Genomic DNA, 57,671 nt, shown 5'->3' with positions numbered 1-57,671 from the left:
GCGGGTCCAACAACGCAGCTGACTGAGGTTCAGGTTCGTCCGCGGATCGAACTCGCGGACCGCAATTAACTGCGGTCCGGGCTAGGAACAAGGACAGATACTCGTGATTATCACTGCGCTTGCGCTGTTTATTGTCGGAATCGCGTTGATGTTCAACGGGCTGCAGATGCGCAAAAAGCGCCTGCAATTAGGCTCAACCTGGGGTTTTCGTACCGAAGACACGATGGTTTCTGACGCGGTGTGGAAGCACAGCCATGCCAGCGTCGGTTTGACTGTTATGTTCGCAGGACTCGGCGCGGAGATTGCTGGAGCTATCCTATTGCTCATTCCTGCGCAGAGTGTGACCGTAAGTTTAACGGTCACACTCTGCGGTCTGGCGTGGGTGGCCCTGCTTTATCTTGCTGCTAAGAGCAGGGCCTCGGAGATGGCCACCCGCATCTATAAAAGCTCTACTGGGCGTCGATAGCGCGGTTGCGCAGCGCACGCGCTAAACGGTCACGCTCTTCGGTAACTGCACGACGCAGGCCGCTCGGAAGTTCGTTTTCTAAGAACTTATCGGTGGCATCGATGGTCTCCTGGGAAACATTCCAGGATGGGTACAGACCCTGGATGGTGCCCAGCGCAATCTCGCTAGAACCGGCGTCCCAGACCTTCTGTGCGTTGGCGAAGTACTCGTCCGGCGCAAAGATCAAGTGCTTTTCCGAGCCGGACATGGTCAGGCCCTCCAGCTTGTGGCGCAGTTCCAGATTGGACAACTGCAGGGACATGATTTCATCCCAGACAGCGCGCTTGTTCTCATCTGAATTAAACGCAGCCAGTGCACGCAAGGATGCCTGGTAGCCAGAAGCGGTGTTGTCTGCTTCGAGCTCCTGAGCAACGAGGGCCTCGACATCGTCGATGGCGCCGTTGGCAACCAAAGCCGCCAGCGCCTTCCAGCGCAGTGCCTTGTCATCGGAGCTAGCGCGCAGCTCAACCAGGTAGTCACGCGCCGCTTCATTCAAGTCGATCTTGGTCAAAGCCTGCTTGAACACAATGGAGCGGTTGCCCGCTCCATTGTCATCGGCAGCGGACGCTTCGGCCAAGAAGGCATCGGCAAGCAATGCGAAACCTTCGGCCTGTGCCCACTGCGGATCGGCGTAGGTATCAACCGCAGTAATCGCCTGGTTGCAGATACGCTCCAGCACAGCCAGCTCAGTTTCTGCAGACAAACCGCGGGCAACCAGCTGCGCGAAGTCGCGGGCGCGCATAGTGCCAGCGCGAGTCATCTCCCACGCGGTGGACCAGCACAGAGTGCGCGCCATCGGGTCCGCAATCTTGTCAATGTTGTTGACCACAAACTCCACGGTTTCTGGGTCAAATTCTAGAAGGGTGTAGGTCAAGTCATCATCGTTAAGCAAAACTAGCTCTGCAACCTCGGCGCCTGCGAGCTCTGGGATCTCTGTGCGCTCACCAGAGATATCTACCTCTACCTGCTTAAAACGGCTAACTTTGCCGTCTTCTAGGCGGTACAAACCTACGGCGATGCGGTGGGTGCGCAGCGTGTCACCGGACTGCTGCACGGCGAAGGAAGTGTACTTGCCGCCTTCCTGCTCGGTCTCAGCAGACAGCGTGTTCACACCAGTCGTCTTGAGCCATTCCGCAGCCCAGAAGGACAAATCGCGCCCCGATGCATCCTCCAAGTGACCCAATAGGTCATTGAACGTTGCGTTGCCCCACGCGTGCTTGCTGAAGTGGCGGCGAACGCCCGCGAAGAAATTCTCACGGCCGACATAAGCCTGCAGCTGCTTCAACACCGAAGCGCCCTTGGCATAAGTGATGCCGTCGAAGTTCTGCTCCACGGTCTCAATATCGGAAGCATCCGTGGAGATTGGGTGCGTGGTAGGAAGCTGATCCTGCTGGTAAGCCCAGGACTTCTCCACGTTGGCGAAAGTTACCCACGCGGTGTCGTACTCAGTGCTTTCCGCCTGCGAGATAGCCGCAGCCCAGGTGGCAAACGACTCATTGAGCCACAGGTCATCCCACCACTTCATGGTGACCAGGTCACCGAACCACATGTGGGCCAACTCGTGCAGGATGGTGTCCGCGCGGCGCTCATACATGTAATGGGTGGCCTGGGAAGAGAAGACATACTCATCACGGATGGTCACGCAACCAGCGTTTTCCATGGCGCCCGCGTTGAACTCCGGCACGAAAATCTGGTCATACTTGCCAAAGGGATAAGCGAAGCCAAAGTTTGCGTGGTAGAAATCAAAGCCCTGCTTGGTCTCCGTGAACAAACGCTCCGCGTCCATGTGCTCAGCCAAAGAAGCACGGCAGTACAGGCCCAGTGGGACCTCCAACTGCGCGGCCGGCTGGCCTTCAGGATGTGCGGCGAGCGCACCCTTCCACGTATCGGTGACCTCATAATAAGGACCCGCGCACAGTGCGATGAGGTAGGTGGACAGCGGAGTATCCACTGTCGCACGCCACGTGTCGCCCTCACGGGTAACAGGGGAGTTGGTGATGACCTTCCACTGACTTGGGGTGTGGAAAGTCAACGAGTAGGTGGCCTTCATGTCCGGCTGGTCAAAGCAGGCGAATACGCGCTTGGCATCCGCGGTCTCAAACTGAGTGTAGAGATACACGTTGTCATCTACCGGATCCACAAAGCGGTGCAGACCCTCACCCGTGCGCGAATAGGAAATCTTGGCGGTTACCTTCAGCTCATACTCTGCAACCTCCAAACCCGACAGCGCGACGCCATAAGTTGGGTTGTAGGCGTCCAGAGGAACCGGCACGCCGTTGAGGCGGGCTTCCACAATTTCATCCGCGCGCAAGTCAATGAAGGTGGATCCGGTGGCGGTAGCCTCAAACTTCACGGTGGTGTGCGAGGTGAACTGCTTCTCCTCCCGCAAGTCCAATTCAACGTCATAGTGGGAGACACTGATCAATGTTGAACGGTGCTGGGCCTCATCATGGGTGAGGTTTACAGAGGTCATAAAAAGTAACGCTCCTTCGGTGGAATTAAAAGTTATGCTCGGAAGTTGTACAAGGCGACAACATACATCTTATGCATAGGAGTTTAACCCGTGTCTCAGTCTGTGAAATTTTGGTTCGATGTAACTTGCCCATTCGCGTGGGCTACTTCCCGCTGGATTAAGGAAGTAGAGAAAGTTCGCGACATCACCGTCGAATTCGTTCCAATGTCTCTCGCTGTCCTCAATGATGGTCGTGACCTGCCGGAAAACTACACCAACGGGATGAAGGCGGCTTGGGGGCCTGCTCGTGTATTCGCCAAGGTTGCTACTGATGAACCAAACAAGGTTGATGAGCTTTACACCATCATGGGCAACAAGGTTCATGGTGAAGAGCAGGGCGGCAAGACCGGCTACGGCGCCTATGATGAGCTGATTAAGGAAGCTCTCGCAGAAGCTGGCCTGGATGCTTCCTACGCTGAGGTTGCCAACACCGAGGACGCTGATGAAGCACTGCGCGCATTCCACAACGAAGGCATCAACTCCGTTGGTGACGAGGTAGGCACCCCAGTGATCAAGCTGGGCGACACCGCATTCTTCGGCCCAGTTATCACCCGCATCCCAACCGGCGAAGAAGCTGGCGAAATCTTCGACGCGGCAGTTCGCTTGTCCGAGTACCCTTACTTCTTCGAAATCAAACGCTCCCGAACCGAAATGCCACAGGTCAGCAACAAGTAATTCTGACTTTGCTCAACGCGCATGCATTTCATTGTTAGTATTGGTCGCATGCGCGTTTACTTAGGAGCAGATCACGCAGGGTTCGAGACCAAGAATCTCATTAAAGAACACCTGACCAGCCAGGGCCACGACGTTTATGACTGTGGCGCACATGTTTATGACGCTGAGGATGACTACCCAGCGTTTTGTATTGAAGCCGCACAGCGAACCGTCAATGATCCAGGTTCTTTGGGCATCGTGCTGGGTGGTTCCGGCAATGGTGAGCAGATTGCTGCCAACAAGGTCAAGGGCGCACGTTGTGCGTTGGCGTGGTCTCCTGAGACCGCCCGCCTTGCCCGTGAGCACAACAACGCTCAACTCATCGGTATCGGTGGACGCATGCATTCCGCCGAGGAAGCCTTGGCCATCGTGGACGCTTTCATTGACCAGGAATGGTCCCAGGCTGAGCGCCACCAGCGCCGCATTGACATCCTTGCCGAATATGAGCGCACCAACATTGCCCCTGAGGTTCCTGAGGCACCTGAAGCCTAAGGTTTAACTCACAACTAAAAACTATTGCCCACAAGCACTCGTGAAAGAGTAGCTTGTGGGCATTTGCTTGCCGATGCCTAACGTTTGGGGCGTTTAGGGCTTAGCTAAATTCATCCGGGTCACTGCCGACACGCCCTTCTTCGCCCAAGTCCAAGTCATTGATGGCGAGCATTTCAGCATCCGTGAGTTCAAAGTCAAAGATGTCAAAGTTCTCACGCATACGCGATGGGGTAGCGGTCTTTGGGAAGACGATGACGTTGTTCTGCAGGTGCCAGCGTAGAACAATCTGCGCAGGGGTCTTTGAGTGTGCCTCTGCTGCTGCGAGGATGTCTTCGTTTTCCAACAAGTCAGTCTTGTTTTGCCCCAGTGGTCCCCAGGACTCAACCTTGGTGCCATGCACACGACCGGCGTCGATTTCTTTCCAACGTGCGAAGTAAGGGTGCAGCTCAATCTGGTTGACAGCGGGGCGAATCTTGGAGACCATCTCCAAATCTTCCAGGTTTTTAACGGTGAAGTTCGCAACGCCGATGGACTTGGCCAGGCCTTGTTCTTTCGCCTGCTCCAAGCCCTTCCAAGCGGCTTTGAAGTTGCCGGTGCTGGTCGATGGCCAGTGGATGAGGTACAAGTCAACGTAGTCCAAGCCCAGCTTGTCCAAGGATTCCTGCAGTGCTGCTTCCACGTCTTCATGGCGATCATTCCATAGCTTGGTGGTGATGAACAGCTCCTCGCGTGGAACGTCCGATTTAGCGATAGCTGCGCCAACGCCTTCTTCATTGCCGTAGATGGCAGCGGTATCTATATGGCGGTAGCCCACCTTCAAGGCTTCAGCAACCAGTGCTTCGGTGTCCTCGGGTGGAACCTTGAATACGCCGTAGCCCAGTTGCGGAATGGTGTTGCCATCGTTGAGTTCAACGACTGGGACAATTGAGGGATCAAATTCTGATGTTGATTGGTGTTCGGTCATGGCCACGAGGATACGCCGAAAATGACAACGGAAAAGGGGCCAGCCAAAGCAACCGCACTTAGTGCGAGAACTCCTTTGACTGGCCCCTAAACTTCAAAGACCGGTGTGAAAATTAAGTCTTAGAAATCAAAGCCGAAGTCGAAGATTCCTCCGCCGTCACCGCCGAAGAGACCGCCGCCGTCTCCCATATCGCCGCCGCCCATGTCACCACCGGCATCACCCATGTCACCACCGGAGTCTGCGCCAGCGTCACCCATGTCTCCGCCGGCATCTCCTACTTCACCGGCAGCTGCTGCTTCACCGGAGTAGCCGACACCAGCCATACCCATGAACATGGCGTTGAACATCATGGAGTAACCCATCATCCACACGCCAGTAGCCATGGCATCTGCCCACCATGGGCGGGAGTACCAACCAGCTGGGACCGGACGGCCCGCAACGGTGCCGCCAGGGTAGTAGTTAGGGGTTTCTTCAGAGGCATAAGGAGAAGCAGTCAGAGTCTGACCGTCTTCGCCTTCAATGGTGCGATTCTCCGTCACCTTGCCTGCGGAGCGCTGACCTTCTAGTGGTGGCAACTCCGGACCAGCATTCATGCCCATGATGTCGCGCGCTGCAGCAACATAATGCATGCCTTCCAGTGCGGACTCGCGTGCAAGCTTTGCCTGATTGGCGGTAGTTGCCTGCGCAAGTGCGGAATTAGCAGCGGTAAAGCGCTCTGATGCGTCAGCCATCGCCTGGGTCGAAGCTGCATCGGTGCCAGAGATTTGCATGACTTGGCCGCCAAGACGCTCAGTCCAGCGCTGCGCATCAGCGTGCGCGTCCGCGAACTCTTGGCGTTCGCGTTCTTCTTTGCTCTTCTTTGAATTCTTCGAAGACAGGTACCAAGCGCCGCCGCCGAGGACAGCAAGAACTAATAGAAATTCCATGTTTGGCGTTCACTTCCCACAATTGTTTTATTGTCTATTTAGAACAACGTCTACCACCAGCATAAAGTTCCACAGCGCACTTTGAAAGCAAATGACAAAACCATCTCTACACGCAGCACCAACAGCTGTAGGCTTAGTCCAACAGCTGTCTACTAGCGGATAATATGGTTGTGGTGGGGGTCATTTTGGAATGAAGTATCCCCGTGGGTTAAGATGGCTAACGCACATCAAAGAGATGCGATGTGGGAATGTCGTATAGTGGCTAATACCTCAGCCTTCCAAGCTGAAGACGCGGGTTCGATTCCCGTCATTCCCTCCAACTTCAAGCACCCATCTACCAGTAGTAGCGGTAGGTGGGTGTTTCTGTTTGCGTTGTCATGCAGTGCTGGTGAGCAGTCGGGTCGAAGGGCGTGTTGTTGGTGGGTTAAGTAAAGAAAAGTGTGTCTGTCGGTGTGTTGCCGGCGGACATTGTGTTATCTACCTAGCCATCCTTTCTGTATTCCCATAGAGTGCTGGTAGGTGGTATCGATTGCGGTGTCGTATCCGCTTGGGCCACCGATTTCTGGTGGTGTGGGTGATTCCGCTTCGAGTAAGGCGTTGACTTTGGCGAGTGCGTCTTTACCCCAGCGTTGCTGCCTGGCGGTCTTTACGGGCTCGGCAGGCAGCTGCGTTTTTGATGCGAGCCACCAATCGATGGCGGTGCGTTGGTGTTCTTTGCTCATTCCGCGGTGGTTTCTGGCGAGGAGTTTGAGCGGTGAGTTGATGCCACCTTCAAGGCTGTTGGTGGTGGATTTTGGTGTTCCAATGAATCCTTCGGGTGGTTCTATCCAGGTAAATAGCCATTTTTTGCTGTTGAGGTTGTTTAGCGAATTCATGGCTGTGCGGTCTCGTTTGTGTGTCCGCTAGCGTGGTGTATGAGCGTGTCAAGTATTTTGTGTGTGGGGCTTTCGGGGTTAGTGATTTATAGGTAGTTGGTGAATCGTTCGGGGTAGGCCACGGCCATTTGGTTGATGGCTTGTTTCCAGTTGGTGACCTTTCTGCCTTCGATGAGTCTTCCGCTGGTAGCAGCAGCTTTCTTGCCCTGTTTTGCGCGTTTAGCCGCGCGTTTATCCTCAATATTGCAGATCATCAACCACAGCGTCTTAATCGCGGAATCATCATTGGTAAATTGCACGCGGTTACGGGTAGCTTTACGCAGCTCGTTATTCATCGACTCAATCGAGTTTGTCGTATAGATGACCTTTCTGGCCATCGGCGGGAACTGCAGAAACGGCACGAAACGCTCCCACGCATCCGTCCAGACCTTGACTGATTGGGGATATTTCTGGCCCAGTTCTGAGTCGGCGAATTCATCCAACGCTGCACGTGCGGTTGCCTCTTCAGGCGCGGTATACACCTTCTTCAACGCCGCAGATACGGTCTTACGATCGCCATAGGCCACCCACCGGTTTGCTGCACGAATCAAATGCACCACACAGGTCTGCACCATCGAATCCGGCCACGTTGCTTCCACCGCTTCCGGCAGGCCTTTCAAACCATCGCAGCAGACAATAAACACGTCCTGGACTCCACGGCTTGCCAGGTTCGCGCACACATGAGCCCAGAAGGAGGCGCCTTCTTCTTTCGCCAACCAGATACCCAGGATGTGTTTGATCCCGTCCATATCCACGCCGATAGCCAAAAAGGCGGACTTGTTAACTACTCGTCCACCGTCGCGAACTTTGATACGCAGGGCATCTAAGAAAATTACGGGGTAGAACTCGTCTAGCTGACGGTTTTGCCAGATCATGACTTCATCTAGCACCGCATCAGTCACTGCGGAAATCGTTTCATGCGAGATATCAACCCTCATGACCGTGGCCATATGATGCTGGATATCGCGCACTGTCATGCCACCGGCATACAAACTGATGATCATGTCATCGACATCGGTTAACCTGCGTGAGCCTTTCGGCACCATCGTGGGCAAGAACGTGCCCTGCCGATCACGTGGGACGGTGACATCGACCGGGCCGTAGTTCGAATCAACCTTTTTGACATAGGAGCCGTTGCGATAATTATCGCCACCACCGGCCGCTTTGGCCTCACGATCGCCTTTGGAATAACCCAGGTGGGCATCCATTTCGGCTTCCAAGCCACGGGTGACCGAAGCTTGCAGTAATCCCCGGACTAGGTCGTTGGCGTCCGTTGCTGTGGTTCCCAGCTCGTCAATGAGCTTGGATATCTCCGGGTTCGCGAGCAGTTTCTGCTCGATCGCTTTAATCTTCGCGGAATCTTCCGGATCTCGTTTCGCCACAGAATCCATTATGGTTTATCTCCTTCATGTAAGGGAAACCCCTCACACACAAACCATTAGACACTCTCTGGTGTATCTGTAACTATCGGTGATAGCCCTTATGAATGAATGAGGCGACCACCGTAGTACCTTTCGATTCCATAACCACACTTCCTCGAAAGGGATAACCACGATGGCCGCTGCCCCTTATTCTATAGACCCGACTACCTACTTAGACGAATTGCTCGCTCAAGCATCCCCAGATCTCATGCGCGAGATGCTTCAAGGTTTCATTAACCAAATCCTCTCGACCCAAGCTGACCAAGTCTGCGGCGCCGATTACGCCACCACGTCTGAGTCTCGCACCAATGTCCGCAACGGCTACCGCCACCGCGACCTAGATACTCGCGTGGGTACCATCGATGTTGCAGTACCTAAGCTACGCACTGGATCGTTCTTCCCGGACTGGCTCCTGGAAAGACGAACCCGGGCCGAACGAGCACTCACCACCGTGATAGCCACCTGCTACTTGAAGGGCGTATCCACTCGCAGGATGAACGATCTTGTCGCTAGTCTAGGTATCAATAATCTCTCAAAATCCCAGGTCTCTGAGATGGCGAAAGATCTTGATTGCATGGTCGAAGATTTTCGCACCAGGCCACTAGATACCGGCCCATACTTGTATGTCTCATGTGACGCGTTAACCATGAAAGTCCGTGAAGGCGGACGAGTGGTTAAAACCTCCGTACTCCTTGCTACCGGGGTTAATGCTGAAGGCTACCGCGAGCTACTAGGCATGCAGGTTGCTACCTCGGAATCAGCATCGTCATGGACCGGGTTCTTCCGTGACTTAAAAGCCCGCGGGCTTAATGAGGTCTATTTGGTAACCAGTGATGCTCACTTAGGTATCCAGCACGCGATCAGTGACGTGTTACCGAATGCGTCCTGGCAACGATGCCGTACCCATTTCGCGAAGAACCTCTCAGCGATGGTGCCCAAGACTCAATGGCCGACGTTATCGGCGATGTTTCACACGATATTCCAACAACCAGACTCGGAATCGGTGTGGTCCCAAGCCAAAGAGGTCGTGGCATTTTGCGAGAAGAAGTTCCCACACGTGGCCGACTACCTAGAAGAAGCCCTCGACGAACTATTGGCGTTTACCAATACGCCGAAATCAGTGTGGAAGAAGGTCTGGTCGAATAACCCCACTGAACGGCTCAATCGAGAAATCCGGCGCCGCACAGATGTTGTTGGAATCTTCCCTAATCGTGACGCTGTTGTGCGCCTCGTTGGTGCTGTGTTGGCAGAACAACATGATGACTGGATTCAGCAAAACCGCTACATGTCACTGACAAGCCTTGAGCAAACCAAAGCAATGATCACCGCCAACGTCATCGACGCCGACACCACCACCAAGGAAGTCGCATGAACCAGTCACAGTACCAAGCCCGTGCTGGTCCCTGAGGCCATCACACTGCTTGTTTCAACGAAAGGCAGAAACACCACTCCGTCGGACTTGACCGTGTGTCCAGTCCCAGGTTTTCCCGCTGGGGTGTTGACCGCGTTTATAAAAGGTTTTCTTAGCGAGTGTGGGTTTGTAAAACTCGTGGGTGGCCAGCAGGTTTGTATTCCATTGGTAGGCGTCGTCGGGGGTTTCTACTTTGGTCAGCGACAGGGCTAGTGCGTAGATGGCTTTGCCTGCTTCTGTGCGTGGCCTGGAGGTGGTTTGGCGTCTGATATGGCGTTGAACGTGGACGGTGCAGCGTTGAATGTGGCTGGTGGGCCAGCATTTTTTGATTGCTGATAAGGCTCCGGTCCCGCCGTCGAGGGTGATGATCAGTGGGGGCTGTAGTTGGGAGATGAGTTTGATGTAGTTGGTGGTGGATTCTTTATCGCACCACAGCCATGCGACGACGTGGTCGAGGCTTGCGGCGATGAGCAGGCACTGTTTGTTGAGGTAGGTGCCGTCGATAAATAGCTGGTCATAGACCCTATTGTGGTCGATTTCTACGTTAGGTTGTATCAGCCAGCACCATTTCATGCGTGCGTGCAGGGTTTGGCGGGTGGTGTTGTGTTCTTGTGCGAGGCTGTTGAGGGAACGACCCGTGGTGATCCAGGTGTAGAACAGTCGGAAGGTTGCGGCGTCTTTGCTGGCTTGTTGGCTGTTTCTTACTGAGGATCCGCGGCAGCCTTGTGTGCATCGCCAGCGTTGGGTGCCGGCTTGTGTGTATCCGTTTTTCTTCATTAGCCCTGTACAGATGGGGCATCTTGGTCTGTTTGTACTCACCGGAAAATCAAACCAGAACCGGTTAGCACACTTTTCACGGGATCTCGGTATTGAACGCAAAAGGCCGGTTAATAGCTCTTGGAGACCTATTAACCGGCTAAAAACAGTTGTTGAGCTGGCAGAAGTAAGCTAATTCAGACACACTTTTCTTTACTTAGCCCTTGTTGGTGGACGCAGTTTCACTTCGAGAGTGTGCTGCGTTCCCACATTTATTTTTCGGCTGTTAGCAGCTTGCCGATGAAATACGACGATAAGTTTCGTTGAGCATGGCTGGTTTATCTGATTCTGGCGGGAGATTTTGAGCAATGTGTAGCGATCCGGGTTAAAGCGACCAAATTTCCATACCTGTTTTGACCTGCGGTTAGTGTGCGGTTTTAAGTTTAATTGGGGGCGGATTTGTAGCTTTAAAACTTCCTAGGCTAGAGTAATCAAACGTACGCAGCACGGAGGCAACTCCGGTGGCTACATACGGGGCGTGGCGCAGTTTGGTAGCGCACCTGCTTTGGGAGCAGGGGGTCGCAGGTTCAAATCCTGTCGCCCCGACGTATGGGGTCTGGGAAACCTGGTAAAGGATTTCCCAGGCCCCTTTACTGTTTGAAACAGCCGTTTGGTAAATTATGCAGTTGACAATTGCTAAACACTGCAGCAGTTAGTAAATGCAGACAACTAATCAGGAGAAATACTCGTGAAGACTACCGTGGACAAGCTGAGCGACACCCGCGTCAAGCTCACCGTCAACGTTCCGTTCGCTGAGCTCGACAAGGAAATCGACCAGGCTTACTCTGCGATTGCGCAGCAGGTATCAATTCCGGGTTTCCGTAAGGGTAAGGCCCCTCGCCAGTTGATTGATGCCCGCTTCGGCCGCGGTGCAATGCTGGAGCAGGTCGTCAACGACATGCTTCCTTCCCGCTACGAGCAGGCAGTCAATGAAAATGACCTGAAGGTTATCGGCCAGCCAAACATCGACATCCCTAAGGTTGAAGACAACGACTTCGTTGAGTTCACCGCTGAGGTTGATGTTCGCCCGGAAATCGAAGTACCTGACTTCTCCAAGATTTCCGTTTCCGTCCCAGCATTGGCTGTTGCCGATGAGGACGTAGACAATGCACTCAACGATCTTGCAGAGCGTTTCGGTGAGCTCAAGGACACCAAGCGCAAGCTGAAGACCGGTGACTTCGCAATCATCGACGTTGATGCTGAAGTTGACGGCGAGAAGGTTTCTGAAATCTCCACCGAGGGCTTGTCCTACCGTGTTGGTGATGACGACCTGATCAAGGGCCTCGACACCGCTCTTCGTGGTCTGAAGACCGACGAGGACAATGAGTTCACCGCGACCATCGAGTCCGGCGAGCACAAGGACAAGGAAGCAACCATCAAGGTTCACGTTCAGCAGACCAAGGAGCGCAAGCTTCCTGAGCTCGACGACGAATTCGCACAGATGGCTTCCGAGTTCGACACCATCGAGGAACTGCGTGAGAACACCAAGAATGGTCTCGAAGAGTCCAAGAAGAACGACCAGGCTGTCGCAATCCGCGACGAGGTTCTGAAGGCAGCTTTGGCTGAGGTTTCCTTCGAACTTCCTAAGTCTGTTGTCGATGAGCAGGTTCACTCACAGCTGCACCAGATCCTCGGCGAGATGGCGCACGATGATGCTGCACTCAACCGCATGCTTGAGGCTCAAGGCACCACCCGCGAGGAATTCGACAAGGAATCCCGCGAGTCTGCTGAAGAGTCCGTTCGCACCCAGCTGTTCCTGGACACCTTGGCTGATATTGAAGAGCCAGAGGTTTCCCAGCAGGAGCTGAGCGACCACATCATGTTCACCGCTCAGTCTTACGGCATGGACCCTAACCAGTTCATCCAGCAGATCTCTTCCAACGGTCAGATCGGCAACCTGTTCTCCGACGTTCGTCGTGGCAAGGCACTCGCAGCAGCTATCTGCCGCGTTGAGGCTAAGGACGATGAGGGCAACGCAGTTGACGTTGAGCAGTACTTCGGCGAAGAAGACACCAACGAAGCTAACGCAGAAGAGAACACCAACGACGAGGCATAAATTAGCTTCTGAGTGCTTCTCAACTCCTCGCTTGAGGGTGAATTAGCCTAATAAGAATTAGGTCCTAGCTTGAGAGCTAGGACCTTTTTCGATCTGCACTGACTCCTCGGCGACATGCGAGCATTGGCAGTGGTGTGACCTGTTAAACCCCGAAACTTATGTTTCCCAAGGACGGTTAACGCTATCAGCGAACAAGCCCTATTTTTCTCGCACGCGGTGGCGAAGTTTAAGTAGGGTAGGTGCCATTGACAATGAAGAGGTACTTCTTCAAAGCCAACAATAAAATTTAGAACTGACAAGGAGCATTAACCATGTCTGACAAGCTTCAGATGTCCTCCCAGGGCGCAGGTATGAACTTGGGTGACAGTGTTTACGAGCGCTTGCTGAGTGAGCGCATCATCTTCCTGGGCACCCAGGTCGACGATGAGATTGCAAACAAGCTGTGCGCGCAGATTCTGCTGCTGTCCGCAGAGGACCCAACTCGTGATATCTCGCTGTACATTAACTCCCCAGGTGGTTCCGTCACCGCAGGCATGGCAATCTACGACACCATGAAGTACTCGCCATGCGATATCCGCACCTACGGTATGGGCTTGGCTGCTTCCATGGGCCAGTTCCTGATGTCCGGCGGCACCAGGGGCAAGCGCTTCGCACTGCCTCACGCACGCATCATGATGCACCAGCCTTCTGCTGGCGTTGGCGGTACCGCATCCGATATCGCAATTCAGGCAGAGCAGTTCGCAGCTACCAAGCGCGAAATGGCTGAGCTTATTGGAGAGCACACCGGCCAGACCTTTGAGCAGATTACCAAGGACTCTGACCGTGACCGCTGGTTTACCGCACAGCAGGCCAAGGACTACGGTCTTGTTGACCACGTCATTGACGCCGCATCCGGACCAATTAGCAACTAAGGGATAAAGGAGAAACTCATTATGTCTAACTTCCAAATGCCTTCATCCCGTTACGTACTGCCATCTTTTATTGAGCAGTCGGCACAGGGCACCAAGGAAACCAACCCGTACTCCAAGCTTTTTGAAGAGCGCATCATCTTCCTGGGCACCCAGGTTGATGACACTTCTGCCAATGACATCATGGCGCAGCTGCTCGTGCTCGAGGGCATGGACCCAGACCGCGACATCACCATGTACATCAACTCCCCAGGTGGTTCTTTCACCGCGTTGATGGCTATCTACGACACCATGCGTTATGTTCGCCCTGACGTTCAGACTGTCTGCTTGGGCCAGGCTGCTTCCGCAGCTGCCGTCCTTTTGGCAGCGGGTGCTCCGGGCAAGCGTGCTGCGCTTCCTAACTCTCGCGTTCTGATTCACCAGCCAGCCACCCAGGGCACCCAGGGTCAGGTTTCTGACTTGGAGATCCAAGCTGCAGAGATTGAGCGCATGCGTCGCCTCATGGAAAACACTCTGGCCGAACACACCGGCCGCACCGCAGAGCAGGTCCGTATTGATACTGACCGTGACAAGATTCTGACCGCTGAAGAAGCAGTAGAGTACGGCATCATCGACCAGGTCTTTGATTACCGCAAGCTCAACAACTAATTTCAGCTAGTGCACTCTAGTTCGCACACGTCCTAGCGTGCAGTGAAGCTAAGTGGGATGGTTCCTTAAAAAGGGAGCCATCCCACTTCGCTGTTTTCTTCCCGTTGTTTCGCGTCGGGGTGGGGTGAAACGTCGGGAAAAGGCCGCAGATCGCTCGCAGAATCTCAACTAGTGAGAAATCAGACCGCAGATGCCAATTGTCTCTTAGTTCACTTAATTGACTATCTTGTTGGGTGTTTAATTGTTGGGGGTGGTGCTGTATCCGAGGGCGAAAAACTGCGTAATTGGAGACGTGCTTTGGTGTTGCTCTAGGTTGCATTTACTGCAGTAATACGTCTGAAACAGCTCATCTTTCTTGAATTCAATAGTGCTTAATCGCGGCACAACTTTGGCCAAAGCTAGGTTTCGGCGCTTGGGTGTTGCCTGTGTGTCAACGGCTATGAGCTGGGAAAAGTGCGGGTTTATGATTTTGAACAGCCGGACAGGTTGTGTTCAAATCGAATTCATGTCTTCTACTCAAACACAAGCTGGCGCGAGTGATCAGCATCGCGCGCAGGAGCAGGAGGAGAAGCAATTCTTCGGCCATCCTTGGGGATTGGCTAACCTCTTTGGCGTTGAAATGTGGGAGCGATTTAGCTTCTACGGCATGCAAGCCATCGTCCTGCTCTACATGTACTACTCCGTTACCGACGGCGGTCTCGGAATCCCTCAGGCAGCGGCAGCCTCCATTGTCGGCGCCTATGGCGGTCTGGTCTACATGGCCTGCCTGCTGGCATCCATCGTTGCTGACAAAGTCTTCGGCTCTGAACGCACCCTGTTCTACTCGGCCATTTTGGTCATGCTGGGACATATTGCCCTGGCGATCATCCCGGGTATCACCGGCTTAGCTATTGGCCTGGTCCTTATCGCTATCGGCTCCGGTGGCGTTAAGACCACCGCGCAGGTAGTTCTGGGCTCGCTGTACACCAAGGATGACCCACGCCGTGATGGTGGTTTCTCCATCTTCTACATGGGCATCAACATTGGTGGCTTGCTCGGCCCACTTCTTACCACCGCGCTGTGGGGATGGAAGGGCTTCCACTGGGGCTTCGGCATCGCCGCAGTCGGCATGGGGCTTGGCCTTATCCAGTACATGATGATGCGCAAGCACACCATCAAGGATGCTGGCCATGACGTTCCAAACCCAGCAACCAAGTCTCAGCTGACCACAGTGATCATCGTGATTGCTGCCATCGTTGTCATTGCTACCGTGCTGTTGACCACCGGCATTGTGAAGATGGACTGGTTGTCCAACATCGTCACCGTCGTTGCACTGATCGCGGCAATCGTATTGTGGCTGCAGATGTACCGCTCTGAGCTGACCACCGATCTGGAGCGCAAGCGTCTCATTGGTTTTATTCCAATGTTTATCTCCGGCGTGCTCTTCTTCGCTATCTTCCAGCAGCAGTTCACCGTGCTGACCATCTACTCAGATGTTCGCCTGGACCGCGAAATCTTCGGTTGGGAGATTCCACCGTCACTGGTGCAGTCTATTAACCCAATCTTCATCATTATCTTCTCTGGTGTCTTCGCCGCTGCCTGGACCAAATTGGGCAAGCGTCAGTGGTCCACCCCTGTGAAGTTCGGCGTCGGCAACATCATCATTGGTGTCTCCCTGTTCTTCTTCCTGCCGTTCTCCGGCGGTGCAGCGAATTCCACCCCAATGATCGCCATCATCTGGATCCTGTTCTTGTTCACCATGGGTGAGCTGATGCTCTCTCCAGTGGGTAACTCGTTGGCCACCAAGGTTGCACCGGATGCATTCCCATCGCGCATGATGGCGGTGTGGATGATGGCAGTGTCCATCGGTACCTCATTGGCAGGTTCTTTGGCTGCTTATTACAACCCAGAAGATGCTTCCGCTGAGAACACCTTCTTTATCTCCTTGGGTGTCGTCTCTGTCATCCTGGGCGTCATCTTGCTGTTCATCAGTAAGTGGGTAGTAAAGCAGTTCGCTACCTTCCGTTAGAAAGCTCGTCTTGCGCTAGGCGCCGATTGGCATAACGACCGGTCTCTTCCTCGAATGTGGGGGAGGAGGCCGGTCGTTGCAGTTTTCAAGGTCGACGAAGATGGCGTTTGTAATGCGGGAAGTTCACAGCGGTGCGGATGGAATGCGCCGGATGGATGTCGCGTTGGTAAGGATCGGGCTGCATTTACTAAGGTGGAGTAAATACGGTGCGGCGGGGAGAAGTTGACGCCGCACAAGTAGAGGCTGTGGCTATAGGCTGCAGTGACAAGTAGACTTCAAGCTCTAATTTTCTTCAAGTAGAAAGATCTTCATGGCACGTATGCAAGAAAGCGCTGACCTGCTTAAGTGTTCCTTCTGTGGCAAGAGCCAGAAGCAAGTTAAGAAGCTGATCGCCGGTGGTGGAGTGTACATCTGTGATGAGTGCATTGAGCTCTGCAATGAAATCATTGAAGAAGAACTTGGTGCAGCACAGGCTGCCGCCGCTGAGAGCGAAGAAAAGAAGCTTCCTCGCCCTTCGGAAATCTCATCCTTCCTTGATAAATACGTCATCGGCCAGGATGCGGCAAAGCGTGTGCTGTCCGTTGCGGTGTACAACCACTACAAGCGCATCAAGGCTGAAGAAGCACAGGCCGCTGCAGCATCCTCGAGCCGTCGTGCGAAAGAAGACGATGATGTTGAGATCTCCAAGTCCAACATCTTGATGCTCGGCCCAACAGGTTCCGGCAAGACCTACCTTGCCCAGACCTTGGCGCGCATGCTGGATGTGCCTTTCGCTATTGCCGATGCCACCTCGTTGACGGAAGCCGGCTATGTCGGTGAAGACGTGGAAAACATTCTGCTCAAGTTATTGCAGGCAGCCGACTTTGACGTTGACCGCGCAAGCCGCGGCATCATCTACGTTGATGAGGTGGATAAGATTTCCCGCAAGTCGGATAATCCATCCATTACTCGTGACGTCTCCGGCGAAGGCGTGCAGCAGGCACTGCTGAAAATCCTCGAGGGCACGGTTGCCTCTATTCCACCGCAGGGTGGACGTAAGCACCCAAACCAAGAGTTCATTCAGCTAGATACCTCAAACATCCTGTTCATCGTCGCGGGTGCGTTCGCAGGACTGGAAAAGGTTATCGCTGAGCGCGTGGGTAAGAAGGGCGTAGGCTTTGGCTCCAAGCTTGATACCCAGGAAGAGCGCGAGCGCGTGGACATGTTTGAAAAGGTCCGCCCTGAAGACTTGGTCAAGTTCGGTCTCATCCCAGAGTTCATTGGCCGTCTGCCAGTTGTGGCAACAGTTGAAAACCTTGACCGTGAGTCCTTGGTCCAGGTGCTGACGGAACCGAAGAACTCTCTTGTCAAGCAGTACCAGCGCCTGTTTGAAATGGACGGCGCGCACCTTGATATCGAACCAGAAGCTTTGAGCGAAATCGCTGATTTAGCACTGGAACGCAAGACCGGCGCACGTGGTCTGCGCGCCATCCTGGAAGAGCTCCTGGTGCCAGTCATGTATGACTTGCCAGACCGCGAGGACATTGACACGGTTCGCGTCACCGCGCAGGCAGTACGTGGCGAAGCAGAGCCAGAGTACGTTTACACGGACTCTGAAGAAAAGGCGTCCTAGTTCTCCTCCTTCCAAGCAAAGATTAAGGCCCATCTGTGCACATAAAGTGCGGAGATGGGCCTTTTTGCTAGGAATTCGATTACTTAGGAGAAGATGTCATCCGTGCCACCATCGTCATAGATGCTGGCAGAAGAATCCGTCTTGGACTCAGACATATCTTCTTCAAGGTAGCTTTGGTGACCGCTGTCGGGGATATTGGACGTCAAAAAGGCCAATACCATGTCCACAATCAAGCGGTGTAAGCCGCGGACGTTGTCAGGCGATGACAAGTCAACGCTGAATAGGTTCTGCGTGATGTTTTGTGTGGTCACAGGCAACAAAGTCATGGAGGTAATGAGCAAATAAAGGTCATTCGCAGAAATACCCGGGCGGAATGCGCCGGAGTCTTGTCCCAGCATGAGCAGGCGGTTGAGGTGCAACATCACCCCGGATAGGTCCGCAATCGCAGGATGTTCAGCAGCATCAATGACGGGGTGAGAGTTTTCTTCCACAATCATGCGCAATGCGTCCTGGTTCTTCATGAACAGTTCAAACAGGCTGTCCACTAATTTGCGCATGCCTTCCACTGGAACGGCGGAGTCAATAACCAGCTGGTCAAAAGGAGGCTGCAACTTATCCAACGCGGCTTCAAGGCTCTGCAAGTACAGGCCTTTCTTGTCACCGAAGTGATAGTGGATCATGCGCTTGGACATGCCGGACTCGCGGGAGATGTTTTCAATTTTGGTGCCGTCGTATCCGTCGGCGGCGAACTGGGCAATGGCAATGCCAATGACTTCCTCAACAGTCACATTGGCCGGAGCGTCAACGTGGTCATTGGTGGTCATCCTGTGCAAATCTCCCTTTGCGTAGTTTCGGCATAAAAATAGAGCGTGCGCGTGACTATCCCTCGCGAACCGAATCAAATCCAAAAATGGAAACATTAATGATACGTACTTCCCTCCATCGTGCACTAAACAACACTCGGGTGTTGCCTGTGCTTAGCAACGGCGTTAGTTTTCGGCCAAAAACGCAGGAGAAATGGGGGTAGCGGCACAGTCAAATGTGAGTTTGTCAACCGATTTGGGGGGTGGGGCAAAGCTTAAGATTTTGGTCTAGGCTGGGGGTGAATAGTGAAGTTTCTTTGCATAGCATGGCCTTGAAAGGTGTATTCGCATGTCCACTCCTGAAAATCTTCTCAATTCAGCCGAGCCAGTCAAGATTGCAGTCACTGGTGCTGCAGGAAACATTGCGTATTCCTTGCTGTGGCGCATTGCGGCAGGGGAGGTGTATGGCCCGAATCAGCCTGTGCAGTTGAACTTGCTGGAGATTGAGCAGGCTGAGCAGGCTGCACGGGGTGTGGCGATGGAGTTGCTGGATTCGGCTTTCCCATTGGTGACCGATATTAAGGTCACGTCTGAGCCGCGTGAGGCTTTTGAGGATGTATCGGCGGCCTTCTTGGTTGGCGCGCAGCCGCGCAAGAAGGGTATGGAGCGCGCTGATTTGCTCACCGCCAATGGCGCGATTTTCACGGAGCAGGGAGCTGCGCTTAATGACGTCGCACGCAGGACCGTTCGTGTGCTGGTGGTGGGAAATCCAGCGAACACCAATGCGTTGATTGCTTCCTCCAACGCGCCGGATTTGGCGCCACAGCAGTTCAATGCGCTCATGCGCTTGGACCATAACCGCACAGTATCGCAGCTTTCCGCCAAGTTGGGCATTCCAGTCGCTGACTTCGCGCAGATCGCTGTGTGGGGCAATCACTCGGCGTCGCAGTTCCCAGATATCAGCTATGCCACGGCGCAGGGTAAAAACGTCGCAGAGCTTGTCGATGCCACGTGGGTGCAAGATTATTTGATTCCGACCGTGGCCAAGCGCGGTGCAGAGATCATTGAGGTACGCGGAAGCTCTTCGGCGGCATCGGCAGCCTCTGCGTCGATTGACCACATGCGCGACTGGATTCATGGCATTGAAGACCCGGCCGCGTGGCGCACCGCGGGCATCTATTCCGATGGTTCCTACGGTATTGAAGAAGGACTCTTCGTGGGATTGCCAACCCGAGCTGTTGGTGGCGCGTGGGAAGTTGTCACGGGACTGGATGTGACCGATGCCCAGCAAGAGCGCATTCAGGCCTCGGTAGATGAGCTGAAAGCAGAGCGCGACATGGTGGCTGACCTGCTGAAGTAACTGGGGTAGCTGCCGTGTAGAATCGTCTGCGTGACTAAGGAAAATAAGACTATTGGTACCAATCGCGCAGACGCTCTTCCTAAGTCCTGGGATCCCCAGGCAGTAGAGACCGAACTGTATGAAGGCTGGGTTGAAAAGGGCTACTTCAAGCCTGATGAAGACCCGAACAAAGAGCCTTTTTCTATTGTGCTGCCACCGCCTAATGTGACAGGTCAGCTGCACATGGGCCACGCGTTGGACCATACGCTTATGGACTCGATTATTCGCCGCAAGCGCATGCAGGGCTACTCGGCGTTGTGGTTGCCGGGCTATGACCACGCGGGTATCGCGACTCAGACCAAGGTTGAGGCGCGCCTGAAGGAGACCGAAGGAAAGTCCCGCTGGGATTATGACCGCGAAGAGTTTATTGACAAGGTCTGGGAGTGGAAGGATGAGTTCGGTAAGACCATCACCTCCCAGATGAAGGCGATCGGTGACTCGGTTGACTGGTCCCGTGAGCGCTTTACTCTGGATGAAGGTTTGTCCCGCGCAGTCCAGACCATTTTTAAGCAGCTTTATGATGCTGGTTTGATCTACCAGGCCAACCGTCTTGTCAACTGGTCACCAGTTCTGGAAACCGCGGTTTCGGATATTGAGGTTGTGTACAAGGACGTGGAAGGCGAACTGGTTTCGCTGCGTTATGGCTCCCTCAATGATGATGAGCCGCACATGATTGTTGCCACCACCCGTGTGGAAACCATGCTCGGTGACGTTGCTATTGCTGTGCACCCAGAAGATGAGCGTTATGCGGATCTGATTGGCAACGAATTTGACCACCCATTCCGTGATGACCTGAAGTTAAAGGTCATCGCTGATGATTACGTGGATCCGGAATTCGGTACCGGTGCTGTGAAGATCACCCCGGCGCATGATCCGAATGACTACGCCATGGGCAACCGCCACAACCTGGATATGCCAACGGTCATGAACACCACCGGCCATATCGCTAACACTGGCACCCAGTTTGATGGAATGTCGCGCGAAGAAGCACGCGTGAAGGTCCGTGAGGCTTTGGCTGAGCAGGGTCGCATTGTTAAAGAAATCCGTCCTTATGTTCACTCCGTCGGCCACTCGGAGCGCTCCGGTGAGGCAATTGAGCCACGCCTGTCTCTACAGTGGTTCGTCGCTGTGGAAAAGCTAGCCAAGATGTCTGCGGAAGCAGTCCGCGCGGGCGATACCAACATCCACCCTGAGGCCCAGGAAGCTCGTTACTTCGAGTGGGTCGACAACATGCATGACTGGACTATTTCCCGTCAGCTGTGGTGGGGTCACCGCATCCCAATCTGGTACGGACCAGAAGACGCCGAGGGCAACCGCGACATCGTGTGCGTCGGACCAGATGAGACCGCGCCGGAAGGCTACGTTCAGGACCCTGACGTTTTGGACACCTGGTTCTCCTCCGCGCTGTGGCCATTTTCCACCTTGGGCTGGCCGGAGAAGACTCCAGACTTGGAGAAGTTCTACCCAACCAACGTGCTGGTCACCGGCTATGACATCATCTTCTTCTGGGTTGCCCGCATGATGATGTTCGGCACCTTTGCATCCACCCAGACCCCAGAGCTGTTGGGCACAGGTGAGAACGGTCGTCCGCAGATTCCATTCAAGGATTTGTACCTGCATGGCCTGGTGCGTGATGAGCAGGGCCGCAAGATGTCGAAGTCTTTGGGCAACGGCATTGACCCGATGGATTGGGTCCGTGACTACGGTGCGGACGCGCTGCGTTTCACCTTGGCGCGTGGCGCAAACCCAGGCACTGACTTGCCATTGGGCAGTGATGCCGCAGCATCGGCACGTAACTTTGCCACTAAGCTGTTCAACGCCACCAAATTCGCGTTGATGAACGGTGCGGGTATTGACGTGCTACCAAACCGCGATGAGCTAACCGATGCCGACCGATGGATCCTCGACCGCGCCGAGGATGTGCGCGTTCGCGTGGATGCTTATTTGGATGATTACCAGTTCGCGCGCGCTAATGAGCTGCTCTACCACTTCGCATGGGACGAGCTGTGTGACTGGTACTTGGAAATTGCCAAGACCCAGATTCCTCGTGACGGTGAGTCCGCAACCGGTCGCAACACCCAGATCGTTCTGGGCCGCGTCCTCGATGTAGTCCTGCGCATGCTGCACCCAACCATGCCATTTGTGACCGAGGTTCTATGGCAGGCGCTGACTAATGGTGAGCAGTCCGAGTCCATCATGATTGCGCCGTGGCCAACCGCGGCGGATACCAACGGCGGTGCAACCGCTGATGAGACCGCGCTGCGCCGCATTCAGGATTCGGAGAAGCTCATTACGGAGCTGCGTCGTTTCCGTGCCGACCAGGGTGTGAAGCCTTCGCAGAAGGTTCCGGGCCGTCTGGACTTCGCCGTGGTTGACCTGCAGAACCAGGAAGATTTGGTGCGCAACCTGGCTAATATCACCACCCCGGAGGATGACTTCACGGCATCTGCCACCGTTGAGGTGCGCCTCTCACAAGGCACCGTCGAGGTTTCCCTGGATACCTCCGACGCGATTGACGTTGAGGCAGAGCGCAAGCGCCTGGAAAAGGACTTGGCTAAGGCACAAAAGGAATTGCAGCAGACCGGCGGCAAGCTGGGCAATGAAGCTTTCCTGGCCAAGGCACCTGACCACGTTGTGGACAAGATCCGTGAGCGTCAAACCATCGCGCAGGAAGAAGTAGAGCGCATTGAAGCCCGCCTCGCGGGGCTTAAGAAGTAGGTTTCAATAAACCCGAAAAGGTGCCGGTGACCTCACAGAAGTCACCGGCACCTTCACGTACGGCGCAGGATCCGAAAGAGCGGCCTTCCGCTCATCGAAACACACATCCAACTGGTAGTTTCTCCGTGATCCCGTGGCTCTGTGTTTATCCAAGTCATAGCGGTTGCCCTGGCAGGCGGGTGCCGTCACGGAGCGGAAGGTCGTCGGCGCTGCAGGGGTAAGTCTTAGGGGGTAGCTTCTGGAATTGTCGCAGTCTCCACATCGTTGTGGACAGGATGGAGAACACGGTTTGGTGTTGTCAGTAAACTGAGCTCAGATAGGCTCGCTCGCTCGGCGGAATCGCATGGGCTACGCGCAGGATTAGAAAACTTCTCAATACTCATTTGGAGGCACTGAAATAGTGACTACCCCAGGGCACGGCAACACCGGTGACAACAATGTCGGTGGAGATAAGGGCGATAGCGTCGAGGGCCGCCAGCAAGCGGCGAAGGATATGCTCGATGATTTGATTGCGCAGTCCGGCGCTGAGTCGACCGGTGAAGAATATGAAATCGTTGACGCTCTGGCGGAAGGCACGGAGGACAGCCCCGTTGAAATCACAGAATCTGGGCTCAAGCTCAACCTGGGTTTCGGTGAGGAAGATGAGTACTCGGCGGCGGCGCCTGAGGAAGTCAGCGCGGATGAGCTAGCTGCGTTGGCCGTGGTTGAGGCGGAGCTGAATCTGCGCTGGCCAGAAACCAAGCTGGCGCCGTCGCTAGAGCGCATTGAGATGCTCATGGATCTGCTGGGCAATCCAGAGAACTCATTTGATGTCATTCAGGTATCAGGCACGAACGGTAAATCCTCAACTTCGCGCATGATTGACGGTTTGCTGCGTGGTTTCCACCGCCGCGTCGGTTTGGTCACCAGCCCGCATTTGCAGCGCGTGACAGAACGGATTGGCATTGATGGCAAGCCCATCCACCCGCGTGATTACGTGCGGATTTGGGAAGAAATCAAGCCCTATGTCGAGATGGTGGATAAGGCCTCCCAGGACAAGGGTGGACCGGCGATGAGCAAGTTTGAGGTGCTCATCGGCATTTCTTATGCAGCTTTCGCAGATGCGCCTGTCGATGTCGCGGTGGTTGAGGTCGGCATGGGCGGTACCTGGGATGCCACCAACGTGGTCAACGCGGATGTTGCTGTAGTCATGCCAATCGGCTTGGATCACACCGAATATTTGGGTGAGACCCTGACGGAGATCGCCGGGGAAAAAGCTGGCATCATCAAAAAGCGCCCCGAGTCCGATGATTTCGCAGAACCCAAAGAAAACATTGCGATCATCGCTGAGCAGGAAAAAGAAGCAATGGATGTCCTGCTTCAGCGCGCCGTGGAAGTTGATGCTGGCGTCGCGCGTTCGGGCAGCGAGTTTGCTGCCGTGGAATCACGCATCGCCGTCGGCGGGCAGCAGCTCAACATCCAGGGCTTGGGCGGAATATATGAGGATATTTTCATCCCGCTGCACGGTGAGCACCAGGCTAAGAACGCTGCGGTGGCACTAGCGGCCGTCGAAGCATTCTTCGGCGCATCTTCTGGTCACCCGCTGGATATCGCGAATGTGCGCAATAGCTTTGCGCATGTCATTAGCCCGGGCCGCCTAGAGCGCGTTCGCACCTCCCCAACCACCTTCATCGATGCCGCGCACAACCCGCACGGTGCTACCGCGCTGGGCAAGGCGTTGGATCGTGATTTTGATTTCGCTCGTCTCATCGGCGTGGTTGGCGTGCTGGGGGACAAGGACGCGCTGGGCATTTTGCAGGCGCTGGAGCCCTTCTTGTCAGAGATCGTCATTACCCAAAACACCTCCCCGCGTGCACTCGATGCCTATGAGTTGGCGGAGACCGCGCGCGATGTATTCGGTGAAGAACGCGTGTATGTTGCTGATGACTTGCCGGGCGCATACGCGCAGGCGGTGGAACTGGCTGAGGATGCTGAGATTCAATCCGGCTCGGGTATCGTCATTACTGGATCTGTAGTCACCGCTGGCGAAGCTCGTGCGATGTTTGGAAAGGAACCGGCATGACCAACAATCAGAACTCTTCGGAGAACATCAGCCCTCTTGGTTTAGGCAATGAGCCAACCAAGGACCCGCTCAAGGGCTTTAACGGCATGGTGTCTGCAACCTTGTTGCTGGAAGCCATCTCCATCTTCCTGGGCCTGCTCGTCGTGCTGAAGATTGACAGTGGTTCCTATTGGACCACCTTCAACTGGATGTTCATTACCATTCTGGGGCTTATCCACCTGGTCATGCTCGGTCTGGTGCGCAAGCCGTGGGCAATTACTGCGATTATGATTGTGCAGTTCGCGGGTGCTATCGGCGGAATCCTCGTTCACTGGTCGATTACGGCGATCATGATTTTGTACATCGCGGTATGGGGCTTTGGCCTTTACCTGCGCTCCATTTTGGTTGAGCGCATGAAGCGCGGTTACCTGACCACGCAGCACTTGGAAGCAAAGAAGTAAACCATGCGCTACGCCTATTCCATCGCCGCCGCGATCTTTTGCCTGGGTGCTTTGCTGGCAAATTTGCTGGATATGTCGCGCGTTATCGCGTTGATCTGTTTGGGCGTAGCAGCGGTATTTTTGATTCTGGCGCTGCGCACCAATCAGACCCCGCAGCCTGGCCGTGACCGGGATCTGTCACGCGATGACTTGTCGAATGATCAGATGGACAAGATTCGCAGTTTGCTTGCCGATGGCCAGTTTGGCACCGCCGTGAAACAAATCCAGCTGTGGTTTAAAAATGTCTCTTATGAAGAAGCAGAAGCATTCGTTAAACGCTTCGCTAAGTAAGCGCCCCCAAATCTGCGATGTGCTTGGTACTCGTCTACGATATTGAGCATGACTGAACGTACACTCATCCTTATTAAGCCAGACGGCGTTGCTAACGGCCACGTCGGTGAGATCATCGCACGTATTGAGAGCAAGGGCCTCAAGCTAGTTGAGCTGGACCTGCGTACCGCAGACCGCGCAACCGCTGAGAAGCACTACGAAGAGCACTCCGACAAGCCTTTCTTCGGCGAGCTGGTTGACTTCATCACCTCCGCTCCGCTGATCGCTGGCATTGTTGAGGGCGAGCGCGCTATCGACGCATGGCGTCAGCTGGCTGGTGGCACTGACCCAGTGTCCAAGGCAACCCCAGGCACCATCCGTGGTGACTTCGCTCTGACCGTTGGTGAGAACGTTGTTCACGGCTCCGACTCACCTGAGTCCGCAGAGCGTGAAATCGGAATTTGGTTCCCAAACAAGTAAGCACTCATTAAAGAGCTGGACCTAGCGTCCAACCCTGAATCAGTGAGAGCCCAGGCAGAGTTCATCTGCCTGGGCTCTCACTCTTACTATCACGGCATCGTTAGCCACGCGAAGCAGGGACTAACGATGCCCCAGCTGGGCAATGTTGCGGATGCCATCCGGGGTGATGGTGACCTGCCAGTGCTTTGCTTTTTGGTACAGGCCTTGGCCGGAAATTTTGACCACACCACTAGATTGCAGTTCATTAACGCGGGCTTGCAGCGCAGGGATTTCTTCGTTGTCCCAGTCCATGAGTTTGCCAAGTGAGGCAACGGATAATTCGTTGCCGTCCACGGCGCCTGCGGTGACAAGAGCGCCGAGTATGTCCCCGTTTTCTTCCACGGCTTCCATGCGGGATTCGCTGACGCCGTCCAGGCTTTGTTTCTCGGTGATCTTTTTGATGCGGCGCTTGCCGATACGGAATGCTTGGTTCCACATGCCCCAGGCGCCAAATGAGATGCCAGCTCCGAACAACAGCCCGCCGAAGACCCCGCTGATGAGCGGCGGAGTTTCTAGCGCTTCAAATCCTAAAAAGTCTAAGGGAATGGCGACGAGCCAGCCCAGCGCGGGTAGAAACGGCGCCCACATTTGTATAGCAGTATAGTCACCGGATTTGTATTCGGCTTGACCAGCTTGGACTGATTTAGGAGGCCTGCGTAGCAGCTTGACGCCGGAGACTACGGCGATACCTAGTAGCGGAATGGCAAGAAGGCCCATTGCGAGCTCACCAGTCTGTGCCAATGCAAGTGCGAAACCGGCTGGCATGCCAGTCCACAGGGTTTGGCGGAGGTCGAGCTCATTGATGCTGCGATAATGTTGAATCTGTTTATTCAGGGGAGCTGTTCGCGCAAGTTGCGTGGAAGGCCTGTGCGCAATTTCTTGGCTGGGTTCCCCGCCCGAGATCTCTTCCATAGCGGCCAGCATAGTGGTTCACGCGCAATACTTCATCCCTTTTTATGCATGGCAATCTCGCACACCCGGCATATATGGAACAATGGAAGCCATAATTTCATACAGTTGACGAGAATTTTCATATTCACAAGGTTGCTACTCCTTGTGTGGCGGCAGCGTTTACCCAGCAATTTCCCAATCGGCGATCGCCGGTTATTTAAGAATCAAGTGGGGGATTGCTTAAGAAGACACACGCCTGCGCCCGAGGTAAGCACCGTACATGACCTACGACAGGAGCGTGGCCTATGGCTACAGCAGACGAACAATTGAAAGAACAACTATCGGGTGCCGCAGCACTTGCTGCGCAGATTGATAAAGAAAAACTGGGGGACAAGGTCCGCGTGTACTCGCTGGCCAAGCAGCTTGGGATTTCCTCTAAGCTGTTGATTGAACAGCTACACCTCCAGGGCATCTCCAAAAGGGCGCAGTCCGCGCTTTCCGCAGAAGAAGTGGGCAAGGTATTTGATTCCTTGCCTGGCAAGGAAAGTGCTCCAGCTTCTGCAGAAGCAGAATCAGCGGCAGCGGCAGAGGCAGAGGCAGAGGCAGAGGCACCAGCTCCGAAGGCCCGCAAGGCTGCGAAGAAGGCTTCGAAAGTAACCAAGAAGACTGCTACGAAGGCCACAAAGTCGACTCAGAAGAAGACGACCCGCAAGAGCGCGGCGAAGTCTGAAGCACCTGTAGAAGTTAAAGATGATGCCGCAGCCCCAGCCGTTGAAGAGACCTCGGCTGATGCCCCTCAAGCTGAAGAAGCTCCACAGAAGAAGACCCGCAAGCGTGCGGTAAAGAAGAACACCCGTAAGCAGACCAAGAAGGCTGCTGAATCAACACCGATTGAAACTGCACCTGCCGCAGAAGAAACTCCTGTAGATGACGCTGCTGTACAGGCAGCGGTAGAGGCGGAAGCTCAGGCAGCTGTGGCAGAAGCAGCAGCTGCACCTGTTGCTGAGGAAACCCTACAGACCGAAACACGTAAGCGCAGCAAAACACGTCGTGTGGTTAAGCGTTCCGCCGGCACTCCTGAAGCTCCTGCGACGGAGAGCCCAGTTGCAGAGACAACCGCTGCCGACAATGAATCAGAGGCTGAATCCGGCGATGACAGCGATAAGCTGCGCTACCGCGTTCAGAAGAACGTAGAAAATGAGATTCTGCAGATTGAAGGCAAGGTCGAATCTGAGCTGGCTGCAGTAGCTTTGGAAGCCTTGGCGGAAAAGAACCACGACGGCGATGACTCGGAAGACTCCGATGAGCATGACATCCAAATTGATGACTCATTCGTTGAGTCGCTGCTGACTCCACCTGCGCCAAAGAAGACCGAAGAAGACGACGTTCTGGCGGCTTATGCACCGATCTTTATGCCGCCGCAGCCGGCATCGGCAAGCAATGCGGCAGTAAAGGATGCATCCTCCGACGGTGACTCTGCGGACTCCCACGACGATAATGCTGCCGATGGCTCCTCTGTCCGCCGTCGCCGGGGACACCGCGGAACCTCCCGCGGCCGCGGCAAGGACACAACCACCTCCGCCAACGCTGCAAATCCGGAGAAGCCGGAAGTAGAAATCATTGACGAGCCACGCGGAATCAAGGGCTCAACCCGCATTGAATCCCAGCGGCGTCGCCGCGCCGAAATGCGGTCCAAAGACCGCGAGAACCGCCACGTTGTCACCCAAGCCGAATTCTTGGCGCGCCGGGAAGCAGTTGAGCGCACCATGGTCGTGCGCGAACGCGAACGCCACGACGGACCTGACACCATTACCCAGGTCGGTGTGCTGGAAGACGGCATGCTGGTCGAGCACTTCGTCACCGACGAAACCAATACCTCGTCCATCGGCAACATCTACCTTGGCCGCGTGCAAAACGTCCTCCCGTCTATGGAAGCTGCCTTCATTGACATCGGAACTGGCCGCAACGGCGTGCTTTATGCCGGTGAAGTGAACTGGCGTCAAGCAGGACTGGGCGGGCGCTCCCGCAAGATTGAACAAGCCATGAAGTCCGGCGACCAGGTCCTGGTGCAGGTTGCCAAAGACCCAGTCGGGCACAAGGGGCCAAGACTGACCACGCAGATTTCCTTGCCAGGACGCTTCTTGGTCTACGTTCCTGGTGGCCGCAACGCGGGTATTTCCCGCAAGCTTCCTGCTCCTGAGCGCAAGCGCCTGAAGGAAATCCTGGAAAAGGTGGTACCAGATCAGGGTGGTGCCATCATCCGCACCGCGGCGGAAAACGTCGCGGAAGAAGCCATCGCGGCAGATGTTAACCGTTTGCATGACCGATGGAATGACATCCAGGAATCTGCGAAGAAGGAAAAGTCCTCCAAGGGCTCTGACCCAGTGGCCCTGTATGAAGAGCCGCAGATGCTGGTCAAGGTTGTCCGCGACCTGTTCAATGAGGACTTTGACCGCCTGGTTGTTGATGGTGAGCGCCCTTTTGAGGTTGTCAGCTCCTACGTCAACCGTCTGGCACCAGAACTTGCTGATCGCGTATTCAAATATGACCGCTCCGAAAATGGCGGCGTCGATGCCTTCGAGACCTACCGCATTGATGAGCAGCTGCAGAAGGCACTTTCACGCAAGGTCTGGTTGCCATCGGGCGGCACCTTGGTCATTGACCGCACTGAAGCCATGACCGTGGTTGACGTCAACACCGGTAAGTTCACCGGTACTGGCGGCAACTTGGAAGAAACCGTGACGAAAAACAACTTGGAAGCAGCCGAGGAAGTTGTGCGTCAGATGCGCCTGCGTGACCTTGGCGGCATGATTGTTGTGGACTTCATTGATATGGTTCTGCCTGAAAACCAGGAGTTGGTCCTGCGTCGGTTGAAGGAAGCTTTGGGCCGTGACCGCACCCGCCACCAGGTCTCTGAGGTGACTTCCCTGGGTCTGGTTCAGATGACCCGTAAGCGCCTGGGCTCCGGGCTGCTGGAGACCTTTTCCACCGAGTGTGAGGCATGTCAGGGTCGTGGCCTTATCCTGCACGAGGATCCAGTGGAGGAAGGCCCATTTGAGGCGCAACCTCACGATCATCGCAATGACCACCGTGGCGATAGCCGCGATAACCGTGGTGACCAGCGTCGTGGGCACAAGAACGCTCGCGATAACGCACGTGATAACAACCAGCACGACAAGCATGACAACGAGCCAGATGATCAGCACGATCAAGGCGATTCGCACGATGAGCATGAGGACAGCAATGCTCATAGTTCTGAGCGCGGCAGCCGTCGTGGGCAGTCTCGCCGCAGCGCCACCAAGCGTGCTGGGCGGCGTGGACCATCTACGCGCAACGAGCCACGCCGTAATGACTCACGCCGTAGTGGTTCCAGCAACGATGATTCCAGCCTGGAAGATTTGATTGCTGGCATCGTGGTGGATTCCTCTAACGTCAAGAATGAGGATAGCCGTGATGACCACCGCGATGCTCAACGTCGTGCGCAGCGCCGTTCCCAGCGCGGCTCGCAACGAGATGCGCAGCGGGATTCCAAGCAAGAGACTCAGCATGAAGATTCAGGAAGTGGCGTGAGAGGTGTCAGCGACATCGAGTCCATTGCATTCGCGGCTTCCGACCGTGCTGAGGCACTCGATGAAGTAGGGGAGTTCTCTTCTTACGTCTCTGAGGACAAGGATTCTTCTGCAGACCTTTCTGTAAAGCAGGGCGGCAAGTCCTATGACGAAGCAGTAAAGGAATTTGAGGCATCACCTCGCCGCAAGCGCAAGACGCGCGGTAACTCCCGCAGTGACCATGCGCCGCGCCCGCAGGACTTCGATGATGCAGTGGCAATAAGCAAGTCATCCACTGACTCGGATTCGGACGGCGATGCTCGTTCGGCGAAGGGGTCACAAGATGATGCTCCAGCCAAGGAAATCAAGCGTGATTCGAAGCGCCGTCGTGTTCGTGCCACCAACCGGAGGCAGGACACTGAACAGCGTCCTGTGAACGTGGGCAACGGTGCTACCGAAGACAGCAGCACCACTGAGCGTGGGGCAGCGAAGAGCGCTTCTGGGCAGCGCGAGGATTCGGCGCGCAGCGAGGCAAAGCGTGCGCAGGTCCAGGCGGTTACTCGTGGACGCCGTCGCGCGGTGCGCCGAGTCTCGCAGCCGCGAAACCCAAACCAAGGTGCAGCGGCTGAGAAGAATGCACAGGCTGAGTCCCGTGAGGCTGCCAACAGCGGTGTGGAAACTCAACGCAAGCGCACAGAAAGTGATGTGGAGGTAACCACGGTGCGACGTGGCCGCAAGCGTGCTGTTCGTCGTGTGAATCCGCGTGCAGAAAGCCAGCAGGAAACGAAGCAGAGTGGATCTGGTGCTTCGGAGAAGAAGGCTGCACAGCGTGAGCTACAGAAGAATGAGCAGGTGAGTGGACAGTCGAGTGAGCAGTCGACAGCGCAGAAGAGCTCCGGTGGTCGTACCCGCCGTCGCGTTGCACGGCGCGGGAGCAAGTAAGCACGCCACAAAGTTCTTAGGCGGGGGGAGTGTGCAGCCAGCAGCGGTTTTAGAATCTGTGGGAGCTGGCTGTACTCTTATCCCTAGGCAAGCCGTACTCATTGTGTCTTCATAGTGAGTATTGGCTGCGCAACAGTCAGAGTGAATCAAAGGCGTGTCGATGACGCGGTTTGTATTTTTGGCCTCACTCGGGGTACTCTTTGACAGTTGCTGTTTAGGCGAAGAACTTGCTGCCCCATCGGGACAGTGCACCGCTTAAACGCTGTTTGAAGTAATTGTCCATTCAGGGACTTGCCTTTTTTAACTAACACCCGGGCAGGTTCTTGAGCCGAGTTTAGATAAGGGGTAACCCTCTATGTACGCGATCGTCAAGACCGGCGGAAAGCAGTACAAGGTTGCCGAAGGTGACCTCGTCAAGATCGAGAAGATCGAGGGTGAGCCGGGTTCGTCCGTAGCTCTTACCCCGGTTCTGCTCGTAGATGGCGCAGATGTTAAGTCCAAGGCTGATGACCTGTCCAAGGTTTCTGTTGCGGCTGAAATCGTTGAGCACGCACGTGGCCCAAAGATTGACATCCTGAAGTACAAGAACAAGACTCGCTACAAGAAGCGCATGGGCCACCGCCAGCCGCTTACCGTAGTCAAGATTACCGGTATTAAGTAAACAACCACCGAACACCTTTAGAAGGAGGGAAACCACATGGCACACAAGAAGGGTGCATCCAGCACTTCCAACGGTCGCGACTCTGAGGCAAAGCGTCTCGGTGTCAAGCGTTTCGGTGGTCAGCAGGTTAAGGCCGGCGAGATCATCGTTCGTCAGCGCGGCACCAAGTTCCACCCAGGTGAGAACGTTGGCCGTGGCGGCGACGACACTTTGTTCGCTCTCGAGTCAGGTGCAGTTGAGTTCGCTATCAAGCGCAACCGTCGCACCGTGAACATCGTTCCAGCCACCGAGCAGGTTGCAGAAGCAACTGCATAAGTGCAAGCGCTATTTTAAGCGCGACTAAAGAGTCTGGCTCCCTGGTGGGGTCAGGCTCTTTTCCTTTTGATGCTTGTTTACAGGTAAACTGGCAAGCCACTAACTATATTTTCTCGAGGAGTTATCGAGTTGGCACGATTTATTGACCGCGTTGTACTGCACCTGCAAGCCGGCGACGGCGGGCACGGCTGTGTCTCCGTACACCGTGAAAAGTTCAAGCCGCTCGGTGGTCCCGATGGCGGCAATGGTGGACACGGCGGAGACATTGTTTTGGAAGTCTCCCCGCAAATCCACACCCTGATGGATTTCCACTACCGTCCGCACATCAAGGCTGGCCGCGGCGCTAACGGCGCTGGTGACCACCGCAACGGTGCGCGTGGTGAGGACTTGATCCTGCAGGTCCCAGCAGGCACCGTGGTGCATAACTCCAAGGGTGAGACCCTCGCCGATCTGACCATCCCCGGCACGCGTTTCATCGCGGCCGAGGGTGGTTTCGGCGGTCTGGGCAACGCAGCCCTGGCTTCGGCACGGCGCAAGGCCCCAGGTTTTGCGCTGCAGGGCGAGCCTGGTCAACAGCATGACCTCGTTCTGGAACTGAAGTCCATGGCTGATGTGGGCCTGGTTGGTTTTCCATCGGCAGGAAAGTCTTCCTTGATTTCCGTGCTCTCAGCAGCAAAGCCAAAAATCGGAGACTACCCATTTACCACCTTGCAGCCAAACCTCGGCGTGGTGGACATGGGTGATGCCTCCTTTACCATCGCCGACGTGCCTGGTCTGATTCCAGGTGCGGCCGACGGCAAGGGCTTGGGCCTAGACTTCCTGCGCCACATTGAGCGCACCGCCGTGTTGGCACATGTGGTGGATACCGCGTCGATTGAACCGGGCCGCGACCCACAATCAGATATTGAGGCGTTGGAAAAGGAACTGGCGAACTATCAGTCCGCGCTCGATGAAGATACTGGTCTGGGTGACTTGCGCGACCGTCAACGCATCATCATTTTGAACAAGGCTGATGTGCCCGAAGCAGAAGAACTCGCAGAGTTCGTCAAGGAAGACCTGGAAGAGCAGTTCGGCTGGCCAGTCTTTATTATTTCCGCAGTAGCACGCAAGGGCCTGGAGCCATTGAAGTACAAGCTGCTGGAAATGGTGACCAATCACCGTAAGACCCAACCGCGCGTGAAGGTGGATAAGGAACACACCATTATCCGTCCAAAGGCAGTGACGAAGAAGACCTCTGGGCGGTTTGCGGACTTTACTGTTAAGCCAGACCCTGAGGTCGAAGGCGGTTTCATCGTTGAGGGCGAGAAGATTGAGCGCTGGATTACCCAGACCGACTTTGAAAATGATGAGGCAGTTGGTTACCTCTCTGACCGTCTAGCTAAGGCTGGCGTGGAAGATGCGTTGCGCAAGCAGGGCGCCGTGGAAGGCTGCCCAGTTTCCATTGGCTACATCACATTTGAGTGGGAGCCAATGACTGCAGGCGACCCAACTTTGGCGGGTCGTGGACAAGACGCGCGATTGTTGGGAACATCACGTGCCTCTGCTTCAGAGCGTAAGCGCGCTTCCCAAGCACGTCGTGGCCTTATTGATGAGTTTGATTTCGGTCAAGATGAAGAAATTACCCGCGAATCCGCGAATAAGGACCGCTGGCAGGGTTAAAATCATGGCATGAGTTCTTCGACAACTTCCGAGTCCCTGTCAGACCTGTTGCCAGAAGCTACCTTGCGTGCGCAAATCAATGCCGCGAACCGAATAGTTGTAAAAATCGGTTCTTCCTCGCTGACCGAAGAAGATTTTTCGGTCGCGAGCGACAAGATTGACCGCATCGTCGATGCTGTAGTCAAACGCATGGAAAACACTGATGTCATCATTGTTTCCTCCGGCACAGTAGCTGCCGGCATGCGCCCGCTGGGCCTTAAGCAACGTCCGCGCGGCTTGGCCGATAAGCAGGCCACCGCATCCGTTGGTCAGATTCACCTGGCCAATGAGTGGTCCCGTTCCTTCGCACGCCATGGCCGTACCGTCGGCCAGGTTTTGCTGACTGCATCCGATGCAGGCCAGCGCGATAGGACACGTAACGCCAAGCGCACAATTGATAAGCTCCTGCACTGGGGCGTGGTGCCAATCGTCAATGAGAATGACACCGTGGCGACATCCGAAATGCGCTTCGGTGACAATGACCGCCTGTCCGCACTGGTTGCTCAGCTCACGGAGGCTGAGGCACTGTACCTGCTGTCCGACGTAGATGGTTTGTACGACAAGAACCCGGCAGAACATGATGCCAAGTTTGTATCTGAGGTGCGCACTGGGGAAGACCTGAAAGAGGTTGCAGCCGGTGACGGCGGCAAGGTTGGTACCGGTGGCATGGCCTCCAAAGTGCAGGCGGCACGCCTGGCAACCCGCGCAGGCATTCCAGTGCTGCTCACCTCCGCTGAGCGAATTGACCACGCACTCGGGGAGACCCGTGTGGGAACCGTGTTCCATACCCGCCCAGAGCGCAAGCTCAGTGCATGGAAGTTCTGGGCTCTGTACTCCGCTGATACCGGCGGCGTTCTGCGTATTGACGCGGGCGCGATGAAAGCCGTCACCGAGGAGCGTAACTCCTTGCTGTCAGTCGGTATTACTGAGGTAGACGGTGAGTTTACTTCCGGTGAGATCGTGGAAATCGTTGGTCCGGACGGTCAGATCATTGGCCGCGGTGAAGTAAGCGTTGACTCCACTGATTTACGCAAAATGGTGGGTAAGCAGACTTCTGAATTGCCAGAGCACCTGCAGCGTCCAGTGGTGCATGCGGACTATCTGTCTAACTTTGCATCTCGCGTCTAACTCGGCAATAAATAGCACGTCAGTGACGTAGTCTGTGTCCATGAAGTATTTTTTCGGGCCGAGCGAAAGCGCTTCTCGCCAGTGGACACATATGAAATCCGATATTGATGCTGCGGGGCATCAGCAGGTTGATTCCATTGAACAGGCGCAGGTGTACATCAACACCTCATCAAAGCCGTCGGAAGTCCCTGAGATGCCGGCGAATATTGAGTTCGTGCAGCATTGTTTCACCGGTGTGAATCAGATGATTGATGCCGGAATTATTACAGAAAGCTCTATCCCGTGGTGCAATGCTGCGGGAGCATTTGCCAAGCCTGTCGCGGAGTCCGCGTTGGGCTTGTTGCTATCCCAGGCACATCACCATAAGCGCTTTGCGCTGGAGGCAACTTGGGATGGTGCACGCGAGATCGATGAGTCTCAGGCATGGCTGTATTCGCCGAAGGGACACGCCCCGAAACGCGTCGCTATTTTTGGCGCGGGTGGCATTGGGCAGGAATTAATTTCAATGCTGAAGCCCTTCGGCGTGCACATCACGGCGGTCAATCGCTCAGGGCGGGCAGTAGATGGTGCGGATCAAACGCATTCGCTTACCGATGCCACGTCGGTCTGGTCCAAAGCCGACTTTATTGTATTGATTTTGCCGTTAACTGAAGAGACAAATGGCCTGGTTGATGCCGCTAAATTGAAGGCAATGAAGTCAACTGCCATCTTGGTCAATGTGGGTCGAGGCAAGCTGGTCAACACTGATGATTTGGTGGAGGCTCTACGCACCGGGGAGATTGCTGGCGCTGGTTTAGAGGTCATGGATCCGGAGCCGCTGCCGGATGGCCATCCGTTGTGGGAGTTGAAGAACTGCACCATGACTCCTCATATGGGGGCAAGCTGGCAGGTGGCAGATTTACATCTGGGCGAAATTTTCAATGCTAATGCGAGGGCATGGGAAGAGGGAAAACCGCTTCCTACTCACGTTGATCCGAAAGCAGGTTACTAAAAAATGAAGTATGCAATGGTTCCTACGAAGTGGGAAGAATCAGCTGCAGCGCTTGAGCAGGCAGGCCATAGCCTGGTTGAGATATCTGAAAATCCTGATTTCTTGTTCTTTAGCGGCAAGACGGAGGACTTCCCGGAGGAGCTACCGGAGTCGGTGAAGTTCATTCAGGTGCCGTTCGCAGGCGTGGATGGCATTCTGGATCTGATCGCCGATACTCATAAGAAGTATGGGGTGCGCTGGTCCAATGCGGCTGGTGTCTATGATTCCACGGTGGCGGAATCCACTATTGGTCTGCTGTTGGCGCAGCTGCACTCACACAAGCGCATGGCGCTGGCCAAGACTTGGTCTGTGCGTGATGAGGCCGAAGCAAACACCACATTCCTGTTTGAGGATAAGACTGTGGCGATTATCGGTGCCGGCGGAATTGGTAAGAAGCTCATTTCCATGTTGCAGGGTTTCGGCCCAAAGATTATTGCGGTTAACCGTTCCGGCAAGCCTGTCGATGGCGCCGATGAGGTATTCACCTTTGACCAGATCGATCAAGTTTGGCCCGCTGCGGACTACTTCGTGATGCTCGCGCCGTTGACCCCGGAGACCAACCACATGGTTAATGCTGATGCGCTGGAGAAGATGCCGAAGCATGCTGTTGTGGTCAACGTCGGACGCGGTCCACTGGTTGATACTGATGCGCTGACCGAGGCGCTCAAGAACGGCGTCATTACCGGAGCCGGCCTGGACGTCACCGACCCAGAACCCCTGCCAGATGGGCACCCACTGTGGGATGAGATCAACTGTGTCATCACCCCACACTTGGCCAATCCGCCGTACTCCGTGCGCGAGCGCATCGGTGCCCACACCGTCGAAGTCGCACGCGCCTTCGAAGCCGGCGATCAGTGGCCGACCGAAGTCGACCCAACTCTTGGCTACTAATTAGCTGCTTCCTCTAGCTCCTAGGAGTTATCAGGGCCCCAAAGATTGTGGCGTTCTGAAAATTCCTTGGAGTTTCTTTTTGCCTGGACCGCGGTAAATACCGCGGCGACAAGGCGGCGGCAATCCACGGCCAAATGTCATCCAAGTTCGGTGCGTGCCCTCGGGCAAAGGAGAAAGCTATCCCGAAGATCAGCGTGACAACCACAAACCATGCGGTGCTACTGATCAGCATTCTCTGTATGTATTTCTTACGCATAATTGCACCCCCAGTTAGTTCGTGGGAACGATTTCGACGGTGATACCAGCGGCGCGCAGGCCTGCGACTTCCTCGGGGTGCGCGGAGTCATCGGTGACAAGCGTCCACGGGGTGGGTAGGACTGCCCAGTGGTGGAAGGCGCGGCGGCCGATCTTGGAGCCATCGGCAAGGACGTAGACATCTGAACTGCGCGAAGCGATGATTTCCTTCAGGCGCGTCTGGTCGGGGTCTGCTTCACAAAGCCCAAACTGCGCGGTCACACCATCGGCGCCGAGAAAGGCGCGGTCAAAAGTTTCGCGCTGTAATGCTGCTTCAGCGCCAGGTCCGACGAAGCTTTGGCTAGACGGGCGAATGATTCCGCCTGGGCTGCTCAACTCAATGTCGTCGCGGTCAATCAGCGAGTTGATAGCGTTGACGCCCATCGCGGTAACGCGCAGTGAATCGCGCTTGCCCAAGGTGGCGGCGAGGGCGCCGACGGTCGATCCGCCATCGAAAAGCACGCGCTCATGGTCTTTGATGCGCTGCGCCGCCCACGATGCAATCGCCCTTTTCGCGGCGAAGAACTCGCCCTGGCGTTCCTGTAACGGAGACTCATTCTCATCGGAGATGAAAATCGCACCACCATAAGTCCGCGCAATGAGGCCCGCTGCCTCCAGCCGGGAGAGGTCACGGCGAATAGTAGAAGAAGTAACCCCGTAGCGCTCCCAAAGCTCTTCCACGCTGGCCAAGCCGATGGTGGAGGCCAGGCGAGCGATTTCTGAACGACGTTGCGCCGGTGAGTGTGAAGTTTTCTTTCTACTCATCCGCGCATTACCTGTTCTTTCTTAAGCGGAGTCTTTAACTTTTTCTAGCCTACGTGGTTCGGCTCATGCTGACTGGCCATTTCCGCCGCCTGGTTGAGAGCCTCGACCATGCTGCGCGGGTCAGCAATGTTCTTACCTGCAATATCAAAGGCGGTGCCGTGGTCCACGATAATGATCTCATCGCGGCAATCCACACCCCGAATGGTGAAACCGCACGCCAGCGCGCAAGCCAAGGCTTTACGTTTATTACCCTTGCTTCTGACCTGACCCACTTAGAGCAAGCAGCGCGTGATCACTTGGCTAAGGCCCGAGGAAACTAGCGCTATCTGATATAGAACGGCTCCCCGGTGGCTGGTCGGAGAAAACCGAAGCCAACTGCACGGGGAGTTGTTTATGCAGGGAATTTATTCAGCCAATAAATCACTCTGCCTTTGGCCTATAACCGCGGGTAGGCTGTTGAATATGACGACGCCACAGCCTTATTCTGATCCGTCACCGGACAATGCTCACTTTCGCGTCGGTGACAAAGAACGCAACCACGTTCTAGATCTGCTTTCTGCGCACTTTGCCGATGGCTATATTGATGTCCACGAATTTGAAGAGCGTACTGGTCACGCCGCCATCGCGCGTACCCGTGGTGACTTGGACACGCTGTTGAAGGACCTGCCTTCGGGCAACTCCTCAGCACCAGCGCCAAACCTGGATCCGGAACTGCAGGAACGGCAGTCCTCGCCACACAAGGCGGTGGCGAAGAATTCGGATAGGGAATTAGAAGAGCTCATAAACCGCGGCAAGAAAGTGCAGCGCCTGGATTCCACCATCTGGACAGTGGCGATGATCTTGTTCTTCGTGTTCATGTTCCTCACTGACTGGTCTTATTTCTGGCTCTTCCCAGTTGGCGCTGTGGGTGGCTCCATTGCTATCAGGGCGTTTTATAAGCTCGATGATGATGAAGAAGAAATCTTCAATGAAATCAATGAGAAAGAACAAAATGAGCGCAGCAAGCGACTGCGCAAAGCAGCGGAACGCCGCCGTGAATTAGAGCAATAACCATTGCTTTCAAATATTTTCGATCGTGAAAACGTGTTGCAAGGTTGTTATGCCTACCTGGTGGGAAACTAGCCCATGGGGTGGGCATTTTCCGTAGACTGGTCACCATGACTGATCAACAAACTCTTACTCGTGATCAAGAACGTGCCGAAGTGCTTGACAAGGCCGCAAAGGCCAAGGAGGTAACCCCAGCGGTTGCCCGACTCAGCACTCCGCAAAAGAATGAAATCCTGCTCGCAGCAGCAGAGGCACTCACCGCCAATACTGACAAAATCATGGCGGCGAATGAGGCCGACCTGCAGGCCGGGCGTGACCGCGGCATGAACGAGTCATTGCTTGACCGATTGGCTTTGAGCGCTGAACGCATTCAAGGTATCGCCGCGGGACTGCGCCAGGTAGCGGGTCTTTCTGACCCAGTGGGTGAGGTTCTTCAGGGCCGCCGCATGGACAATGGCATTGAAATGAAGCAGGTCCGCGTGCCTTTGGGTGTGATGGGCATGGTTTATGAGGCTCGTCCAAATGTGACCGTGGATGCTTTTGGTTTGGCCTTGAAGTCCGGCAATGTGGCGTTGCTGCGCGGTTCTAAGTCAGCGCGTAATTCCAATGCACAGCTGGTGGAAATTCTGCAGGACACTTTGGCGCAGTTCGATGTCCCACGGGAGGCTGTTCAGCTTCTGCCTTGTGACTCCCATGATTCCGTGCAGGATCTGATTACCGCACGTGGTCTGGTGGACTTGGTAATTCCACGCGGCGGTGCTGGTCTTATTAATGCAGTAGTTACTGGCGCGACCGTGCCAACCATTGAGACTGGTACGGGTAATTGCCACTTCTACATTGATGCATCGGCAGATATTGACAAGGGCATTGCCATGGCTCTCAACGGCAAGACTCGTCGATGCTCAGTGTGCAACTCTACTGAAACCATCCTGCTGGATAAGTCTTTGGATGATGCTACGAAGCTGCGTGTAATCAAGGAATTCCAGGATGCTGGCGTAACTGTGCACGGCTACTTGGATGAGCTCAAGGCTCTCGGTGCGGAAAACGTGCACGAGGCAGAGCAGTGGGATGATGAGCACTTGTCTTTCGATGTCCGCATCACCGCCGTTGATGGTGTTAACGGCGCAATCGAGCACATTGCCAAGCACACCACCGGCCACACCGAGGGCATTGCGGCCCAGGACGCTGACGTGCTGTTGCAGTTCGCCAATGAGGTGGATGCCGCAGCCGTAATGTTGAATGCTTCCACGGCGTTTACTGACGGTGAGGTGTACGGCATGGGCGCAGAGATTGGTATCTCCACGCAGAAGCTGCACGCGCGTGGACCAATGGCATTGCCAGAGCTCACCTCCACCAAGTGGATTTTGCAGGGCACGGGACAGATCCGTCCCTAGAAGTAACTAATTTCTAGATTCAATATATGTAAGGGCTGGGCTAAGACCCCGGCTCTTTTACCGCGCCACGATGGGGACGCATAAGGAGTTAACAGCAACATGAAGATTGTGTTTATTGGCGCGGGAGCCATCGGCGGCTACTACGGTGGCCAGCTGGCTAAGGCGGGGCATGACATTACCTATGTGGTGCGCGAGGAAACCCGCAAGGTTATTGAATCTGAGGGCCTGACGCTGATTAATCCAGAAGGCACGGAGAATGTCTCCAACGTCTCGACCGTGGCGAGCTTGGATGAGGTGGAATCCGCGGACCTGGTTATTTCGGCCATCAAGATTTTCGGGGAACCAGCCCTGCCGGAAAAGCTGCCGGAGGGTGCGGTGTTTATGACCACAGAAAACTCCGTGGAATACCCGCTTCTGGCTGAAGAGAAGTACGGCGCGCAGCGCTTCATACCGGCAGTGGTTCGTGCATTTATTCACCGCGAAGGCCCAGCAACCGCACACCACATGGGTGGCGTTCTGGCGCTGTCCTTTGGTTCATTGGACCCAGCAACCGAGCCAGTGGTGCAGGAACTAAATGAGGCTTTAGGGCAGACTCCCATTAAAGCCAAGATTCACCCGGATATCCTCAGCGATGTGTGGATGAAAGCCATGATGGTGACCTGTTTTGGTGCACTGGGCGCGGTGCAAGAAGAGCCGATCGATGTATTGCGCACCAAGTATCGTGAGAGCCTGCGCGCGCTGATGGTGGAAGCCGCAGCAACCGCGAACGCGGCTGGGATTGAGCTCAAAGAGGGCACCGTGGACAAAGTCATGGCATTCGTGGACCAGCAGCCAGAAGGCGCAACCTCGTCCATGCAGCGCGACATCCTCGAAGGCTTGCACAGTGAGCTGGACTCACAGGTGGGCGGTATCGTGCGCATTGCCAAAAACAGCGGAACCACCGCGCCACTGCACCAACTGGTGTGGGACGCGCTGTCTGCTAAAAGCGCAAAGCTCCGCGGCGAGAAATAACGCACACTGCGTTATCTACACCAACGGAGCAGAACCTGAGTCGGCTTAGCAACCCCGGACCGGGTGAGACGAAGCTGACGCAAGCTTTTAAAAGTTAGGCCATAACCTGCGCCCACTCGTCGCGCTTAGCCAACAGCGCGCGGGCGGCTTCTTGTGCGCCCTCAAGGGAGTGGGACTCGCCCCAACCACACTGCACTTCATTGGCGGCAGGTACTTCCGTTGCGGTGAGGACATCGTTGAGGCCCTTTTCCAAAATGGATACAAACTCGTCGGTTTCCACACCGAGCATCAGGGCATAAAAGCCGGTTTGGCAGCCCATAGGGGAGAAATCAATCAGCGCATCAGTGTGGTTGCGCAGCAGCTCCGCCAGCATGTGCTCCAAAGAGTGCACGGTTGGCATTTCCAGGTGCTCACTGTTGGGCTGCTTGAAACGCACATCGTACTTCACCAGGACATCGCCACCAGGTAGTTCCTTGCGGTCAGCAACGCGCACGAAAGGTGCGGCCACCGCGCGGTGGTCAAGGTTGAAAGATTCGACGTTCATCTTTTGTGGGGTATCAGTCATGGCTCCCAGGGTAGTAGGTTGCTTGGTTAAAGTGTGACTTCCTGCAACACACGGCCGTCGGCGCTAGGATTTGGGTATGTCGATGTTGGAACGTGAACTTGAATCTGCCCTTGTCAAGGCGTTAAAAGGCCAGGAGTTCACAGGCGCTGACAGCATGTGGGTCAAGCCGGTGGCTGGTATGGCCAATGCCTATATCGCGGTGGAAATACCTACTGCTTCGGCCACAATTGCAGATGATTCGCAGACGGCTCATGTCACTCCGATGTTTCGGCTGCTGGTAGACATTGGCCAGGTTGAGCACTTGCTCCCGGCGGAGGCTACAGCGGATATGCTGCGCTTTCACGGCCGTATATTCGGGCAGCTGTGGGTGCAGCGGCCTTTTGATTTAAGTGACATCATTCCCACCACCATCGGCGTGCGTGATGAGGTGGAGATACGCAAGGCCGTTGAGCGCCAGGTTGTTGGTCGTTTAAAGATTTTTGAAGACCAGGTTGATTTGATGGCTTGGTCCATCAAGGGTTTGCTGGGGCTTTCGCTAGAGCTTATCGATGGCTACCGGTTGTCCCCGCTGCACTGGAAGACAGTGCTGATGGTGTTGGCAGCCAGTGGCCGCGACGGCCGTGCAGCTTTTGAGCACTCAGCGCGCCTGATTGATGCACACTATGGAAACAACATTGGCGACGCTTTTTTGAAGCTATTAGATTCCGTCCCGATGGATAGGTTGAAGCTGTGGTACTTGGTTGGCGCGGATGAAGACCCGGAAGATTTTCAGATTCAGCCACTGCCGCGCCCCGGGGCGATTGTTCCTTCGCGCGCCGGGTGGCGCCGGCAGAATATGCCCGTGCGAGCGCCCAGCGGCAAGCGCGTCGAAGCCATTGACCTCAATTGGCCAGCCGATGATATTGACGGCTGGGTTGAGCACACTGAAGAAATTGTTGCTGACTTCCTGGCGTGCGATGTGTTCTTTGAGGTGGATTTCCACGACCTCAACTTTGCGCATGCGATGGCTTTGGAATGCCAGCTGTTGGATACTTTCACCGATTACGCGGATTTCTCCCAGCCGCAAAACTTCTACCTGCAGACCGCATACTTGCGCGTCTTTGGGGAGTTCTACCTCCACCGGGTACCGGGCGCTGGGTGGGTGCGGCACCCGGATGACCGTTGGCTGCACCCTGGAATCCAGCTGCCCGATGGTGATGTTGTGGATCTGTTTGCCCTCTGCGAGCAGATCTTTGACAAGCGCAACGGAATGGTCACAGGTGACGCACTGCCGTTGGGCCGGTACTGACTGCAGTTACGCCAGTTAGTGCCGTTAGATTCGGCTAGTTGGCGACGTAGAACAACTGCTTGTTCACGAACTCGTCCATGCCCAGCGGGCCAAGCTCGCGGCCGTAGCCGGAGCGCTGAATGCCGCCGAAAGGCATCTCGGCGCCGGCGGTACCGGGCGCGTTGACGGCCATCATGCCGGTTTCGATCTGCAGTGCAACGTCTTGGGCGCGCTTGGTGTCAGTAGAAAATACTGAGCCGCCGAGACCGAAGAGGGAATCATTCGCGATGGCAACTGCTTCCTCATCGGTAGAGAACTTGTACACGGAGGTCACAGGTCCAAAGAATTCCTCATGGAAGGACTCGGAATCCATCGGGATATCGGTGAGAACGGTCGGGGAGTAGTACGCGCCGACATCAGCAAGCACGCCGCCCGCGCGTACTGTTGCACCATTGGAGGAAGCCTTCTCCACCTGTTTGGCCAGGCGTTCCGCCGCATCACGCGAGGACAGTGGACAGTACTTCGCACTGTCACGCTCATCCGGATTGCCCGGGGACATCTGCTGTGCCAACTTGACCAGCTCTTCCACGAACTCGTCATAGATATCCTCGTGCACAATCAAGCGCTTATTAGAGGTACAAGACTGGCCGGTGTTGGACATACGCGTCCACCATGCGGTGGAGGCAGCTTCCGCGACATTCTCAGTATCCAAGATGATGTATGGGTCATTGCCGCCGAGCTCCAGCACAGACTTCTTCAGGTTCTTACCAGCGTGAGCTGCGATAATTTCACCAGCGCGCTCCGAACCAGTCAGAGAAACACCATGCACGCGGTCATCGGCGATAATATCCGCGACCTGGTCGTGGGTGGCAAAGATGTTGATGTACACGCCCTTTGGCACACCAGCATCATCCAACAGTTTCTGGATTGCCAGCGCGGAACCCGCACAAATCTCAGCGTGCTTGAGCAACACCGTGTTACCCAGCATCAAGTTCGGCGCGATAAAACGTGCCACCTGGTAATAAGGGAAGTTCCATGGCATGACGCCAAGCAGTGTGCCCAGTGGAAGGCGGCGAATGATCGCTTTGCCGTCAGAGTTGGTGGGGATTTCTTCGTCGGCAGCAAACTGCGCGCCATTATCCGCGTAGTACTTGATAATCGAAGCACAATACTTGACCTCACCAACGGCCTCGCCCATGCGCTTGCCCATTTCCTGGCCTGCAATCTGCGCGAGCTCAACGCGGCGCTCCAGCATAAGGTCTGCAACCTTGCGCATGACTTCCGCGCGGTCTTCGAAGGACAGCTTCGACCAGGATTTATATGCCTGGGCGGAATCATCGAGGGCAATATTAATATCCGCATCAGTGGTGAAATCGTATGTTGCTACGACTTCATCATTGACCGGATTTTGAGTGCGATACTGTTGCATTCTTCTTAGTCCTCGCTCATTCATCTAGGTTTTGGGAACTAGATCCCACTGTAGGTAAAAATGTGACCCACGGCCACGGCTAATCTGGTTTTGGGCGATGAACTGTGCGAATGGACTTCTAGAATGCGGCGTGCGCGCTACTTTTGCACAACGTCCTGCACATCAAGCGTTGCGGTAGACGGGTCTTCATCAGTGACAAAAGCCGGGATGCCTAGATAGCCCTCAGCCTTAGCACCGTCGAATACGGGGTTGGAGTCACGCAAGAACGTGAATTCCTTCAGCGCTGGTACGGAACCCGTGATGTCCACGAACTCATACGGGGTGTTGGAATTTTCCAGCACCTTGTGCGCATCAACGCAATCCGGGCACATCATGGTGCCATAAAACTTCAAAGCCATTTCTTAACTCTCCTTAATCGGGTAGTTGGGGGGTACTTGTTATTTCACATCTGCGACGGACAAGGTCAACTCACCGTCATCCTTAATGAATGCAGGAATGCCAATGCGGTCTTCTTGACGTGCGACATCAAAAAGAGAGCTGGAGTCACGCAACTGCAAAAACTCCTTGAGGTTATCTTTGGAGCCGATGACGTCAATGAACTCATATTCGGTGCCGGCCTCTTTCAATTCTTCGATGGCGGCGCGGCAACGTGAGCATTCAGTAGAACCGTAAAACTTCATTGTCTTCTCCTGATCAGCGGTGATGCTCCGAAGTTAGAACTCATCAATGATGAGCTTTTTCATCTTCAACATGTTTTCAAAACCCTGCGGGCGTGAAAGCAATTCTGGAAGATTCTGGGGAGCTATTTGCCAGCTTAGTCGGTATTTATCTTCCAACCAGCCGCATTGCTCTGCCTCTGGATTGGCCGACAGCGCATCCCAATAGCGGTCCAGCTCTGCTTGGTCTTTAACCATCAGCATCAAAGACACACCCGGGGTGAAGCTAAAGGGCTGCGCAACGCCGGAATCCATGGCAGCAAACCATTGCTCGGCGAGCTGGAAATCAGAGAAGGCGACATCGGAAAGCTGCGGGATAGAATCCGGTGAATTTTTATCTGGTGCTGCACCCATCGCGCCGTAAGTCACGCGGTTTCCCAATGCAGCATCATTGAAAAGCTCTGTGTAAAAGTCCACCGCCTCAGTGGCCTTGCCTTGGGCTGCGCCACAAAACATCAAGCTCGGAAGAATAAAGGGACGCGGCGCATTATCAGGATTGGTGAGCATGAGCTGCCAGCTGAAACCAAAACGGTCCGTGACCCAGCCGTACAGTTTGCTAAACGGGTATTCGCCCAATTCCATGAGCACTTCACCATCCGCGGTGAGGTCATTCCACACGCGCTTGAGGTCGCCCTCAGCGTCACTGCGCTGTGCAGGATCGAAATTCAAAAAGAAACTGATGGAAGGATTAGGAGTGGCATAAGGCCCGCCATTAATCAGCGCGATGCGGTAGCCATCAATGTTTACTTCGGCAGTGACTTCTTCGCCGGTTTCCGGGTTACTGAAGCCGTTGACGGCATGGGCGTGGGGGAAGACAGACGCATAAAAGTCAGCGGCGTCGCGGATATTCTGGTCAAACCATAGGTGCGGCACAATCTTCTGCATGGTGCCCAGCGTACTCGCGCGACGCAGCTAACAATAGGGAGGATTTCCCGCACAAGCGGGAAAAGCCTACTTGGAGTTGTGCTTTTCGATGATTTCTTCGATGCCGTCCAACACGACGGAAATGGCGAAGTCCAGCTGCTCACTATCAGTGGTTAGAATTGGACGCTCTGCTACTTCCTGCAGCAGTGGGAACGTATCTTCTTGCTCTTCCTTAAGTGCCTCGGTCAACAGCTCATGGCGCAGTGCGGCTACGGAATGCTTAGCAATAGCTACGTCACGGGTGTACGCCGCGCAGGCGTTGTTGATGACAGCAACGCAGCGAATAGCGGTGTCGATGTCCAGGCCGGCGTTCTTCAAAGAACGAAGCAACATCTCCGAAGCCTTGAGGAAGCGCGCGGCAGTGTTGGAACCTAGACGCAGGTAATCCGACAGCAGTCCGGCTGCGAGCATGCCATTGGCATTGCTGTGTGCGAAGGCTGATGCGACGGTGCGCCAGTCTGCGTCCTCTGGGACATTGAGGTCATCAAATGCTTCAGAGAATTCCACCGCAGCGACGATGGAGAGAAGGTTCTCACGATCGTGCACGTAGTGGTTGAGTGCCTTACGGTCAACACCAAGGGTGTTGGCAACCGCCTGCATGCTCAGTTGGTTCTGCGGCAAGGAGCGCGCAGCTTTGATGATCTTGTCGATGTTCAAGCCAGCGCGGTGGCCGCGCGGTCTACGGAAGCGGTTCGTTTGCTCCGCAGCAGGGGGCTCGCTCACGGCGGCTGCGGCCGGAGCAGAGGACTCGAATGACTTGATTAATTCATTGTTGGTGCCAGACACAATGTTAAGGATACAAAACCTAGGGTCCCCCTGGGTGAAAACGGGGGCATTTCGATAACGGTTGTGGTTACATGCAGCAACTTTAAAAAATTTACGGGGGTGAAATAGTGTGCTTTAGATTACGTGGCATAACAACAAAGTCGATTTTCCCCATTCTTTATGTAAACGATTGTAGATAGCACTTAGGTAATTTAACCTCTAATTTCGTTTAGGTAGCAGTTAAATCTTTGAATATTTTCCTTTCGAAGTACTTACAGCTTCCAAATTCACTCATTTTGCTCCGCGGGGGTACTCTTTCGTTCCTTTTTGCCCAAGGTGGTCTTTAATGACGATGTGATTGAGCTATCAAGTGAAATGTGGAGAAGGAATTCTGGTTCCCCGGTGGGGCTTGGGTAAGCTGAGCCTAAAGAAACCCACTAACAAACCCAACAACAATCTTGGTGAGTTTCCCACGCGATAATCGTTTGGAGCGAGTGCTTTCTATGGATGACATGCTGGCGGATTTCCCCTTCTGGGGAGCATGGATATTTATGTTTATCCTGGGTACGCTGCGCGGTCAGGGAACATACTGGATCGGACGCGGTGCCTCCAGCGCGGCGACGCATGTCGGCTCGGATGAAGATACGGGAAGCAAGTGGGCGAAGGTCAAAGCCTGGTTCAACAGCGACAAGACGAAGACCGGGCGCACCTTGGTGCACAAGATCGGTGTTGTTGCCGTTCCCTTGAGCTATCTCACCGTTGGCCTTCAGACCGCAGTGTTGGCTGCCGCCGGCTTGGTTCGTATCCAGTGGTGGAAGTTCACCGTTGCGCAGATTCCTGGCGCAATGGCGTGGGCAACTATTTACAGTGGCGTTGGCCTCGCCGGCTGGAAAGCCGCCATCGCAGTCTTTACTGGCGACGGAATCCTCCCAGCAATTGCCTTGGTCGTGCTTGTCGCCGCCGCCATCGTGGGTGTCGTATTCATCTCCAAATCAATCCGCAAGAGTTCCGCCGCGAAGAACAACGGCGGGGCACCTGCTGCTTCACCAGCCGAGGACACCGTCCCTGGCTCAGAGTCAGCCGCCGAGGCTGGGACCAAGACCGAGTCTGCAGCTGGGACCGAAGGTCACGTAGAGACCCGGCATTAGAGGCTCTTAAATCCACAGTGATGTACAAGTAGCTTCAAAAAGTTTGGGCATACAGCAAACGGTCCCTTTCACTGAGACAAAGCTCAGAGTGAAAGGGACCGTTTACGTACTGCTAAGTGCGATTTTTACTTGTTCACGTAAGCGTTACGGATGCCGATGTACTGCACGGAGGTGTACTCCTCGATGCCTTCTGCGCCTCCCTCGCGGCCCATACCGGACTGCTTCATACCGCCGAATGGGGCAGCAGCGTTGGAGATAACGCCTGCGTTCGCGCCCATGAGGCCGAACTCGAGACCGTCAGCAACGCGGAACATGCGGTCGATGCTCTCGGTGAAGACGTAGGAAGCCAAGCCAAACTCGGTGTCATTGGCAATCTTGAGTGCTTCATCCTCATCGGAGAAGGTGATGATTGGAGCAACCGGGCCGAAGATTTCTTCCTGAGCAACGCGCATATCAGGGGAGACATTCGTCAAAACGGTTGGCTTGTAGAAGAAGCCAGCGCCCTCAATACGCTCGCCGCCGACGAGAACCTTCGCGCCCTTTTCAACTGCGTCATCAACGAAGGAAGCAACAGATTCCTGAGCCTTCTTCTCCACCAGTGGGCCACAGGTGATGCCGTCTTCGAGGCCGTTGCCCAGCTTCAAAGCACCGATCTTGTCCGCGAACTTCTGCGCGAACTCTTCAGCAACAGACTCTTGAATGATGAAACGGTTGGCTGCGGTGCAGGCCTCGCCGATGTTGCGCATCTTGGCGCCCATTGCGCCTTCCACGGCTTGGTCAATGTCAGCGTCTTCGAAGACGATGAATGGTGCGTTGCCGCCGAGCTCCATGGAGGTGCGCAGAACATTGTCAGCGGCAGCCTTGAGCAAGGTCTTGCCCACTGGGGTGGAACCGGTGAAAGACACCTTGCGCAGACGGGGGTCTGCCATCAGTGGACCGGAGATGGCGGATGCGGAGTTGCCGCAGACAACGTTGAGGACACCTGCTGGCAGACCGGCATCAATCATGGTCTGTGCGAAGTACTGAGAAGTCAGTGGGGTCAGCTTCGCTGCCTTCAAAACCATGGTGCAGCCCGCTGCAACAGCTGGTGCAACCTTGCGGGTTGCCATAGCCAGTGGGAAGTTCCATGGGGTAATGAGCAGGCAAGGGCCAACTGGCTTGCGGCGGGTGATCATGTTCAGGGTGCCTTCTGGGGCAGGGAAAGCGCGGCCGTAGTCACGGACTGCTTCCTCAGAGAACCAGCGCAGGAACTCGCCGCCGTAGGTGACCTCACCGCGGGCTTCTGCGATTGGCTTACCCATCTCAAGAGTCATCAGGGTTGCAAAGGTCTCAGCGCGTTCCTGAACCAAGTCGAAGGCGCGGCGCAGAATGTTGGAGCGCTCACGAGGAGAGGTTGCAGCCCACTCATCTTGAACTGTGCAAGCAGCATCCAAAGCGGCCTGTGCGTCCGCTTCACCTGCAGAAGCCAAGGTTGCAATAACCTCGCCTGTTGCAGGGTTTTCAACATCAAAGGTTGCGCCGTCCTGAGCGTCAACCCACTCGCCATTGATTAATAGGCCAGTTGGGACTTTGGACAAAACCTCTGAAATGTTGGCAGTCATTTAGATCTCCTTAAAATTGTTTCTTGACCCTACCCACACTAGCCCCAAGGGAGCGATTTTGGGACACAAATTTTAGTGATCCTTAGCCATATGTAAGTGAGCGTCAGATCAAGGATTGAATGATGAGAACAATCGATGCGCCGATGGACACGGTGATGACGATTCGGTTGAGGAGCTTGCGGTCAACAAACCGATTGAAGTAGCTGGCTGCGAACAAACCTAGGATAGCCAGCGGAAGATAAATCGCAGCGAACTTTAGCTGGTACGTGGTGATCTGGCCGCCAATTCCCAAGGTCAGCATGGAAACAACACTGCCGAAGACGAATGTGGCAGAAAGCGTGCCGCGCGCTTTGGTGGGATTAAAGGATTTCATCAACAGCGCCATCGGCGGGCCACCGATGGAAGTGGACGTTCCTAGAAATCCTGAGAGCAGGCCAGCGAAAATGGTATTCGGAGCGTTGACCTTTGGTGTCCAGCCCAAAGAGCTGAGCACCATGGTGAATATAACTGCGCAGCCAATAAACAACTGCAGGGAATTGGTGGACAAGATTGCCAATGCCCACACTGCTAGAACCGTGCCGGGCAGGCGAGCGATATTGGAATACCACACCATCTTCCAGTCTGTCTCCGACCAGGAGCGGTGCAGTGTTGTGCAGGCGATGATAAAAGCCAAGCACAGAACCACAACAGGGACTAGTTCTGGCTTTATGAGCGCCATGATTGGAGTGGAGATCGTGCCAAGCCCAAAACCAATGACACCTTGCACGGTAGAACCGATGAAGATGATGAGCCCTAAGAAGATGTAGGGGAGTGCGTCATTGAATGAGGTGATGTCCACCGAGGCAGCCTTTCTCCGGCGAATTTTGATCCGTCAGATAGCGTACGCCCATTCCGATTGCATAGCGCAATTGAAAGGAAATCTCTGGCTCACGCAAAATGCTTTTGCCTTTGAATAGTTCAACGTTAGGGAACTTTCGTACCGTCTTTGTCTAAAGCTCTTCCCAACCGGGGTACCAGATATTAACGTCTGAATTGTTGAGTCACTGGGAGTAGTTAAACCACAAAATGTGGTTGAGTCACGGAGAGGAATGTAGATGAAGATTTAAAAAGGTGAACCTTGGTCTCGGGTGGAGGACCAAGGTTCACCTTGTTCGGGGCGGGGCAGCCAGTTTGCATCGGGGGGGATCAAATCCGGCGCCTCTCAACCTCGCACCTCGATACTAACGCGCCGCGAAGGAGTTGTACATCATCCAAAAGTATGACTCTCGATTTTTGCTGCCAGAATTGTTTTAGAATTTGGGCATGACTGCAATTGATGACGTTCCAGGCGTTGGAAACCCAGCCCGCCGTGCACTTGAAGAATACGGATATCCGGATCTCGAATCCCTTGACGGCGCGGATTACAAAACCCTGCTTAGCTTCCATGGTGTGGGCAAACGCGGTCTTGAGCGCTTGCAACTGGCTCTGAAAGAACGCGGAATGAGTATGTCCGGTGACGTTCCAGAACCAGAAGAACGCAAGAATGAGTGGTTCATTGGCCACACTGGTGTTCAAGACGAAGACATCAAGACTCACGCCGGCAATGATGCAGACTTAGAAGAATATCTAGCGACTGTAGAAGGTCGCCGCGCAGATCATGCACAACTACTTCTAGAGATTTTTGCCCGTGCCACAGGAGATGCCCCGCGTCTGTGGGGCCCGTCGATGATTGGCTACGGAGAGGCACACTACAAGTACGCGACTGGACGCGAGGGAGATACCTTCCGCGTGGGATTCTCACCGCGCAAAGCAAAGCTGTCGCTCTACGGATTACAAGAAAGTCCGCGTTGGGAAGAACTCAGCGCATCTTTGGGAAAGCACACCACTGGTGCTTCCTGTGTCTACGTCAATAAGCCAGAGGATATTGATCTTGAGGTGCTCAAGCAGTTGATTCGTGAAACCTGGGAGCACGGCCCCCAAGACTGTTAGTGCGTGCAGCACCGCGCTGCTTATCTAGAGGCGCGCGGTCGTGTTTTCGTTATCAGCAATCTCCTGTAGACGCTCGGCTGTGGTCAAGCCGGAAACAACTACTGCAGAACCGCCAGCGGCGAGCGGGTGAAGCACGGCGACTGTGAAGGTCTCTTTGTCGTGCCACCCGGTGGACAGCAAGCGAGACGCTGAGCCTGCTTGTGGGTACAGCTGCGGCAGAGGGGTGGTCTGCCCGAAGTAGTCATCGCCGTAGAAACGCACCGTGGGGCCAAAATCGATTGCTCCGGAAGGCAGCTCGCCGCCGGATTCGACAACGCCGCGACCGAAGGGATCATCTGTCACGAGCGCGAGATCTGGCGTAGAACCGTCTGTGGAGGTCGCGATATTGCCCACGCTGTAGAGCTCAAACTTGTCGGGGGAAGTAAACACCGCGTCAGCGCTCAAGATCTGGCTCGAGTCGGCGCTGTCATTCGGCGCGGAAGAATTAACAAAATCAAAATCAATGCCGGCAGCAAGCGAGCCCAGTGCAATAACCGCTGCTTGCCAGGTCACAGGAAGATCAATGCGCAGCGAATCATCTTTGCTGAGTTCAAGTTCTTCCTCCAGCATGTTGGCGATCTTGGCCACCCAGTTCTCCAGCGTCTGCGCGGAGAAATCCATGCGTGCGCCGGTGGATTCGTTATAGACCGTCAGGCGAGGAGCGGCGGCATCAGCAGTCAACAAATGATTAAGCATGTCCATACCCGCCCATCGTAAGCAAAACCCCGCCGACTCACCGTTGGTTTTCACAAACGGCCAGTACAGCGGGGTAAGCCAAAGGGGCGAAGCTAGTTTACACAGCGAGGGCCATCGCCGCCCGCGTCGATTTCTGGGCTGACTTCAGCAGCGCCGAAGTCTTCACCAGGAGTGCCCACGGTGTCCTCAGGGCTTGGCTCATTCATCGAGGTTTCTGGTTCGGTCGAAGACTCATCTAATGGACCGTTGTAATCATCTGCAGTGACAATGACCAAGGAAGACGCATCCAGGCCAGCGTTAGCCGTGATTGGCAGACCGCCGAGCTGTTCCGCCAGAGCAATGGCGCGTGGGTCGGATGGATCTGCCGCAACGATCTGAGATTCGCCGTAGATGCCAGGCATTGAGTTGGAGGTTTCCACCACGGTGTAGCCGGTCTGTTCCAGCCAAGCGGTCAAACCGCTGGCCATGCCGGTGACGGATCCTGCATTGAGAACGTGCAAGGAGATATCCTCAGCTACTGGCTCCTGGCCAGTGCCGGAAGGTGCTTTCTCCGACTCGGTTTCTTCCGGAGCAGGTGCTTCGGAAGAAGTGTCAGAAACAGCCAAGTCTTCGAAGAACTGGTGCACCTGGTTTGGATCGACAGTCACGATGGACTCGCCGTAATCACCGGTGCCGTCAACGGATGTAACCGGGATGGTGTTGAAGGTGACGTTGCCGCCGGCCAAGTTGGCCATTTGGGTTGCAAAGCCCATGATGTCCCAGTCCTCATCGATGATGACGGAACGCTCGACTGCCTCAGAAATCTGGCTCAAGGTGCCAGGGGAGGTCAGAGTGCCGGTGGACAGAACCTTGTTGACCAAGGAAGCCATGAACGCCTGCTGGCGAACGATACGGTCTAGGTCATTGCGTGGAAGGCCATAGCGCTGGCGAACGAATGACAGAGCCTGCGCGCCGTTGAGCGTCTGCTCACCCGCAGGGAACTTAGCGCCAGACATTTCATCATCAACTGGCTCGTTCAAACAAACGTCCACGCCCTTGACTGCATCAGTCAGAAGCACGAACCCTAGCAAGCCGACCTCTGCATAGTGGTCAATCTCAATATCAGTCAGGCCACGTACGGTCTCAAGCAGTGCAGCACGGCCGGTATCCACACCAGCCTGCTCAATTTCTTTCTCCGACATTAGCTCGGAGTCATCGGCCCCTTCGCTGCGCTTGGCCTCGTTTTCTGACACCAGCTCATCAACCTTGGCTGACTTGTGGGCAGCGTAGACACCATTGATCTTCATGTTTCCGTATTCCTCATCGCGCACATAAGTATCACGTGGGATAGAAACCGCAGTCGCACGTGAACCATCATCGGGAACACGGATGACCATCAACGTATCGGTGTTTTCTTCGCCATCGTCCACACCAGCGTGCAGCGCGGCCAACTCTTCATCGGAAAGCCTGTTGCCGTGGGCATCGGAACGGGAGTCAGAACCCACGAGCAAAATATCGACAGCGCCGTCGACGTTGTCTTTGAAGCCCTGGCCACCGCCGTTTCCATCACCGCCCAAATTCAAGTTGGAGGCAGAGGACATGCCGCCACTGAGTCGTCCGACGGTGAAATAGCCGACGCCCGATACCAACAGCACGATGACAGACAAGATAGCAATGAAGGTTTTAATTGCTGTGGAACCTGTCTGAGAAGTCGCCGGAGCACTTGTTGGCGCAGGTTGGATATCGCGCGCCTTCCGGAAATTGTCAGAGCTCACTTATATTTCGCTTCCCATTTTCTAAGCGGGCAGGGTTTAAGAAACCTCATTCTATGGCATAGGTCCATGAATCCCGCATAACTATCGCCACGGAGCTCAAGTTCAAGCGATCTTTCGAGGCTCCCACAAGGGAATAGATGCATTTGATGTCTACTGTGACTACCTTTTGGCACGGATTAGAGTGACCCTTCACATAGACACATTTTCGGCGGTGTCAATTGGTGATGTTTGGTCCAAGTTTGGGTACGCTAAGTGCCATCGTGAACGATTCAATATCATCTTCTGCGGCTTCGCAGTCTAAGTTTCAGGCCCCACTGGGGATTGTCACGGTGACTTATTCACCAGGTGACTACCTCGGTCGATTCTTGGACTCAATTTCTCCCGCAGTCGCACAAGGCGCACACGTCGTGCTGGCAGATAATGGTTCCACCGATGGTGTGCCGCAAGCCACCGCTGACAAGCTGGACTGGGTGCAGTTTTTAGATACCGGTGGAAACCTGGGCTACGGCGGCGGCATGAATGCCGGTGCGCAGGCCTTGCGTGCTGCCCGTGATGCCGGTGAAATCGACCAAGAGTATGTGCTGCTATCGAATCCGGACGTGGAATTTACGCCAGGGAGCATCGACAAGCTTATTGCGTGCGCAAAACGCTGGGACAATGCTGGTGCCGTCGGCCCGCGCATTGTGGAACCTGATGGCTCTAACTATCCCTCCGCGCGCGCTGTGCCCACCGTTGCAAACGGCATTGGCCATGCCCTGCTTGGCAATATCTGGCCTGATAACCCATGGTCCAAGGCCTACCGCGACGAAGAGGACATGAGTAGTGAGCGGCCTGCCGGCTGGCTTTCTGGCTCGTGTGTTTTGGTGCGCTGGTCAGCATTTGATGCCATCGGGGGGTTCGATGAACGCTATTTCATGTACCTCGAAGACATTGATTTAGGCGACCGTTTCTCCCGCGCTGGCTATGTCAATGTCTTTTGTCCAAGCGCATGCATCACCCACGCCAAGGGGCATTCCACCTCAGCGAATTCAAAGAAGATGCTGCGCGCGCACCATGAATCTGCATACCGCTTTATTGCGGACCGCTACCCGGGCGCGTGGCAGGCGCCCCTGCGGGGGGCAGTGAAGTTTGGCCTTGCAATTCGCTCACTGTTGGTTAGCTCATAGAGATTTTGCCCGCGCCGCAGCACTGAAAACGGCTTTCATCGGCATACAATTTGGGCAAGATTTTCTGAGATAGTCTGTGAAGGCTATCTATTCATGATGTTTAAAGAACTGAAAGGTTGCCTTCATGGCGAATAGCCTTCCAAACGCAACGGGCAATGATGCCCAGCGTTTTGCTGATCAGCAACCGGCTGCCGAGCGCGCAGTGGATGCGGTGATTCTCGTCGGCGGTCGTGGTACACGTCTTCGACCCCTGACAATTGGCACCCCGAAGCCAATGCTGCCGACCGCAAACCATCCTTTCTTGCAGCACCTACTGGCACGAATCAAAGCCGCGGGCATTAAACACGTGGTGATGTCCACGTCTTTTAAGGCTGAAGTCTTTGAAGAGTACTTCGGTGACGGCTCCGAGATGGGCCTGGATATTGAATACGTCGTGGAGGAAACCGCGCTGGGAACCGGCGGCGGTATCCGCAATGTTTATGACCGCTTGCAACACGACACCGTGATGGTCTTCAACGGCGATATTCTCTCCGGCATGGATCTTGGCGGAATCTTGGATACGCACCACAGCAAGGACGCGGATCTGACCATGCACCTGCTTAACGTGCGTGACCCGCGGGCCTTTGGTTGCGTGCCAACTGATGCCGATGGCCGCGTACTGGAGTTCTTAGAAAAGACTGAGGATCCACCAACCAATCAGATCAACGCTGGTTGCTACGTGTTTAAGAAGGATCTGATCGCCACCATTCCGGAAAACCGCGTGGTGTCAGTGGAACGCGAAACCTTCCCTGGCGTGCTGGAAGCCGGCTACAACGTCTTTGGCCACGTGGACAATTCCTACTGGCGCGATATGGGCCGCCCCGATGACTTCGTCCGTGGCTCCTCCGATCTGGTTCGCGGCATTGCTTTCTCGCCTTTGCTGGAAGGCAAGACTGGTGAGTCTCTCGTGGATCCATCCGCTGGCATTGCCGGTGGCGTGCTGTTGCTCTCCGGTACCTCTGTGGGCCGGGGCAGTGAAATCGGTGCGGGCAGCCGCCTGGACGGCACTGTAGTCTTTGATGGCGCCACCATTGAGCCGGGCGCAATCATCTCCAACTCCATCATCGCTTCAGGCGCGCGCATTGGCGCAAATGCCCACATTGAAGATTGCGTGATTGGTGAAGGCGCATCCATCGGCGCACGCTGCGAACTGCAGCACGGCATGCGCATCTTCCCAGGCGTTGACATTCCAGACGCCGGAGTACGTTTTAGCTCCGACGCCTAACCCTCAGTTAAGGACACTGTTCTATATGGACGGTGTCCTTTTCCTTTGGCCTGTCCCTTTGTCCGTTCTCTTTTCTCTTCCTTCGCCCTTTTTCTCGGTATTGCTGTCTCTGTGCTTTTCGACCGTGCTTTTCGACCGTGCTTTTCACAGGTGGATCCCAGAAAACTGGGAAAGCGGTGCGACACGCCGTGTTTTCCTGAAAATAGTTAACAGCTTTAAAACTGGCTACTAGATGTAGTACCCCCATAAAGTAGCCCCACCCCTGAACTCCTGTGACTAGTGTGACTGGTGGGGATCCTGACGTGCACTTTCGGGGCGAAAGGGAATTATTCCCGTAAATCGGGTTGACGATATTTAGTGTTTCGGTGTGTAATCACATCAGTGTTATTTGCGCCCCACTACCAGTGTGCGGCGTGAAACCAATTTATTAATCAACCCAACTACGGAGGAAGGAATCGGCGTGGACAATCCAAACAATAACGCCATTCTCCGTGGCGGTGCTGCTGCAGAGATGACGCTCGATGAACTCTTTGGCGCCGTCGAGCAGGAGTGGCAAGACCAAGCCTTGTGCGCGCAAACTGACCCGGAGGCGTTCTT

General features: G+C 55.0%; 52 protein-coding genes and 2 tRNA genes (2 of these 54 running past the window's edge). 34 read left to right on the top strand and 20 right to left on the bottom strand.

Annotation, left to right across the window (positions count from 1 at the left end):
* On the top strand, positions 1-69 hold the 3' end of the coding sequence (locus CCASEI_RS11065) for an SDR family oxidoreductase (protein ID WP_006821930.1). It extends 633 nt beyond the left edge of the window; the window shows 69 of its 702 coding nt (coding positions 634-702); its start codon lies off the left edge, out of view; its stop codon occupies positions 67-69.
* Positions 70-103: 34 nt separating this feature from the next.
* Positions 104-466 (top strand): SdpI family protein, encoded by a 363-nt coding sequence (locus CCASEI_RS11060; RefSeq protein WP_025388012.1) that lies wholly within the window; start codon positions 104-106, stop codon positions 464-466.
* Here the strand turns inward: CCASEI_RS11060 and pepN are convergent.
* Positions 450-2,978 (bottom strand): aminopeptidase N, encoded by a 2,529-nt coding sequence (gene pepN / locus CCASEI_RS11055; RefSeq protein ID WP_025388011.1) that lies wholly within the window; start codon positions 2,976-2,978, stop codon positions 450-452. The two genes, CCASEI_RS11060 and pepN, sit on opposite strands and share 17 nt — an antisense overlap.
* A gap of 90 nt (positions 2,979-3,068) precedes the next feature.
* Here pepN and CCASEI_RS11050 point away from each other — a divergent pair, with 90 nt between their 5' ends.
* The gene (locus tag CCASEI_RS11050; RefSeq protein ID WP_025388010.1) at positions 3,069-3,692 is read left to right on the top strand and encodes a mycothiol-dependent nitroreductase Rv2466c family protein; all 624 of its coding nucleotides are present in this window, start codon (positions 3,069-3,071) and stop codon (positions 3,690-3,692) included.
* Positions 3,693-3,740: 48 nt separating this feature from the next.
* On the top strand, positions 3,741-4,223 hold the full coding sequence (locus tag CCASEI_RS11045; RefSeq protein WP_006821934.1) for a ribose-5-phosphate isomerase: 483 nt from the start codon (positions 3,741-3,743) through the stop codon (positions 4,221-4,223).
* Positions 4,224-4,323: 100 nt separating this feature from the next.
* Here CCASEI_RS11045 and CCASEI_RS11040 read toward each other — a convergent pair whose 3' ends face one another.
* Both CCASEI_RS11040 and CCASEI_RS11035 read right to left on the bottom strand, forming a co-directional pair.
* Complete coding sequence (locus tag CCASEI_RS11040) at positions 4,324-5,187, bottom strand: aldo/keto reductase (protein WP_006821935.1); 864 nt, start codon at positions 5,185-5,187, stop codon at positions 4,324-4,326.
* A 119-nt stretch (positions 5,188-5,306) separates the two neighbouring features.
* Positions 5,307-6,113: a hypothetical protein gene (locus tag CCASEI_RS11035; RefSeq protein ID WP_025388009.1), complete on the bottom strand. Its 807-nt coding sequence runs from the start codon at positions 6,111-6,113 to the stop codon at positions 5,307-5,309.
* 244 nt (positions 6,114-6,357) lie between these two features.
* Between CCASEI_RS11035 and CCASEI_RS11030 the strand changes: the two genes are divergently transcribed.
* Positions 6,358-6,432, top strand: a tRNA-Gly gene (locus CCASEI_RS11030).
* Between the two features lie 154 nt (positions 6,433-6,586).
* On the opposite strand, the gene CCASEI_RS11025 is transcribed toward CCASEI_RS11030, so the two are convergent.
* Together CCASEI_RS11025 and CCASEI_RS11020 are read right to left on the bottom strand one after the other, a co-directional pair.
* Complete coding sequence (locus CCASEI_RS11025; RefSeq protein WP_025388008.1) at positions 6,587-6,988, bottom strand: hypothetical protein; 402 nt, start codon at positions 6,986-6,988, stop codon at positions 6,587-6,589.
* Positions 6,989-7,074: 86 nt separating this feature from the next.
* The gene (locus CCASEI_RS11020; protein ID WP_025386927.1) at positions 7,075-8,418 is read right to left on the bottom strand and encodes an IS256 family transposase; all 1,344 of its coding nucleotides are present in this window, start codon (positions 8,416-8,418) and stop codon (positions 7,075-7,077) included.
* A 163-nt stretch (positions 8,419-8,581) separates the two neighbouring features.
* Here CCASEI_RS11020 and CCASEI_RS11015 point away from each other — a divergent pair, with 163 nt between their 5' ends.
* Positions 8,582-9,820, top strand: coding sequence for an IS256 family transposase (locus CCASEI_RS11015; protein WP_025388007.1), 1,239 nt, complete (start codon positions 8,582-8,584; stop codon positions 9,818-9,820).
* Positions 9,821-9,874: 54 nt separating this feature from the next.
* Here CCASEI_RS11015 and CCASEI_RS15080 read toward each other — a convergent pair whose 3' ends face one another.
* The gene (locus CCASEI_RS15080) at positions 9,875-10,678 is read right to left on the bottom strand and encodes a transposase-like zinc-binding domain-containing protein (protein WP_449720066.1); all 804 of its coding nucleotides are present in this window, start codon (positions 10,676-10,678) and stop codon (positions 9,875-9,877) included.
* A 469-nt stretch (positions 10,679-11,147) separates the two neighbouring features.
* On the opposite strand from CCASEI_RS15080, the gene CCASEI_RS11005 reads away from it, so the two are divergent.
* The 6 genes from CCASEI_RS11005 (at position 11,148) to clpX (ending at position 17,907) form a co-directional block, all read left to right on the top strand.
* Positions 11,148-11,221, top strand: a tRNA-Pro gene (locus CCASEI_RS11005).
* Between the two features lie 142 nt (positions 11,222-11,363).
* A complete protein-coding gene (gene tig, locus CCASEI_RS11000) occupies positions 11,364-12,731 on the top strand; it encodes a trigger factor (RefSeq protein WP_025388006.1) in 1,368 nt (455 codons plus the stop codon).
* 311 nt (positions 12,732-13,042) lie between these two features.
* A complete protein-coding gene (locus CCASEI_RS10995) occupies positions 13,043-13,642 on the top strand; it encodes an ATP-dependent Clp protease proteolytic subunit (RefSeq protein WP_025388005.1) in 600 nt (199 codons plus the stop codon).
* A gap of 21 nt (positions 13,643-13,663) precedes the next feature.
* On the top strand, positions 13,664-14,287 hold the full coding sequence (locus CCASEI_RS10990) for an ATP-dependent Clp protease proteolytic subunit (protein WP_006821939.1): 624 nt from the start codon (positions 13,664-13,666) through the stop codon (positions 14,285-14,287).
* Positions 14,288-14,792: 505 nt separating this feature from the next.
* Positions 14,793-16,295, top strand: coding sequence for a peptide MFS transporter (locus CCASEI_RS10985; protein ID WP_025388004.1), 1,503 nt, complete (start codon positions 14,793-14,795; stop codon positions 16,293-16,295).
* 310 nt (positions 16,296-16,605) lie between these two features.
* Positions 16,606-17,907, top strand: a complete 1,302-nt coding sequence (clpX, locus tag CCASEI_RS10980; RefSeq protein WP_025388003.1) for an ATP-dependent Clp protease ATP-binding subunit ClpX — start codon at positions 16,606-16,608, stop codon at positions 17,905-17,907.
* Between the two features lie 83 nt (positions 17,908-17,990).
* Here clpX and CCASEI_RS10975 read toward each other — a convergent pair whose 3' ends face one another.
* Complete coding sequence (locus CCASEI_RS10975) at positions 17,991-18,731, bottom strand: TetR/AcrR family transcriptional regulator (RefSeq protein ID WP_006821941.1); 741 nt, start codon at positions 18,729-18,731, stop codon at positions 17,991-17,993.
* Positions 18,732-19,059: 328 nt separating this feature from the next.
* On the opposite strand from CCASEI_RS10975, the gene CCASEI_RS10970 reads away from it, so the two are divergent.
* The 6 genes from CCASEI_RS10970 (at position 19,060) to ndk (ending at position 26,118) form a co-directional block, all read left to right on the top strand.
* A complete protein-coding gene (locus tag CCASEI_RS10970; RefSeq protein WP_025388002.1) occupies positions 19,060-20,070 on the top strand; it encodes a malate dehydrogenase in 1,011 nt (336 codons plus the stop codon).
* 21 nt (positions 20,071-20,091) lie between these two features.
* A complete protein-coding gene (locus CCASEI_RS10965; RefSeq protein ID WP_404825305.1) occupies positions 20,092-22,827 on the top strand; it encodes a valine--tRNA ligase in 2,736 nt (911 codons plus the stop codon).
* Positions 22,828-23,320: 493 nt separating this feature from the next.
* Positions 23,321-24,889, top strand: coding sequence for a bifunctional tetrahydrofolate synthase/dihydrofolate synthase (gene folC, locus CCASEI_RS10960; protein WP_038575181.1), 1,569 nt, complete (start codon positions 23,321-23,323; stop codon positions 24,887-24,889).
* On the top strand, positions 24,886-25,329 hold the full coding sequence (locus CCASEI_RS10955) for a DUF4233 domain-containing protein (protein ID WP_006821944.1): 444 nt from the start codon (positions 24,886-24,888) through the stop codon (positions 25,327-25,329). Before folC ends, CCASEI_RS10955 begins: the two co-directional genes overlap by 4 nt.
* 3 nt (positions 25,330-25,332) lie before the next feature.
* Positions 25,333-25,659 (top strand): hypothetical protein, encoded by a 327-nt coding sequence (locus CCASEI_RS10950; protein WP_025387999.1) that lies wholly within the window; start codon positions 25,333-25,335, stop codon positions 25,657-25,659.
* 48 nt (positions 25,660-25,707) lie between these two features.
* On the top strand, positions 25,708-26,118 hold the full coding sequence (ndk, locus tag CCASEI_RS10945; RefSeq protein WP_006821946.1) for a nucleoside-diphosphate kinase: 411 nt from the start codon (positions 25,708-25,710) through the stop codon (positions 26,116-26,118).
* Positions 26,119-26,238: 120 nt separating this feature from the next.
* Here the strand turns inward: ndk and CCASEI_RS10940 are convergent, their stop codons facing one another.
* Positions 26,239-27,069, bottom strand: coding sequence for a hypothetical protein (locus CCASEI_RS10940; protein WP_025387998.1), 831 nt, complete (start codon positions 27,067-27,069; stop codon positions 26,239-26,241).
* A 284-nt stretch (positions 27,070-27,353) separates the two neighbouring features.
* Here CCASEI_RS10940 and CCASEI_RS10935 point away from each other — a divergent pair, with 284 nt between their 5' ends.
* The 7 genes from CCASEI_RS10935 to CCASEI_RS10905 all read left to right on the top strand — a co-directional run bounded on the left by CCASEI_RS10935 (position 27,354) and on the right by CCASEI_RS10905 (position 37,261).
* Positions 27,354-31,538, top strand: coding sequence for a translation initiation factor IF-2 N-terminal domain-containing protein (locus CCASEI_RS10935; protein ID WP_025387997.1), 4,185 nt, complete (start codon positions 27,354-27,356; stop codon positions 31,536-31,538).
* 355 nt (positions 31,539-31,893) lie between these two features.
* On the top strand, positions 31,894-32,199 hold the full coding sequence (gene rplU, locus CCASEI_RS10930; RefSeq protein ID WP_006821949.1) for a 50S ribosomal protein L21: 306 nt from the start codon (positions 31,894-31,896) through the stop codon (positions 32,197-32,199).
* Between the two features lie 36 nt (positions 32,200-32,235).
* Positions 32,236-32,514 (top strand): 50S ribosomal protein L27, encoded by a 279-nt coding sequence (rpmA, locus tag CCASEI_RS10925; RefSeq protein ID WP_006821950.1) that lies wholly within the window; start codon positions 32,236-32,238, stop codon positions 32,512-32,514.
* Between the two features lie 129 nt (positions 32,515-32,643).
* Positions 32,644-34,173, top strand: coding sequence for a GTPase ObgE (obgE, locus tag CCASEI_RS10920; RefSeq protein ID WP_025387996.1), 1,530 nt, complete (start codon positions 32,644-32,646; stop codon positions 34,171-34,173).
* Between the two features lie 9 nt (positions 34,174-34,182).
* Positions 34,183-35,340 carry a glutamate 5-kinase gene (proB, locus tag CCASEI_RS10915; protein WP_006821952.1) on the top strand — a complete coding sequence of 386 codons (1,158 nt, stop codon included), beginning with the start codon at positions 34,183-34,185 and terminating at the stop codon, positions 35,338-35,340.
* Positions 35,341-35,380: 40 nt separating this feature from the next.
* Complete coding sequence (locus tag CCASEI_RS10910) at positions 35,381-36,331, top strand: D-isomer specific 2-hydroxyacid dehydrogenase family protein (RefSeq protein ID WP_006821953.1); 951 nt, start codon at positions 35,381-35,383, stop codon at positions 36,329-36,331.
* 3 nt (positions 36,332-36,334) lie between these two features.
* Positions 36,335-37,261 carry a D-isomer specific 2-hydroxyacid dehydrogenase family protein gene (locus CCASEI_RS10905; protein ID WP_025387995.1) on the top strand — a complete coding sequence of 309 codons (927 nt, stop codon included), beginning with the start codon at positions 36,335-36,337 and terminating at the stop codon, positions 37,259-37,261.
* Positions 37,262-37,531: 270 nt separating this feature from the next.
* Here CCASEI_RS10905 and CCASEI_RS10895 read toward each other — a convergent pair whose 3' ends face one another.
* Both CCASEI_RS10895 and CCASEI_RS15730 read right to left on the bottom strand, forming a co-directional pair.
* On the bottom strand, positions 37,532-38,320 hold the full coding sequence (locus CCASEI_RS10895; RefSeq protein ID WP_006821955.1) for a DeoR/GlpR family DNA-binding transcription regulator: 789 nt from the start codon (positions 38,318-38,320) through the stop codon (positions 37,532-37,534).
* Positions 38,321-38,364: 44 nt separating this feature from the next.
* Positions 38,365-38,487, bottom strand: coding sequence for a 4-hydroxythreonine-4-phosphate dehydrogenase PdxA (locus tag CCASEI_RS15730; RefSeq protein ID WP_225868469.1), 123 nt, complete (start codon positions 38,485-38,487; stop codon positions 38,365-38,367).
* Between the two features lie 295 nt (positions 38,488-38,782).
* Between CCASEI_RS15730 and CCASEI_RS10885 the strand changes: the two genes are divergently transcribed.
* From CCASEI_RS10885 to CCASEI_RS10875, 3 genes are all read left to right on the top strand, one after another.
* A complete protein-coding gene (locus CCASEI_RS10885) occupies positions 38,783-39,370 on the top strand; it encodes a DUF1707 SHOCT-like domain-containing protein (RefSeq protein WP_006821956.1) in 588 nt (195 codons plus the stop codon).
* Positions 39,371-39,477: 107 nt separating this feature from the next.
* Positions 39,478-40,761, top strand: coding sequence for a glutamate-5-semialdehyde dehydrogenase (locus CCASEI_RS10880; RefSeq protein WP_025387992.1), 1,284 nt, complete (start codon positions 39,478-39,480; stop codon positions 40,759-40,761).
* 99 nt (positions 40,762-40,860) lie between these two features.
* Complete coding sequence (locus tag CCASEI_RS10875; protein WP_006821958.1) at positions 40,861-41,772, top strand: 2-dehydropantoate 2-reductase; 912 nt, start codon at positions 40,861-40,863, stop codon at positions 41,770-41,772.
* A gap of 94 nt (positions 41,773-41,866) precedes the next feature.
* Here the strand turns inward: CCASEI_RS10875 and CCASEI_RS10870 are convergent, their stop codons facing one another.
* A complete protein-coding gene (locus tag CCASEI_RS10870; protein ID WP_025387991.1) occupies positions 41,867-42,337 on the bottom strand; it encodes an S-ribosylhomocysteine lyase in 471 nt (156 codons plus the stop codon).
* A gap of 76 nt (positions 42,338-42,413) precedes the next feature.
* Between CCASEI_RS10870 and CCASEI_RS10865 the strand changes: the two genes are divergently transcribed.
* Positions 42,414-43,625, top strand: coding sequence for a hypothetical protein (locus tag CCASEI_RS10865; RefSeq protein ID WP_025387990.1), 1,212 nt, complete (start codon positions 42,414-42,416; stop codon positions 43,623-43,625).
* 34 nt (positions 43,626-43,659) lie between these two features.
* On the opposite strand, the gene CCASEI_RS10860 is transcribed toward CCASEI_RS10865, so the two are convergent.
* The 5 genes from CCASEI_RS10860 to CCASEI_RS10840 all read right to left on the bottom strand — a co-directional run bounded on the left by CCASEI_RS10860 (position 43,660) and on the right by CCASEI_RS10840 (position 47,459).
* Positions 43,660-45,033: an NAD-dependent succinate-semialdehyde dehydrogenase gene (locus tag CCASEI_RS10860; protein WP_025387989.1), complete on the bottom strand. Its 1,374-nt coding sequence runs from the start codon at positions 45,031-45,033 to the stop codon at positions 43,660-43,662.
* Between the two features lie 137 nt (positions 45,034-45,170).
* On the bottom strand, positions 45,171-45,431 hold the full coding sequence (locus tag CCASEI_RS10855; protein WP_025387988.1) for a glutaredoxin: 261 nt from the start codon (positions 45,429-45,431) through the stop codon (positions 45,171-45,173).
* A 39-nt stretch (positions 45,432-45,470) separates the two neighbouring features.
* Entirely contained in the window at positions 45,471-45,713 is a 243-nt protein-coding gene (locus tag CCASEI_RS10850) for a hypothetical protein (RefSeq protein WP_006821963.1), read from the bottom strand.
* Between the two features lie 33 nt (positions 45,714-45,746).
* A complete protein-coding gene (locus CCASEI_RS10845; protein ID WP_025387987.1) occupies positions 45,747-46,634 on the bottom strand; it encodes a VOC family protein in 888 nt (295 codons plus the stop codon).
* Positions 46,635-46,700: 66 nt separating this feature from the next.
* Positions 46,701-47,459 carry a TetR/AcrR family transcriptional regulator C-terminal domain-containing protein gene (locus CCASEI_RS10840; RefSeq protein ID WP_006821965.1) on the bottom strand — a complete coding sequence of 253 codons (759 nt, stop codon included), beginning with the start codon at positions 47,457-47,459 and terminating at the stop codon, positions 46,701-46,703.
* Between the two features lie 440 nt (positions 47,460-47,899).
* On the opposite strand from CCASEI_RS10840, the gene CCASEI_RS10835 reads away from it, so the two are divergent.
* Positions 47,900-48,586: a DedA family protein gene (locus CCASEI_RS10835; protein ID WP_225868399.1), complete on the top strand. Its 687-nt coding sequence runs from the start codon at positions 47,900-47,902 to the stop codon at positions 48,584-48,586.
* Between the two features lie 125 nt (positions 48,587-48,711).
* Here the strand turns inward: CCASEI_RS10835 and CCASEI_RS10830 are convergent, their stop codons facing one another.
* Both CCASEI_RS10830 and CCASEI_RS10825 read right to left on the bottom strand, forming a co-directional pair.
* Positions 48,712-50,187: an NAD-dependent succinate-semialdehyde dehydrogenase gene (locus CCASEI_RS10830; RefSeq protein WP_006821967.1), complete on the bottom strand. Its 1,476-nt coding sequence runs from the start codon at positions 50,185-50,187 to the stop codon at positions 48,712-48,714.
* A gap of 103 nt (positions 50,188-50,290) precedes the next feature.
* Positions 50,291-51,025, bottom strand: a complete 735-nt coding sequence (locus CCASEI_RS10825; RefSeq protein WP_006821969.1) for a sulfite exporter TauE/SafE family protein — start codon at positions 51,023-51,025, stop codon at positions 50,291-50,293.
* A gap of 464 nt (positions 51,026-51,489) precedes the next feature.
* Between CCASEI_RS10825 and CCASEI_RS10820 the strand changes: the two genes are divergently transcribed.
* A complete protein-coding gene (locus CCASEI_RS10820) occupies positions 51,490-52,155 on the top strand; it encodes a DUF1801 domain-containing protein (RefSeq protein WP_006821970.1) in 666 nt (221 codons plus the stop codon).
* A gap of 24 nt (positions 52,156-52,179) precedes the next feature.
* Here the strand turns inward: CCASEI_RS10820 and CCASEI_RS10815 are convergent, their stop codons facing one another.
* Positions 52,180-52,896 (bottom strand): TIGR03089 family protein, encoded by a 717-nt coding sequence (locus CCASEI_RS10815; protein WP_025387986.1) that lies wholly within the window; start codon positions 52,894-52,896, stop codon positions 52,180-52,182.
* Between the two features lie 86 nt (positions 52,897-52,982).
* Positions 52,983-54,644 carry an LCP family protein gene (locus CCASEI_RS10810; RefSeq protein ID WP_006821972.1) on the bottom strand — a complete coding sequence of 554 codons (1,662 nt, stop codon included), beginning with the start codon at positions 54,642-54,644 and terminating at the stop codon, positions 52,983-52,985.
* Between the two features lie 224 nt (positions 54,645-54,868).
* Here CCASEI_RS10810 and CCASEI_RS10805 point away from each other — a divergent pair, with 224 nt between their 5' ends.
* The 3 genes from CCASEI_RS10805 to CCASEI_RS10795 form a co-directional block, all read left to right on the top strand.
* Positions 54,869-55,810, top strand: coding sequence for a glycosyltransferase family 2 protein (locus tag CCASEI_RS10805; protein ID WP_081466616.1), 942 nt, complete (start codon positions 54,869-54,871; stop codon positions 55,808-55,810).
* A gap of 124 nt (positions 55,811-55,934) precedes the next feature.
* Positions 55,935-57,074 (top strand): mannose-1-phosphate guanylyltransferase, encoded by a 1,140-nt coding sequence (locus CCASEI_RS10800; RefSeq protein WP_006821974.1) that lies wholly within the window; start codon positions 55,935-55,937, stop codon positions 57,072-57,074.
* Positions 57,075-57,585: 511 nt separating this feature from the next.
* On the top strand, positions 57,586-57,671 hold the 5' end (the start) of the coding sequence (locus tag CCASEI_RS10795) for a WhiB family transcriptional regulator (protein WP_147581137.1). It continues 163 nt past the right edge of the window; 86 of the gene's 249 nt are visible here — the first part of the coding sequence; its start codon is at positions 57,586-57,588; its stop codon lies beyond the right edge, outside the window.

The sequence above is a fragment of the Corynebacterium casei LMG S-19264 genome, assembly GCF_000550785.1.
GTDB lineage: Bacteria > Actinomycetota > Actinomycetes > Mycobacteriales > Mycobacteriaceae > Corynebacterium > Corynebacterium casei.
The sequence above is the reverse complement of the archived record's forward strand: the minus strand, read 5'-3'. Positions and strand labels throughout refer to the sequence as shown.

Coding starts and splice junctions, on each gene's coding strand:
- pepN (WP_025388011.1), bottom strand. CDS start 2,978: ATGACCTCTGTAAACCTCACCCATGATGAGGCCCAGCACCGTTCAACA.
- CCASEI_RS11045 (WP_006821934.1), top strand. CDS start 3,741: ATGCGCGTTTACTTAGGAGCAGATCACGCAGGGTTCGAGACCAAGAAT.
- CCASEI_RS11040 (WP_006821935.1), bottom strand. CDS start 5,187: ATGACCGAACACCAATCAACATCAGAATTTGATCCCTCAATTGTCCCA.
- CCASEI_RS11035 (WP_025388009.1), bottom strand. CDS start 6,113: ATGGAATTTCTATTAGTTCTTGCTGTCCTCGGCGGCGGCGCTTGGTAC.
- CCASEI_RS11025 (WP_025388008.1), bottom strand. CDS start 6,988: ATGAATTCGCTAAACAACCTCAACAGCAAAAAATGGCTATTTACCTGG.
- CCASEI_RS11020 (WP_025386927.1), bottom strand. CDS start 8,418: ATGGATTCTGTGGCGAAACGAGATCCGGAAGATTCCGCGAAGATTAAA.
- CCASEI_RS11015 (WP_025388007.1), top strand. CDS start 8,582: ATGGCCGCTGCCCCTTATTCTATAGACCCGACTACCTACTTAGACGAA.
- CCASEI_RS10995 (WP_025388005.1), top strand. CDS start 13,043: ATGTCTGACAAGCTTCAGATGTCCTCCCAGGGCGCAGGTATGAACTTG.
- CCASEI_RS10990 (WP_006821939.1), top strand. CDS start 13,664: ATGTCTAACTTCCAAATGCCTTCATCCCGTTACGTACTGCCATCTTTT.
- CCASEI_RS10985 (WP_025388004.1), top strand. CDS start 14,793: ATGTCTTCTACTCAAACACAAGCTGGCGCGAGTGATCAGCATCGCGCG.
- clpX (WP_025388003.1), top strand. CDS start 16,606: ATGGCACGTATGCAAGAAAGCGCTGACCTGCTTAAGTGTTCCTTCTGT.
- CCASEI_RS10975 (WP_006821941.1), bottom strand. CDS start 18,731: ATGACCACCAATGACCACGTTGACGCTCCGGCCAATGTGACTGTTGAG.
- CCASEI_RS10970 (WP_025388002.1), top strand. CDS start 19,060: ATGTCCACTCCTGAAAATCTTCTCAATTCAGCCGAGCCAGTCAAGATT.
- folC (WP_038575181.1), top strand. CDS start 23,321: ATGCTCGATGATTTGATTGCGCAGTCCGGCGCTGAGTCGACCGGTGAA.
- CCASEI_RS10955 (WP_006821944.1), top strand. CDS start 24,886: ATGACCAACAATCAGAACTCTTCGGAGAACATCAGCCCTCTTGGTTTA.
- CCASEI_RS10950 (WP_025387999.1), top strand. CDS start 25,333: ATGCGCTACGCCTATTCCATCGCCGCCGCGATCTTTTGCCTGGGTGCT.
- ndk (WP_006821946.1), top strand. CDS start 25,708: ATGACTGAACGTACACTCATCCTTATTAAGCCAGACGGCGTTGCTAAC.
- CCASEI_RS10940 (WP_025387998.1), bottom strand. CDS start 27,069: ATGGAAGAGATCTCGGGCGGGGAACCCAGCCAAGAAATTGCGCACAGG.
- CCASEI_RS10935 (WP_025387997.1), top strand. CDS start 27,354: ATGGCTACAGCAGACGAACAATTGAAAGAACAACTATCGGGTGCCGCA.
- rplU (WP_006821949.1), top strand. CDS start 31,894: ATGTACGCGATCGTCAAGACCGGCGGAAAGCAGTACAAGGTTGCCGAA.
- rpmA (WP_006821950.1), top strand. CDS start 32,236: ATGGCACACAAGAAGGGTGCATCCAGCACTTCCAACGGTCGCGACTCT.
- proB (WP_006821952.1), top strand. CDS start 34,183: ATGAGTTCTTCGACAACTTCCGAGTCCCTGTCAGACCTGTTGCCAGAA.
- CCASEI_RS10910 (WP_006821953.1), top strand. CDS start 35,381: ATGAAGTATTTTTTCGGGCCGAGCGAAAGCGCTTCTCGCCAGTGGACA.
- CCASEI_RS10905 (WP_025387995.1), top strand. CDS start 36,335: ATGAAGTATGCAATGGTTCCTACGAAGTGGGAAGAATCAGCTGCAGCG.
- CCASEI_RS10895 (WP_006821955.1), bottom strand. CDS start 38,320: ATGAGTAGAAAGAAAACTTCACACTCACCGGCGCAACGTCGTTCAGAA.
- CCASEI_RS10885 (WP_006821956.1), top strand. CDS start 38,783: ATGACGACGCCACAGCCTTATTCTGATCCGTCACCGGACAATGCTCAC.
- CCASEI_RS10880 (WP_025387992.1), top strand. CDS start 39,478: ATGACTGATCAACAAACTCTTACTCGTGATCAAGAACGTGCCGAAGTG.
- CCASEI_RS10875 (WP_006821958.1), top strand. CDS start 40,861: ATGAAGATTGTGTTTATTGGCGCGGGAGCCATCGGCGGCTACTACGGT.
- CCASEI_RS10870 (WP_025387991.1), bottom strand. CDS start 42,337: ATGACTGATACCCCACAAAAGATGAACGTCGAATCTTTCAACCTTGAC.
- CCASEI_RS10865 (WP_025387990.1), top strand. CDS start 42,414: ATGTCGATGTTGGAACGTGAACTTGAATCTGCCCTTGTCAAGGCGTTA.
- CCASEI_RS10860 (WP_025387989.1), bottom strand. CDS start 45,033: ATGCAACAGTATCGCACTCAAAATCCGGTCAATGATGAAGTCGTAGCA.
- CCASEI_RS10855 (WP_025387988.1), bottom strand. CDS start 45,431: ATGGCTTTGAAGTTTTATGGCACCATGATGTGCCCGGATTGCGTTGAT.
- CCASEI_RS10850 (WP_006821963.1), bottom strand. CDS start 45,713: ATGAAGTTTTACGGTTCTACTGAATGCTCACGTTGCCGCGCCGCCATC.
- CCASEI_RS10845 (WP_025387987.1), bottom strand. CDS start 46,634: ATGCAGAAGATTGTGCCGCACCTATGGTTTGACCAGAATATCCGCGAC.
- CCASEI_RS10830 (WP_006821967.1), bottom strand. CDS start 50,187: ATGACTGCCAACATTTCAGAGGTTTTGTCCAAAGTCCCAACTGGCCTA.
- CCASEI_RS10820 (WP_006821970.1), top strand. CDS start 51,490: ATGACTGCAATTGATGACGTTCCAGGCGTTGGAAACCCAGCCCGCCGT.
- CCASEI_RS10815 (WP_025387986.1), bottom strand. CDS start 52,896: ATGGACATGCTTAATCATTTGTTGACTGCTGATGCCGCCGCTCCTCGC.
- CCASEI_RS10805 (WP_081466616.1), top strand. CDS start 54,869: ATGTTTGGTCCAAGTTTGGGTACGCTAAGTGCCATCGTGAACGATTCA.
- CCASEI_RS10800 (WP_006821974.1), top strand. CDS start 55,935: ATGGCGAATAGCCTTCCAAACGCAACGGGCAATGATGCCCAGCGTTTT.